Below are 57671 nucleotides of genomic sequence, written 5' to 3'. Positions count from 1 at the left end.
GCGGTCGCCGACCACGATGCCCTTGCGCCCCAGCTCTCGCGCCTTCATCGCGACGACGGGGACCGATCCCACCAGGCAGGTGTAGCGGCCGCGGTCGACGGCCACGACGAAGCCTTCGACGGCCTTCTCGTGGGCAGGACGAACCCGGGTCCGGGGCCGGGAGCCCTTGCCCGGCCGGATCCTGACGTCGTCCTCGTCGTAGTTCCGCTTTCTCAGCCTGTCCGTCCTTCTCCTGCGCCCGCGCGCCCGGCGCGGGAACGGTCGACGCCCGTCACGGCGTCCGGGTCGTCGTGGTCCTGCCCTCGGCGCCCGCCAGCATGTCCGCCCACATGCCGGCGAAGTCGGGGAGGGTCTTGGCCGTGGTCGCGATGTTCTCCACCTCGACGCCGGGAACCGCCAGGCCGATCACCGCTCCCGCCGTGGCCATCCGGTGGTCCTCGTAGCTGTGGAAGACCCCGCCCGACAACGGACGCGGCCGGATCTCCAGGCCGTCGTCCGTCTCACGGGCGTCGCCGCCGAGCTTGTTGATCTCGGTGGCCAGCGCGGCGATCCGGTCGGTCTCGTGCCCGCGGATGTGCGCCACGCCGCTGATCCGCGACGGGCCGTCCGCCAGGGCCGCCAGCGCGGCGATCGTGGGGGTCAGCTCGCTGACCTCGTGCAGGTCGGCCTCGATGCCCCGCACCTGGCCGGTTCCGGTCACCCGCAGCCCGTACGGCGTGCGCGTCACGGTCGCGCCCATGTCGGTGAGCAGGTGGCGGAGCTGGTCGCCGCCCTGCGTGGTCTCATCGGGCCAGTCCGGCACGGTGACCGCGCCACCGGTGATCAGCGCCGCGGCGAGGAAGGGCGCGGCGTTCGACAGGTCGGGTTCGACGATTACGTCCCTCGCGGCGATGGGGCCGGGCTCGACCCGCCACACGTCCGGCTCGGAGTCGTCGACCTCGACACCGGCCTGGCGGAGCAGGTGCACCGTCATCGCGATGTGCGGCATGGAGGGGACCGGCGGCCCGCTGTGCCGTACGGTGACGCCCTTCTCGAACCGCGGCGCGGCCAGCAGCAGCCCGGACACCATCTGCGAGGAGATCGAGGCGTCCAGCACGACCTCGCCGCCCGTGATCGGCCCGCGTACGGTGAACGGGAGCGCGTCGGCGGTCACGGTGGCGCCGAGGGCGCGCAGCGCGCCCAGGATCGGCCCCATCGGCCGCTTGCGCGCGTGCGGATCGCCGTCGAAGAAGACCTCGCCGTCCGCGAGGGCCGCGACCGGCGGCACGAACCGCATCACGGTCCCGGCGAGACCGACGTCGATGGACGCGCCGCCCCTGATGGGCCCCGGCGTGATCGCCCAGTCGACGCTCGACACGCTCTCGTTCGAGGCGGTCATCTCCGCGCCGAGGGAGCGCAGCGCCGCCACCATGAGGTCCGCGTCCCTGCTGCGCAGCGCGAGCCGTACGGAACCGGGGGCCTGCGCCAGCGCGGCGAGGAGCAGCACCCGGTTCGTCACGGACTTCGACCCGGGCAGGCGGACGGTCGCGTCGATCGGCCCGGTCGCTACGGGAGCGGGCCACAGGGGCTGGGTCGGCATGCACGAAAGCCTACCGGCAGGTCCGGCCGCTGTCGGGGTCCGCGCGGCGGCCCGGGTGATGGCAAGGTGGGGGGTATGTGCGGAAGGTACGCGTCGGCGCGCAAGCGGCACGAGCTCATGGAGGAGTTCGAGATCGAGCTCGACACAGAGGAGGAGCTCGGCCCCGACTACAACGTCGCGCCCACCAAGAAGGTCTACGCGGTCATGAGCCGCGTGCCCAGGACCGAGGGCGCGGAACGGCCGGTGCGCCAGCTCCGCGTGATCCGGTGGGGCTTCGTGCCGAGCTGGGCGAAGGACCCGTCGATCGGCTCCCGGATGATCAACGCCAGGGTGGAGACCGTGGCCGAGAAGCCCGCCTTCCGTAAGGCGTTCGCCTCGCGCCGCTGCCTGCTCCCCGCCGACGGCTTCTACGAGTGGATGGCGGCACCCGAAGGGGCCAAGCCCGCGAAGCAGCCGTACTACATCCATCCCGAGGACGGCGGCGTCATGGCCATGGCCGGGCTGTACGAGTTCTGGAAGGACCCGTCCCGGGCCGACGACGATCCGCTCAAGTGGCTGTGCACCTGCACGGTGATCACCACCAGCGCGGAGGACGGGGTGGGCCACATCCACGACCGCATGCCGATGATGGTCGAGCGGGACCGGTGGGCCGAGTGGCTCGACCCCCGTGTCAGCGACGCGGGCCGCCTGCTGGTCCCGGCCCTCGCCGGTCGGCTGGAGGCATATCCCGTCTCGACCGCGGTCAACAACGTCCGGCACAACGGTCCTGATCTCATCGAGCCGCTTCCGGGTGACGGCGAGCCCGCCGTGCTCTTCTGAACGCGGAGTGTAAAGGGCGCGCCAAGCGGGCATCCGGTGAGGAAAGGGAGGCCGGGGGCTCCTTTCCCTGCGAATCGCCCCATGCTCCCGGAGGTGCGGATCCGTGGACCCCGCGACCGCGCGCATGCGCCTGGAATCCCTGCTCGACGAGCTCGACCGCTCCATCGGTGTGCTCAAGGAGGCGGACCCACCCGACGCCGACCGCGTCCAGGCGGTGATCGACGTCGAGTCCCGGCACCGCGTCGCCGTACTGGCCGCGCTGCGGCGGCTGGACGACGGCGCCTACGGCACATGCGTGGACTGCGGCGGGCTCGTCCCGGACGGCCGGTTGGAGGCCCGTCCGGAGGCGGCACGCTGCGTCCAGTGCCAGTCGAAGCGCGAACGCCGCCGCTGAGCCGTGGCGTGGGAGCAGGAAGCCCGGACGGCGGGGAACCGCAGGCTCAGCCCTTCTTGCGCGCGCTCGCCACGAGGTGGATGCCGACGGTGTCCTCCTCGTCCGGCCGGGTCGCCAGCTCCGTTCGGACCAGGCGGGCCAGCGAGTGGCCGCCCGTGCCCAGCACGTGGTCGACCGTGGACGGCGACAGCACCGTGCGGGGGCGCACCCACTCCACTTCGAGCCCGGCGGCCGTCATCAGCTCGCGCAGCTGGACGCTGGTGAAGCAGCGGGTGATGCTGCCGTCCGGCCAGGGAACGAGCATGACCTCGCCCGTCTGGCACAGATGCGCCCAGTAGTTCTGCTCGGCGAGTATCGCCATGCCGAGGACCAGCGAGTCGACGCACACCAGCGTCCTCCCGCCGGGCTTCAGCACGCGGGCGACGTCCTCGATCACGGACTCGGCCATGATCTCGACCGAGAGCGCGCGTTCCTCCGCGATCACCGCGTCCACGCACGCGTCGGGCAGGAAGTCGAGATCGTCGGCACGGACCTTCTGCACGCGGTCGGACGCGTCGCGCAGCCACGGTTCGGAGAGTCGCCGGAAGTCCATGACCTGGATGACCCGGTGTCCCGCCCGTGCCGCCTGAGCCGTCCAGCGGCCGCGGCCGCCGGACAGGTCGAGCAGCAGGGAGGGACGCTCGGGCAGCCATTGGCGGAGCTGTTCGGCGACGACCGCGTGGTAGAAGGTCCAGTACGGCCCGAGGGCTCCCGAGCCATTGAGTTCGTTGGCCGGAATGGGCAGCACGAGCGGCTCCTGGACTATGGCTATCTCAGAAGTCGACATGAGATAGCGGAAACTCGGTTTCCGGGCTACCAGCCGGTACGTAGGTCCTTCCCCAAACATGGGTGTTCGTACCGCGAAAACGTACCGGGAACAGACTCTACGCCCGCCCTGTTGCAGTTGGGCATGAACGCGTTGCTCATGCCCGACGCCCAGGAGAAAGACGCCGCTACCCTGCCGGTATTCTCGGCTACGTACGGCGTCCTAGAGGGGGTGGGTCCGGTCTCCAAGACAGTGGAGGAGACTCTGGAGCAGCGCAGCGAGCGGTTCGAGCGCGACGTCATGCCGTATCTCGACCAGCTGTACTCCGCCGCGCTCCGGATGACCCGTAACCCCGCAGACGCCGAAGATCTCCTGCAGGAGACCTTCGCGAAGGCCTTCGCGTCGTTCCACCAGTTCCAGGAAGGGACGAACCTCAAGGCCTGGCTCTACCGCATCCTCACCAACACCTTCATCAACAGCTATCGCAAGAAGCAGCGGGAGCCCAAGCAGGCCGGCACCGAGGAGATCGAGGACTGGCAGCTCGCCCGCGCGGAGTCGCACACCTCCACCGGGCTGAAGTCGGCCGAGGTCGAGGCCCTTGAGCACCTGCCCGACAGCGATGTCAAGGACGCGCTGGCCGCGCTCCCCGAAGATTTCCGCATCGCGGTGTACCTTGCCGACGTCGAGGGCTTCCCGTACAAGGAGATCGCCGACATCATGGGGACCCCTATCGGGACCGTGATGTCGCGACTGCATCGCGGCCGGAGACAACTGCGAACGCAGCTCGAGGACTACGCGCGCGCTCGCGGCCTGGTGCGGGACGAGGAGGGGCGATGAGCTGCGGCGACCACCACGACACCGACTGTGGCGAGGTTCTGGACCGGGTCTACAGCTACCTCGACGGTGAGCTCGACGACGTCAGGCGCGCCGACATCCGTCAGCATCTGGACGAGTGCGGCCCCTGTCTGGAGGAGTACGGCCTGGAGAAGGTCGTCAAGCAACTCGTCGCCAAGCACTGCGGTTGCGATCCCGTCCCGGACGACCTGCGCACCAAGATCCTCGCGCGCATCGCGCAGGTGCGGTCCGAGCTCGGCGATTAGGATCACCCCGTACACCTGACGAAGGGGCGGGCATGCGCGTAATGGTCACCGGCGGGGCGGGTTTCATCGGCTCGAACCTCGTGGACCGCCTGTTGGCCGACGGGCACGAGGTCGCCGTCGTGGACGACATGTCGTCCGGAGGCAACCGCAATCCGGACGCCGACCTGCACGCGATCGACGTGCGGGACCCCGCGCTCGCCACGGCGGCCGAGGCGTGGCGTCCCGAGGTGATCTGCCATCTGGCGGCGCAGATCAGCGTCCGCAAGAGCGTCGCCGACCCGACGCACGACGCGCGGGTGAACGTCGAGGGCACCGTCAACGTCCTGGAGGCCGCCCACCGCGCGGGATCGCGCAAGGTCGTCTTCGCCTCCTCCGTCGCGGTGTACGGCAGGCCGGCCGTCATCCCCGTGCCCGGCGACGCCCCCACCGACCCGCGCTCGCCGTACGCCGCCTCGAAGCTGAGCGGCGAGGTGTACCTGTCGGCCTACAGCGCGCTCCACGGGCTGGAATACACCACGCTGGTGCTGTCCAACGTCTTCGGCCCACGCCAGTCACCGGAGGGCGAGGCCGGGGTCGTCGCCATCTTCACCGACGCCCTGCTGGCGGGGCGGCCCACGGTCCTGTACGGCGACGGCTCCCAGACGCGGGACTACATCTTCGTCGAGGACGTCGTGGACGGCTTCGTCCGCGCCTGCGGCCCCGACGGCCACGGGCGCAGGTTCAACCTCGGCACGGGCGTGCAGACGACCGACCGCGAGTTGCACACGCTGATCGCCGCGGCGGCCGGCGCTCCCGACGAGCCCGGCCTGGCCCCGGCCCGCCTCGGTGACCTGCCCGCCATGGCCGTCGATCCCGAGCCGGCCCGCGAGGGCCTCGGCTGGCGTCCGCGGACCGACCTCGCCACCGGACTCAAGGCCACCGTCGCCTGGGCCGCCGCACGCCCCTGACCCGCCGCCGCGCACTGCCCGACATCGCACACTGATCCACGCCGCCGCACACCGCTCCCGACACCGCTTCCGACACCGCTTCCGACACCGCTTCGATCGCCGCACCGGGCGCCGCACCGGGCGCCCATCAGGGTGTCGCCTCCGGTGTCGTCTGAGAGCGCTCCGCCGTACGGGCCGGGCCGTGGCCTGTGGGACCTCTGGGTTTGACGGGGATGGACGCCGGGCACGTAACCGAGTTCCGGGCCGGTGGTGGGGTGACGGTCTGTGAACGGTCGCTGTTCTCGCGTTGTGGGGATGACGTGGGAAGCAGCCGGTCGCGGACGCGCCGAATCGCCGGACGAAGTAGGGCAAATGAGCGCAGCGTGATCGGTTGATTACGGTTTGGCTGCGGTTCGCCGAGCTCTCTGACCGGGCACCTTGGCTTCTGTAGCCTGTGGGCGAATTCGATGTGGAGGCAGCGATGTTCAACAGGATGGCCACCAAGATGCTGGCGGCGTTGTTACTGCTCGCCCCAGTGGTGGTGTTCGTGGCCGAGACCGGCGTGACCTCCGGGATCTCCTGGACCTGAGGCGCGAGGTGGCCGCATGCGGGAACTGCCGTGGCGGGCAAAGGTCTACTTCGTCGTACTGATCGGAGCCGCCGCCGCACTGGTGGTCGACAGCGCCGTCTCTCCGGGATGGTTCGACCAGGCCGAGCTTCCGACGCTCGTCGTGCTCGCGTTGCTGTTCCTGGTGTGCGAGTCCGTACCGACGGTGCTCAACGTGCCGCAGGCGGCGATCTCGGTGAGCTTCTCCGCCGCGCTGGCCGCCGTGGTGCTGGTCGGCCCCGAGGGGGCCGCGCTGGTCGGGCTCATGGCCGTGGTGAGCGTGCGGCCGGGCCTGCCGATCGTGAAGCGGCTGTTCAACGGCGCCCAGTTCGTGATCTGCGGATACGCCGCGGGAGTGGCGTTCCAGCACGCCGGGGGCATCGTGGGCCTGCCCCGCGAGGACGACTTCCCCGGCGTGATCATCCCGTACGGCGCGGCCACCGGGGCCTTCGTCCTGATCAACTTCGGCCTGACCGCGGTCATCCTCCTGCTGGCCGAGGGCGTGGGCAGGGACCAGGTGGCGCTCCGGGGCACGGTCCAGATCCTGGTGTCCTATCTCGGCTACGCGACCTTCGGGCTGCTGATCGCCGGGTTGTGGGCGACGGTCCAGTCGATCTCGGCGGTGCTGGTGCTGATCCCGCTGTTCGTGGCGCGCTGGGCCTTCGGGCACTATCACGCCCAGCAGCGCTCCTATGACGCGACGATCGCCGCGCTGTGCCAGGCGGTGGAGACGAAGGACTACTACACGCGGGGGCACTGCACCCGCGTGTCCAGGGCGTCCTCCATGATCGCGGAGGAGATCGGCATGGGCACCGAGCGGCTGCGGGCGATCAGATACGCCGGGATGCTGCACGACGTCGGCAAGCTGGGCGTGCCCACGAAGGTCCTGCAGAAGGACGGCAAGCTGACCGAGGAGGAGTACGCGGCGATCCAGCTGCACCCGATGCGCGGCCTGGAGATCGTGCGCGGCATCGACTTCCTCGACGAGGCGTTCGCCGGGATCATGCACCACCACGAGCGGCATGACGGCAAGGGCTACCCCATGGGCCTCGCACGTGACGAGATCCCGGAGTTCGCCAGGATCATCGCGGTGGCGGACGCGTTCGACTCGATGACGTCCGACCGGGCCTACCGCAAGGCGAAGTCGATCGAGGAGGCCGTGACCGAGCTACGCAAGAGCGCGGGCGCGCAGTTCGACCCCGTCATGGTGAGCACGTTCATCAAGGCCCTCGACCGCCACGGCTGGGAGCCGCCGCGCGCGGTGCCCGCGCCGCCCGGCGCCGTGGTGACCACCGCGAAGGATCACGACGACCCGACCATGCCCATCCAGGTCATCTCAGAACGCTGAGGGCGAGGACTCATGACCGCCGCCAGGGCGATGCGCGGGCTCGACTCGGGCCAGTTACTCCTCATTTGTGCCGCCGGGATGCTCACCGTGGCGGGGATCTCCCACACGGCGGCGAACGGGCTGGTCGACTCGCAGGTCGCGATCGGATTCGGCGCGCTGATCGCGGTGGGGGAGCTGGCCAGGCTCACCATGCCGGGCAACCGCGAGGTGGCGCCCATCTCCACGGCGGCGGCGATCGGGTACGCGCTCCTGCTCGACGTGGGCGGCCAGCCCGCCAGGCAGACGGCGCTGCAGGTCGTCGCCGTCATGTCGGTGGGCATGATCGCGGGAGCACTGCCGCATCTCGCCGTGGGCCGCCCGCCCCGGCTCGACGCGATCGCCAGGAGGCTGCTGGCCGGCTCGCTGCTGGCCTTCGCCTACCGGCCGCTGACCGCACCCCTCTACTCGATCGCCATCGACGGCAACTGGTGGCCGGCGTTGGGCGTGATGGCGGCCCTCATCGTGCTGATGCTGACGGCCGACGTGGTGATCGCGGCGATGCTCAGGGCCGAGCAGGTCAGGACCGCCTTCGGCGTCGCCGTACGCGATGAACTGCGGATGGGCGCGCCGCTGGGCGCGGCGGTGGCCGCGTCAGGAACGCTGCTCGCGCTCGCCGCGCACAGCATGAACATGACCGCTCTGCTGGTGTTCGCCGCGCCGTTGCTCGTGACGCAGGTGGCGTTCCGCAAGTACGCCGGCATCCGGGCGACCTACCTGCAGACGGTGCGGGCGCTGAGCCGGGTGACCGAGGTCGGGGGATACGTGGAGCCCGGCCACTCCCGCCGGGTCAGCACGTTGTCGGTCGCCGTCGGCAGGGAGCTCGGCATGTCGGAGCCCCAGTTGCTGGAGCTGGAGTACGCCGCCCTCATGCACGACATCGGGCAGCTCTCCCTGAGCGACCCGATCCCGGGCGGCGCCACCGTGCTCACCGATCCGTCGCAGGCGAAGCGGATCGCCGAGCTCGGGGCCGAGGTGATCAGGAAGACCGGTGTCCTGCACGGGGTCGCCGAGATCGTCCGCCGCCAGTGCGACACCGTCGACCATGCGCCGCCGACGGCCAGCCGGGTCATCAAGGCCGCCAACGCGTACGACGATCTGGTGGGGGGATCCGCCGACCGGGACCGGGCGGCGGCGGCGCTGGAGCGGCTCAGGCTCGGCATCGGCACCGAGTACGATCCCGCCGTGATCGAGGCGATGGCGCGGGTGGTCGACCGGCTCACCGTGGTGAACCGCTTGTAGCAGAGGTCGGCGTCGGCCCACGGTGAACCACTTGTAGGAGAGGTCGCACCGGCTCGCCGTGAACGCGGTGCGATGGGGGGCCGCTTTTGTGCCGACCCTACAGATTCGCGGGTCGCCTTCAGTTGGAATCAAGCGCAGGGGATCACTGGGAGACCCCCGTAGGGTTGGCTGCGTGTTCGAGTCAGTCCTTGTCGCCGACCGCGGCGAGATCGCCCGGCGGATCATCCGCACGGCGAGGCGTATGGGGCTGCGGGCGGCCGCGGTCTACTCGGACGCTGACGCGGACCTGCCGTTCGCCCGCGCGGTCGTCGAGGCAGGTCTCGTCTGGATCGGCCCGGCTCCCGAGGCGATCGTCCGGATGGGCGACAAGATCAACGCTAGGAGCCTGATGGAGAACGCGGGCGTCCCGGTCGCCACGGGCACCCGCGCGCCGGTGACCGGCCTGGCGGACGCCGTACGTGTCGCTGCGGAGATCGGCCGGCTGCCACGGCGTTCCCGTCGAGGGGCCCAAGAACAACCTGCCCTTCTGCGCCGAGCTGTTGGACCACCCGGAGTTCGCGAGCGGGGAACTACGACACCGGGCTGGTGTCCCGCATGAGGTCATGACGCCGGTCTGATGGTGCTGGAAGCCGGTCCCGGCATGGATCCGCCGGAGTCGGTGAGTGGATCGCCGAATGAAGAGGAGTGTTGTGGTGGCGGAAGTACGCGCTGAGATGGTGGCGAACGTCTGGAAGATCGTCGTCGCCGAGGGTGACACCGTCGACGAGGGCGACACGCTCGTCATCCTGGAGTCGATGAAGATGGAGATCCCGGTCCTCGCCGAGGACGCGGGCGTCGTGGCGCAGCTCAAGGTCGCCGAGGGCGACGTCATCCAGGGGGGCGACCTGATCGCCGTCATCGACTAGGTGAGCGTCTGGCGGATGCCGACCGTGCGCCGGGGCGTGGCCCGTCGGACTCGACTGGGCCCCTCCGGGTCAGAGCGCGCCGAGGAAGCGTTCCCGGTCGACGACGACCCGCTCGATCCTCCCGGCGGCGACCAGCTTTCCGGTCTTGTCGACGGCGGTGATGGCGAAGACGAGTCGCCTGCCGTCCACGTCGGTCAGCTCGGCGGAGATCTCCACATGCATGCCGACGGCGCTGGGCGCGCGGTGCTCCAACTCGACCCGCGTACCCACCGAGGTCTGGCCCGGCTCCAGGTAGCGCTGGACCGCCTTGACCGTCGCGCCTTCGGCGAACGAGAGCAGTCTGGGCGTGCCCAGAACGGGCACGTCTCCACTGCCCACCCTGATCGCGGTGTCCTCTCGCTCCACCATGATGAGGACGTTGGCGCGCAGGCCAGGAGCTAGCGTCATGCATTCCAGCCTAGTAGTCCTACGCTAGGAGGCCGTGAACGTGTTCTGCGACCACTGTGGTGGGCCGTCCGGTGAGGATGATCAGCGGCGTGCGTCGCCGCCCGCACCCTGGAGCCGCCGCGCTACTGTGCGCAGTGCCGCAGGCGCATGGTGGTCCAGGTGAACCCGCAGGGGTGGTTCGCCCGTTGTTCCGAGAATGGGATCACTCGCGCGTAGGCTCATGCTCAGCATGCAGGCTTTCGTGATCTGGTCGTGACTTTCCCGAGATGCGAATCTGCTTTGTTGGACAACTCCGGGGAACATGAGGGGGTATTGGGCACATGGTGGCCCAGGGGATGACGCTGGCGGGGCGCTACCGCTTGGACGCCCGGCTCGGCGCCGGTGGCATGGGCGAGGTCTGGCGCGGTGAGGACATGGTTCTCGCGCGGACCGTCGCCGTCAAGGTGCTGCTCCCCGGCAGGCTCGACGACCCCGGATTCGCCGTCCGCTTCCAGGGCGAGGCCCGCGCCATGGCGACCGTCAACCACCCCGGTGTGGTCGACGTCTACGACTACGGCGTGGCCGACGTCCCCGGAGACGGGCCGACGGCGTACCTCGTGATGAAGTTCGTGGACGGTGAGCCGCTCGACCGGCTGCTGACGCGGCTGGGCCGGATCGGTCCCGAGCCGGCGATGGAGCTCATCGCGCAGGCCGCCGCCGCGCTCCAGGCCGTGCACGAGCGCGGCATCGTCCACCGGGACGTCAAGCCGGGCAACCTCCTGGTCCGTCAGGACGGCACGCTCGTGCTCACCGACTTCGGCGTCGCGCGGGCCGACGCGGCGAGTCGCCTGACCGACGCGGGCATGGTCCTCGGCACCGCCGCGTACTGCGCGCCCGAGCAGGCCGAGGGCGCGCCCGTCACGCCCGCCGTGGACGTCTACGCCCTCGGCGTGGTGGCGTACGAATGCCTCGCCGGCAGGCGGCCCTTCGACGGCGAGTCCCCGGTGGCCATCGCGCTTCAGCACATCCGGGACGAGCCTCCGCCGCTGCCTCCGGACGTGCCGCCGCCTGTGCGCATGGTGGTGGAGCGGGCACTGCTCAAGGATCCCGCCCGGCGCTGGCCGGACGCCGCCGCGATGAGCGAGGCGGCCCGCAGGTCCGTGCACCACTCGATGCGACCCACCCATCCGCAGCTCCAGCAGCCGGCCGATACCGGTACGGCTCTCTCCGGGCCCGACCTCGGCGGGCCGGCCGCGGCCGGATACCCTCCAGCCACCGGCGGATATCCCCAGGCCACCGGCGGATACCCCCAGGCCGCCGCCGGGTACGGCCCCCCCACCGGGGGATACGCCCCGGAGGCGGGGGGATACGCCTCGTCCGACTACCCGACCCAGGCGGACCGCGCGTACGGCGCCGAGGCGTGGGAGGAGAGTCCGGCGGTTCCGGCGACGGGCACCGCGGCGACCTCACCCGGGCCGAGGAGTTCACGTCGCAGGAAGAGCCGCAAAGCGCCGATCGCCGCGGGGGCGGCCGGTCTCGCCGTCTTCGCCGGGCTCGCGGCGCTCGGCATCAACGCCCTCGCCGCGTCCGGCACGGACCAGCCCGGCACATCCACGCCCTCGTCGCTGGACGTGCACACCGCGACGCCGACGTCCAGTCCGTCGCCGAGCAGGCCGAGGCGTAGGACCCCGACGCCGACTCCCGTCCTGACGCCGCCCCCGGTCGTCACCAGGCCGACGAGGACCTCCTCGCCGTCACCGTCACCGTCGGCGTCGCCGAGCCCGTCTCCCAGCCCGAGCGAGAGCGAGGAGCCCATGGAGAAGGTGCCCTCGGTGATGGGCCTGACCGAGGAGAAGGCGATCGCCAAGCTGAAGGCCCTCGGGTTCAACGCCAAGAGGAGTCTCGTCGGAGGCTCGGGGGCGTGCACGAAGGTCACCGCCCAGGATCCGAAGGGCGGGGAGTCGGCCCGCGAGGGCGCCACGATCAAGATCTTCGTGACCAAGATCGCCTGCGCGTCGCCCAGTCCCAGCGCGACGCCCAGCGTGTCGCCCTCGGCGACCCCCGACGCCAGTGCCTCGCCCTGATCAGATCCCGGTGGTGTTGCGGGGGTAGGCGACCGCCGGGTCGGTGGCGATGTTCACCAGGTACGGCACGCCCGAGTCGAAGGCCCGCCGGAGTGCGGGGCCGATCTCGGACGGCGACGTCACCAGCTCTCCGCCGCCGCCGAGCGCCGTCACGACCTGGTCGTACCGGCACTGGGGCTGGAGGTCGGCGGCCACGTCGTAGCCGTACAGCAGTTGCATGGGGTGCTTCTCCAGGCCCCACATGCCGTTGTTGCCGCAGATCATGACGACCGGCAGCCGATGCCTGACCAGCGTGTCCACGTCCATCAGGGAGAACCCGGCGGCGCCGTCGCCGAGGAGCAGCACGACCTGAGAGGACGGCCGGGCGAGCCGGGCGGCGATCGAGTAGCCGAGCCCGGTGCCGAGGCAGCCGTACGGGCCGGGGTCGAGCCAGTTGCCCGGGTTGCGCGGCTCGACGTACTTGCCGGCGTAGGACACGAAGTCGCCGCCGTCACCGATGACCACGGCGTCGTCCGCGAGGACCCGGCCCAGCTCGCCGTAGACGCGCATCGGGTGGATGGGGTCGGCGTCGGAGGCGAGCAGCTCGGCGTCACCGGCGATCGCGGCGGAGGCCGTCTCGGCCAGGGTGGACACCCACGGCGCGTACGCCTTCGGATCGACCCCGGCGGTCGCGCAGGCGGCGGCGAGGCCCCAGAAGGTGAGGGACAGGTCCCCCGCGGCGGAGCCGGCCAGGCCGACGTGCGTGGCGAGCTGGGAGGCGGCGTCGGCGATGTGCACGACCTTGGCCAGGGGAGCCCCGTCCTTGCCGCCGAACCATCCGTAGCCGAGCCGGAAGTCCAGCGGCGTGCCGGCCACGATGACCAGGTCGGCCTGGCCGAAGGCGAGCCCCCTGGCCCGGGTGACGAGCAGGTCGTGCCCGGAGGGGAGGATGCCCCGGCCCTGGCCGTTGGGGATGACCGGCAGGCGGTACTCCTCGGCGAAGTCCCGCGCGGCCTCTTCGGCGCGGTCCATCCACACGTCGGAGCCGAGGACCAGGACCGGCCGCTCGGCCGCGGCGATCAGCTTCGCGATGTCGGCGAGCGCGTCGGTGTCCGGTTCGAGCGGCGACGGCGCGAGCGTCTCGGTGGTCCGCTCGGGCGACGGCGCGAACAGGTGGTCCATGTAGAAGTCGATGAAGACCGGGCCGCGGTGGGGCGCGAGAGCCGTACGGTAGGCCATCTCGACGTCCTGGCCGATCGTGTCGGCACCGGAGCCGGTGAAGGCGAGCTTGGTGATGGATTCGAACAGCGGCGGGTGGTCCATCTCCTGCAGGGCGCCCGAGCCCCAGCGGGACTGCGGTGCCCTGCCTCCCATCACGACGACGGGGGAGCCGTTGTAGTGCGCCGTCGCGACGCCGGAGACGCCGTTGGTGATGCCGGGACCGGCGGTCAGCACCGCCAGGCCGGGCTTCCGGGTGAGCCGCGCGGTCGCCTCGGCGGCGAAGACGGCACTCTGCTCGTGCCGCACGTCGAGGATGCGCATGTTCTCGTGCACCGCGCCGTCGTACAGGGGGAAGACGTGTCCCCCGGACAGCGTGAACATGGTCTCGACGCCGTATGCCTGGGAAACGGCGACCGCGATGTCGCCCGCGTGCTTCGCTGCTGACTCCATGCCGGGAAACCTACCAGCCAGTCACATAGGGGGATAGATGAGTCGCCACTGCCCGCCAGGCGACGGATCTACACCTGAATGACATCATCCTGGGCGTGAAGACGATGATGGGCGCGGTCGCCGCCCTGGCCGTCCTGGCGGCGATCCCGGTCCCCGCGTACGCGGCGACGACGGAGGCCACGAAGATCCCCAAGAACTTCCTGATCCACGAGCAGGAAGCACGCGCGAACCTCAACGCCGAGTTCCCCTGGTTCGTGAGCGAGGCCACCGCGGAGCCGCTGGACCTCAACCCCTGCGGTACGGAGAAGGGCGTCGGCCGGACCGGCCGCTCCGCCGCCCGCACCCTGACCCACGCGGAACCGGACGGCTCCGTCGTCGAGCAGCTCGTCGTCTACGGCAGCGAGGCACGGGCCAAGCAGGCGTTCGCCGCCGTACGGAAGGCGGTGAAGGACTGCCGGGTCCACCCGGCGGGCGGCGGCCTGTCGGAGGTCTACACGGCCACCCCGCTGAAGCTCGGCGCCGAGGCGCTCAAGGTGAGCTATCAGAACTACAAGGGTTCGAGTGCCAAGGCGGGCGGCGGCCGGGCCGTCGTCGTACGGCGCGGCCGGGCCGTCGCGGTCTACCGCGCGTACGCGTCGTTCTTCACGAAGGCGGACGTCTACCCCCGCAACCTCGTGGACGCGAAGAAGATGACGGTGAAGCTCTGCGCCTACGACTCGTCCTGCTGACCTGTCCCGCCGAGCACGGGGTGACGCTCCGGTGTCACCCCGTGCCGCCGGGGCCGGCCAGGACCCGGAGCAGGACGTCGACCACATGGTCGGCGCGTTTCTCCACGAAGCCCGTGCTCCAGGCGCGGTAGCCCATGCCGGCGAGCATGGTCGCGTCGTGTTCCATAGGGAAGAAGCAGAGCGCCACGACGCTGATGAGCAGTTGGTCGGGGTCGACTCCGGGGCCCGGCCGCGACGGCAGGGCCGCGATGAACCGGCGCAGACCGCGTTCGTACGCCGCGGAATGGCGCGGGGTGGTCGCGCGGCCGGCCCGCCCCATCTCCAGGGCGTCGCGCGACATCAGCCGTACGAATGCGGGGCGGTCGAGCAGGAACCGCAGGTATCCGCCGACCAGGATGTCCAGGCCGCGGCGCAGCCCGTCCTCTCCCTCGTCGAGGGCGGCGATCGCCGCTTCGACGAGCCGCTCCAGTGTGTGGTCGCGGTGGTCGAACAGCCTCTCGACGACGGCGGCGTAGAGGGTCGCCTTGTCCTTGAAGAAGTACGCGGGAAGCGTCCCGGAGACGCCCGCGGCCTTGCCGATCGCGACGAGGCTGGCCCCGTCGTAGCCCTCCCTGGCGAAGATCCGCTCGGCCGCGTCGAGGATCGCCTGCCGGGAGCGGCCGGGGTCGCGCCGGCGGCCCGCGGAGTCGTGCTCCGTGGCGGGCTCGTCCGTACGGCCCTCGGCCGATCTGCGGTTCGGGCTGGGCACGCGGTGATTCCCCCTGTGGTCGCTGTCGCCTGGGCTGATGGCGAGACCCCGTCACCGTAGTACAGGCCGAGGGTTCGGACCATATTTCCAATCTACTAGATAGGTAATGTATGGTTTTCCTGTCTGTCCGAACAGTAACTGATCGGCGATCGCGTTGGGCATGCGCGGGGACGTCCTGGATGACCCCTCCGTAACTGCGGATATGCCTGCCGTTCACTCGTGGACGCGTACTGATCATTGCTGTGCGGGATCGCAGGAAATCGCTCGTTGTCGTGTGGGGAGGGTGCATGGGCTCGCGGCCGCCTCGGGTCACGTCCTCCGGGAGCGCGCTGGGCGCCAGGCTGACCCGGAGGGAGGACCCCCGGCTCCTCGTCGGCGCGGGGCGCTATCTCGCCGACGTCACGGTGCCCGGGGTGACGCACGCGTGCTTCGTGCGGTCCCCGCACGCGCACGCCGCGATCGTCGCCGTGGACTCCGCCGCCGCGCGGGCCCTGCCGGGCGTGCGCGCGGTCCTGACGGCGGACGATCTGCCGCATCGGCCGCTGCTCGACGCCGTCGCGGTGCCGGATCTGCGCAAGACGCCGCAGCCCGCGTTGGCGGCCGGCCGCGTGCGCTTCGCGGGCGAGGCGGTGGCCGTCGTCCTGGCCGAGAGCCGGGCCGTCGCCGAGGACGCCGCCGATCTGGTCCGGGTCGGCTACGAGCCGCTGCCGGTCGTCACCGACCCCGAGGCCGCGCGCACCGAGCGGACGACGCGGCTGTGCGACGACCTCCCCACCAACGTGGTGTACGAGGGAGGCCGTGAGCACGGCGACGTCGACGCCGCCTTCGCGAGAGCGGCGCACGTGCTGAGCGGCCGGTTCACCACCGGGCGCTTCGTCGCGGCGCCGATGGAGGGGCGCGGCTGCCTGGCGAGCTACGACCGGGCCGACGACCGCCTCACCGTGCACAGCTCGACCCAGTCGCCCCATCTGTTGCGCCGCAAGCTTGCCGCCTGCCTGGACATGCCGGAAGGGCGGATCCGGGTCCTCGTCCCCGACGTCGGCGGCGGTTTCGGGCAGAAGATCCCGGCCTCCCCCGAGGAGGTGGCGGTGGCGCTGGCCGCGCGCGCCACCGGCCTGCCGGTGAAGTGGGTGGAGGACCGCAGGGAGAACATCACCGCGGCGCCGCACTCCAAGGACCAGATCATCGACATGGAGCTCGCGGTCGCCGCCGACGGCACCTTCGAGGCGATCCGGGCGCGCATTCTCGGTGACTCGGGGGCGTACTCCTACAACAGCGCGAGCACGCTGATCGAGTCCTACCTCTCCGCAGGGCTGCTTCCCGGGCCGTACCGGATCCGCGACGTGGCGTGGCAGGTGACCGCGGTCCTGACCAACAAGACCCCGATCTCGGCCTACCGGGGTGTGGGATGGACGGCCAGTCATTCGGCGCGGGAGGTCCTCATCGACCGCGCCGCGCGGCTGCTCGGCCGCGATCCGGTGGACCTGCGGCGGCAGAACCTCGTACGGGAGTTCCCGCACACCTCGCCCACCGGAATGGTCTACGACAGCGGCAGCTTCGTGGAGTCCCTCGACACGGCCGCGGAACTGATCGACTATCCGGGGCTGCGGGAGCGGCAGCGGGCCGCCCGCGAGACCGGCCGCTACCTCGGCATCGGTGTCAGCCCGTACGTCGAGCCGAGCGGCTGGGGCACCGAGGGGGCGGCCCAGTCGTCGTGGTCGTTCTCGTCCCACGACAGCGTCCGGATCACGATGGAACCCTCGGCCGAGGTCACCGTGGCGGTCGGCACCCCTTCGCAGGGGCAGGGGCACGCCACGTCGCTGGCCCAGGTCGTGGCCGAGGTGCTCGGCGTCGATCCCGCCGAGGTCACCGTGCTGGCGAACGACACCGCGGCCGTTCCGATGAGCACGGCGGGGACGCGGGCCAGCAGGACGGCCGCCGTGACGGGCGGCGCGTTGACCCTGGCCGCCCGGGACCTGCGCGACAAGCTCGCCGCCATCGCCGCGGGGCTGCTCGAACGCGATCCCGGCGACCTGGTCTTCGCGGACGGGCACGTCCACGTCCGCGGCGACTCCGGCACGGCACTCCCGCTTCGCGCGCTCGCCCAGCGGGCGTACTTCGATCCGTCGGTGCGAGAGGTCGTGCCCGAGCCGGACCTGGTGGTGACGCGCTTCTACGATCCCCCGGCCACGTACTCGAACGGGTGCGTGATGGTCGCCGTCGAGGTGGATCCGTGGACCGGCGGGGTGACCGTGCTCGACGCCGCGGCGGTCGAGGACTGCGGAACCATGATCAATCCGCTCATCGTCGAGGGGCAGGTGCTGGGCGCGTTCGCGCAAGGGGTCGGGGGCGCGCTCTACGAGCACATCCCCTTCGACGCCGACGGACTTCCGCTGGCCACGACCTTCGCCGACTATCTGCTGCCGACGGCCGCCGAGATCCCGCCCGTACGGCTCGGGCACCACTGTTCGCCGTCGCCGCTGACGGTGAACGGAGTCAAGGGCATGGGCGAGTCGGGGGTCGTCTCCACCCCCGCGGCCGTGGCCAACGCGGTCGCCGACGCGCTCGTCCCCTTCGGGGCGGAAGTGGACCGCACTCCGTTGACGCCCGAGTACGTGGCCGGGCTGATCGGGGACCCGGATCGCCCGCAGCCGCCCTCCTGAGACCCCGTACTTCTCCATAAGACCTGGAAAGGAAGCAGTCTTGTTCACCATCGAACCGATGGTCGTCGCCTACGGGCCGCACCGCGAGAAGAGCCGGTTCACCTACATGCACAACGCCGGTGTCGCCATCGACATCCCGTACGTGTCGTGGTTGATCCGGGGCAAGGACCTCAACGTGCTGGTCGACGTCGGGTGCAGCGCCGCCGACTACGGCGAGCACATCAGGCCGAAGGACCGCGAGCTCGTCCACGTGGGCCAGGTGTTCGCCGACGTGGTCGACGTCAAGCCGATCACCGGACATCTCGCCGACCGGGGCCTGTCACCGCGCGACATCGACGTGGTGGTGTTGTCGCACCTGGACTGGGACCACTGCATGACGGTGGAGCCGTTCAGCGAGAGCGCGTTCTACGTGCAGCGCAAGGAGTGGGAGACCACCCCGTCGCACGAGATGTTCGCCACCTCCTTCGCCCCCAAGGAGCACTACGACAAGATCGCGGGAATGGACCTGCGGCTCCTGGACGGGTCGCACCAGATCGCCGACGGTCTCGACCTGGTGCTCTCGCCGGGGCACACGTTCGGTGGGCAGTCCGCGATCGTCACGACCAGCGAGGGCGCGTTCGTCATCGCCGGCATGTGCGTGCTGAAGGAGAACTTCTACCCCTCCGAGGAGGAGAGCGAGCACTTCAAGGTCATCCCGCCGGGCGGGCACACCGACCTCTTCGAGGCGTACGACACGATGCTCCGGCTCAAGGAGATCGGCGGCGACAACGTGCTGCCGCTGCACATGACCGAAGCCTGGGACATCACCCGCATCGGTTCCCCGATCGGAGCCTGAACCGATCATGAAACCCGCCCCGTTCGACTACGTCCGCCCTCGCCGGCTGGACGAGGCGCTGGACCACCTGGCCGACCACGGCGCGGACGCGCGGGTTCTGGCCGGTGGGCAGAGCCTCGTCCCGCTGCTCAACCTGCGGACCGTACGGCCGAAGGTGCTGGTCGACGTCAACGGGGTCGCGGAACTCGACTACGTGCGCGTCACCGCCGACGCCGTGGAGGTGGGCGCGCTGACGCGGCAGCGCCGCCTGGAACTGGACCCCCGGGTGACCGCGCGTCTCCCGCTGCTCGCCGACGCGCTGCCGTTGATCGGGCGGATCGCGACGCGCAACCGCGGGACGGTCGGCGGGAGCCTGGCCCACGCCGACCCCGCCGCCGAGCTGCCCTCGGTCGCGGTGGCCTGCGGCGCCGAGCTGAGCATCGCGTCCGCGAACGGGAGCCGGGTCGTCGACGCCGAACGGTTCTTCGTCGCGGCGTACCGCACCGTCCTCGACCCCGGCGAACTGGTCACCGGCGTCCGGTTCCCCGTGCCGTCCTCCCGCACCGGCCAGGCCTGGGTGGAGTACGGCCGCCGGTACGCCGACCGGCCCGTGGCGGGTGTGGCGTGCGCCCTGACGTTGTCGGCGGCCCCCGTGGTCGAGGGTCCCGTGGTCGAGGGTCCCGTCGCCGAGGGCGCGGTGATCGAGGACGCGGTGATCGAGGACGCCGTGCTGGTCTGCGCGGGGGTGGGCGATCGCCCCTTGCGGCCGCCGGCCGTGGAGCGGCTGATCGGTGCCCGGCCGTCGGCGGCGGCCTTCTCCGAGGTGGCACGCGCGGCCGCCGAGTGGAGCACGGCCGACGGATACCGGCGGCGGCTGGTGCATGGGCTGGCGCTGCGCGCCCTGGACCGGGCACTGCGGCGGGCCGCGGGAGAGGCGGCGGCAAGGTCAGTGGAAAGGCCAGTCGAAGGGTCAGTGGAAAGGCAGGATGACCGTGATGTCGCCTGATCGGCGAGAGGTGAGTCTCCGGGTCAACGGCGCCGACCGCCGCGTGACGGTGGAACCGAGACAGTCCCTCGCCGACACGCTGCGGGAGGACCTCGCCCTGACCGGTACGCACGTGGCCTGCGAACAGGGGGCGTGCGGCGCGTGCACCGTCCTCGTCGACGGAGCCTCGGTGCGTTCCTGCCTGATGTTCGCCGTACAGGCGGAGGGGTGCGAGGTGACGACCGTGGAGGGGCTCGCCTCCGACCCGGAGGAACTGCATCCGCTCCAGCGCGCCTTCACCGAGAATCACGCCCTGCAGTGCGGATTCTGCACGCCGGGGTTCCTGCTGGCCGCGTACGAGCTGCTCGCCGCGCGGCGCGGCCCGGACGAGCGTGAGATCCGTACGGCGCTGGCCGGCAACCTGTGCCGATGTACGGGCTACCAGGGCATCGTCGCCGCCGTCCGGCAGGCCGACGAGCAGTGGGAACGCGACACCCCCGGCCCGTCCTCAGGCGAGCGGTGACTCGTCGCCGTCTCCGCCTGCCCCTTCTCCCCGTTTCCCTCACGCTTTCCCGCGACGCCGAGGCGTCGCGAATCCCCTCAGGAGAGACCCATGACCAGACGACTTCGGCGACGGCTGACCACGCCGATCGCCCTCACGATCACCGCGGCGCTCGCGGCCGGATGCTCCGCCGGCGCCGACGCCGGTGCGGAGGACTCCGCCGCCACCATCAAGATCGGCACGCTGTACTCGGTGACCGGCCCCGCCGCGAACGTCGGCGACAAGATGCGCAAGGGCACCGAGCTCGCCGTCGAACAGATCAACCAGCGCGGTGGCATCGACGGCAGGAAGATCGAGTGGAAGTTCTACGACCCGGCCGGTGACACCTCCACCGCGGTGACGCAGACCCGCAAGCTGCTGACCGACGACAAGGTCGACGCCATCGTGGGCGGCGGAAGCTCCAGCGGCATCGCGCTCGCCATGGGACAGCTGACCGCGTCGGCGAAGAAGCTCTTCGTGGCCACCGAGGGCGCGCGCGCCATCGTGCAGCCGGAGACCGAGCATCCGCTGACCTTCAAGGCGACGTTCAACGACACGGTCGTCATGCAAAAGATCATCGAATTCTGGAAGGCCAAGGGCGTCACGAACGTCGCGCTGCTCCCCGACACCAGCGGCTTCGGGCAGTCCGCGCTCGAGGTCGCCGAGAAGGAGCTGCCGGCCGCCGGCCTCAAGCTGGCGGTGGCCTCCTTCGATCCCGGGACCGGCGACTTCACCCCGCTGCTGACCAAGCTGGGCGCCGGGAAGCCGCAGGCGTACCTCGCCTGGACGACCGACAGCTCGGGGGTGACGTTCCTGAAGAACGCGCGGACGGTCGTGACCGACGGGGCGGCGCTGATCCAGCACAGCTTCGGATTCGTCGACGACCGGTACATGAAGCAGGCGGGCGACGCGGGCGTCGGCACCGTCCTGTCCTCGCCCAAGCTTCCTGTCGCCGACCTGCTGCCCGACTCGGACCCGCAGAAGAAGACGATCGGCGAATTCGCCGCGGCGTACGAGGCCAAGTACCACGAGCAGCCCAACGTCTACGCGGGCCAGGCGTACGACGCCCTGATGCTCGCGGCCGAGGCGATCGGGAAGGCGAAGAGCACCGACGGTCCCCTGGCGGCCAAGGCGTTGGAGACCCTCGGCGAGCACGTCGGGGTCACGGGCGTCTTCCGCTACAGCGCCCAGGACCACAGCGGCCTCGGCACGGACGGCGTGGAAATGATCAAGTGGGATGGCGAGCGCTTCGTACTCGCCGGCTGAGACGCCAGGGCGCCCGGCCCGGCCGGGCGCCGTACCAGAACGAGGACTGCGATGAATCTCCTGCTCCAAGTGGTGTTCGCCGGCCTCAGCGTGGGCGCGGTGTACGCGCTGGTCGCGGTCGGATTCGGCGTCGTGGCCAACGGCACCGGCGCGGTGAACTTCGCCCAGGGCGAGTACGTCATGGTGGGCGGTGTCGTCGCCGGCGTCGTCCACGAGGTGTGGCACCCGCCGCTGCCGGTCAGCGTCCTGTGCGCGGTGGCGGCGGGCGTCGTGGCGGGACTGGTGACCGAGTTCGCCGTGAGCCGTTTCTCCGGCGCCCGCTCCGCCGAGATCATCACGATCGCCACGATCGGGCTGGCGGTCGCGCTCAAGGCGGCCGTCCTGCTGCTCACCGACCGCAAGACGTACGGGCTGCCGCACTTCCTCGGCGAGCGGCCCCTGCGTGTGGGCGGTGCCGTCGCCGACACGCAGACGTTGTGGAACCTCGCCGTGGTCTTCGTCGTCGCGGTCGGCCTGTCGCTCTTCTTCCGGCGGACCCGGCAGGGCACGATCCTGCGGGCGGCGGCCGATGATCCCGAGGTGGTCACGTCGCTCGGCGTCCCGTTCCACAGCGTGGCCCGCTGGGTCTTCGTGATCGCCGCCGTCCTCGGCGCCCTCGGCGGAGCCGGGCTGGCGCCGCTGTCCGTCATGTCGTACGAGTCCGGCACCCTGCTCGGGCTCAAGGGCTTCGCCGCCGCGATGCTCGGCGGTCTGGGCAACCTCTACGGCGCGGTGATCGGCGGGCTCGTCATCGGGCTCGTCGAGGCGGCGGTCGCCGGGTACGGATCGGCCGCCTACGGCGACGCGGTCGCGTTCGTGATCCTGCTGATCATTCTGTTCACCCGGCCGACCGGCCTGTTCTCCCAGCGGAAGGTGGTGCGCGTCTGATGGCCGTCTCGCGCATCCGTCGGTGGCGCCCGACGACTCCGGTGATCACCGCGGTGCTGCTCGCGGCGATGCCGCTGATCTTCATCTCCGATTTCGCGCGCGCGATCCAGCTGCGCTTCTGCGTGATGCTGCTGCTGCTCACCGGGCTCAACTTCATCAACGGCTACGCCCGGATGAGCTCACTCGCCCAGGCGGGCTTCTACGGCCTCGGCGCCTACACCGCGGGCATCCTCGCCGCCCGCCTGGACGTGCCGCCCGCGCTCGCCTTCGTCGCCGCGCCGGTGCTGGCCACCGTCGCGGCGCTGGTGATCGGGGCGGCGTCGCTGCGCCTGCGCGCGACGTACTTCACGATGGCGACTCTGGGCGCGGGCTACATCCTGTACATCCTGTTCGGGCGTATGACGGGAGTCACCGGCGGCCCCAACGGGCTGCTCGGCATTCCCGCGCTGTCGGTGGCGGGGATCGAGATCAGCGGCCCGCTCCCCATGTACGTGCTGGCCGCCGCCCTCGCCCTGCTCGGTGTCGTCGTCGCGTACAACTTCGAACGTTCGCGGGCGGGCCGGGCGTTGCGCGCGCTGGGAGCGTCAGAACCGGCCGCCGTCGCCAGCGGCGTACGGGCGTTCCGGCTGAGGTTGTTCGCGTTCGCGCTCAGCGGGTGCTACGCGGGGGTGGCGGGCGCGCTGGAGACCTTCGACGCCACCTTCGTCAGCCCGTCGTCGTTCGGGTTCCTGACGGCGGTGCTGTGCGTGGTCGGCCTGACCGTGGGCGGTGCGGGACGAGCCGCGGGTCCGCTGATCGGCGCCGCGCTGCTGACCGCGCTCGACGAACTCGGCACCGAGTACGCCGGCTACGAGATGCTCATCGTGGGCCTGGTCTTCCTCGTGGTCGTCCAGGCGTTCCCCGGCGGTGTGGCGGGCGCGGTCGGCGCGCGATGGCCGCGGCGCGGGGCACGGCCCGCCGTCGCCCGGGCGACGGAAGGGAGTGCGTCGTGACCGACGAGGGACTCGTCATAACGGGGATCTCCAAGAGCTTCGGCGGGGTCCGCGTCCTGCGGGACGTGTCGCTCCGGGCGCGCCCCGGCGCGGTGACCGCGCTCATCGGCCCGAACGGCGCGGGCAAGACCACGCTCGCCAACATCGTGTCCGGCTTCGAGCGTCCGGACGCGGGACGGATAGACGTGTCCGGGCACGACCTGACCCGCAGAGGGCCCGACCGGCGGGCCACGGCGGGCCTGGCACGCACCTTCCAGAACCTGGAGATCTTCACCGGCCTGACGGTGATCGACAACGTCGTGATGGGCGCGTACGGACGCGGGGGCGCGGGACTGCTCAGCGCCGTCGTCGGCCTGCCTCGGGCACGACGCGCGGACAGGCGGGCGCGCGCGGCGGCGGAGGAACTGCTCGACCGGTTCGGCCTGACCGCCCTGGCAGACGCGCCGGTCGAGTCACTGCCGTTCGGGCAGGCCAAGCTGGTCGAGCTCGCCCGGGTGCTGGCCCTCGAACCGCGTGTGGTCGTGCTGGACGAACCGGTCGCCGGGCTGCCCGCGGAAAGCGTGCGCGCCGTGGGCGAGCAGGTGACCCGGATGGCCGGCGCCGGTGCCGCGGTCCTGCTCATCGAGCACAACATGAGACTCGTCATGGAGATCTCGGACCACATCGCGGTGCTCGACCACGGAGAGTTGCTCATGGAAGGAGAACCGGCCGAGGTCCGGGCGGACCCACGCGTCATCGAGGCCTACCTCGGACCCGACGCCGACCGGATCGCACCCCGGAGGGAATCATGACCGACTCCGCTCTCTCCGTACGGGACCTGCGGGTCGCCTACGGGCGGCTGGAGGTCGTCCACGGCGTCTCCTTCGAGGCTCGCGGAGGCCAGGTCACCTGCCTGCTCGGCACCAACGGAGCGGGGAAGACCACGACGATCCGCGGGCTGCTCGGCCTGCAGACGCCACGTTCGGGCACGGTCACGGTCGGCGGCACCGACGTGAGCCGGCACGCCCCTCACCGGCTGGCCCGGCTCGGCGTCGCGCACGTCCCGGAAGGGCGGCGGGTCTTCGCCAACCTGTCCGTCCGTGACAATCTGCGCATGGGGACGCTGACGCGTACCCGGAGATGGCGGGAGGAGCCGGGACTCGACCACGTCCTGCACACCTTCCCCGAGCTGACGCCGAAGCTGAAGGACGCGGCGGGCGTGCTCTCCGGTGGCCAGCAGCAGATGCTGGCGATCGGGCGGGCGTTGATGTCACGGCCGACCCTGCTCATCCTCGACGAGCCGTCCATGGGCTTGTCGCCCAAGCTCGTCAGCCGGATCTACCAGGCGCTGGCCGGGCTGCGCGACGACGGCCACACGATCCTGCTCGTCGAGCAGAACGCCAGGCTCGCCCTTGAGCTGGCCGACCACGCCTACGTTCTGGAAACCGGCCACATCGCCGAGTCCGGACCCGCCGGAGAGCTGATCGCCTCGGCGCGCGTACAAGAGATCTATCTCGGCTCCCAGGAGGAATCATGAGTTCGTCACCGGCCTTCATCGGCACCGCCGACCTCGCCTCGCGACTGACGTCCCCGGACGTCCGCGTCGTGGACGTCCGATGGGAGCTCGACGACGAGACCGCGGGCGAGCGGGCGTACGCCGCCGGGCACATTCCCGGCGCGGTGTACCTGAGCTGGCTACGCGACCTGTCCAGCGACACGGACCCGATCCAGGGGCAGCTCGCCGAGCCGGAGAGGTTCGCGCGGGTCCTCGGCGCCGCCGGAGTGGGTCCCGACACGACCGTGGTCGCGTACGACGACGGCGGCATCTACATGGCGGCCCGGCTGGTGTGGGCGCTGCGCCAGTACGGGCACGCGAAGGCGCACGTCCTCGACGGCGGGTTGCCCGCCTGGCGGCGGGAGGGACGTCCGATCACCGGCGAGGTGATCGAGCCAGGCCCGCGGGAGTATCCGGTGCCGCTCGCCCGCGACCTGCGGGCCACCAAGGACGACGTCATCGCCGCGCTCGACCAGGGCGGAACCGCCATCGTCGACTGCCGTATGGACGCGACCTACGGCGCCGCGGGCGCCCACATACCGGGTGCCACCCGGCTGCCCGCGCCCGTGCTCTTCGACGGCGACGGCCTGCTGCGCGCGCCGGCCGACCTCCGCGAACTCGCCGAGCGGGCGGGCATCGAGCGCGATCGTCCCGCGATCCTCTACTGCGGTGGGGGCATATCCGCCAGCGCGGCCTTCGTCGCGCTCCGGGAGATCGGCTTCGATCGGCTCAGGGTGTACGACGGCTCGTGGACGGAATGGGGCGCGGACCCCGCGACACCCAAGGAGAGCCACTGAGGGTCTGCGACAGCGTCTTGATCGACATCCTGAGGTCGGAGAGGAGGCCGAGGTCCGCGCTCTTGGGGCGCTCCGCGGTCTCGGTCACAGGCTGAGCCTCAGCGTCGATCGGAACCGGGCCGGGTCGAACCCGCCGCCGAGCGTGGGACCGATCCCTGCCCGCGCGACATGGGCGAAAGCCGTACGGTCGAGCGCGGCGGCGCCCTCGGGCAGCGCCCCGGCGAGCGGGCGGGCGGCGAGCATCTCCAGGTCGCCGACGTTGTGGCGCTCCGCGAGATCGGGTTCGGCCGGCCAGGAGCCGATGACCACGCCGGCCGGCTCGACGCCGCGGCCCGCCATCACCTCGAGCGTCAGCGCGGTGTGGTTGAGCGTGCCGAGCCCCGCCCGCGCGACCACCAGCACCGGGGCGTGCAGCAGGTGCGCCAGGTCCGCGAGCGTTGAGCCCTCCTCGTCGAAGCGGACGAGGAGCCCGCCCGCCCCTTCCACGATCACCAGCCGGTGGGACTCGGCGATCTCGCGGATCCGCTCGGCCGACTCCACCAGGGAGAGCGACGGAAGACCCGACTCGCGCGCCGCGGCGGCGGGGGAGAGCGGGTCCGGGAACCGGGCGAACTCGAACGTCGTCGTGATGCCCGACAGCCGGATCACCTCGTCGAGGTCCCCCGGCTCGCCCGGCGTCACGCCGGTCTGCGCCGGCTTCACCACCGCGACCGTGGCCCCTCGCTCCCGCGCGAGTACGGCTATCGCCGCCGTGACCACGGTCTTCCCCACACCGATGTCGGTGCCGGTGACGACAAGGATGCTCATCAGGCAACCCTAGGGGGTTGGCCTGCGCAGACGCGTGACGAACTTGTAGCGGTCGCCGCGATAGAGCGACTGGGCGTACTCCACCGGATGTCCGTCCGCGTCGAAGGCGTGCCGGGTGAGCAGCAGCATGGGCAGGCCCACGTCCACGCCGAGCACCTGCGCGTCGTACGGCGTGGCGAGGACGGTCTCGATGACCTCCTCGGCGTCGGTCAGCCGCACGTTGTACGCGTTGTGCAGCGTCTCGTACAGCGACGAATGCGCCTCGAGCTCCCGCCGGAGGCGGGGGAACCTGCGGGCGGACAGGTGCGTGGTGTCGATCGACATCGGCTCGCCGTTGGCCAGGCGCAGGCGGTGGATGCGCAGCACCCGGCCCCCCGGATTGATCGCCAGCCGCCGGCCGAGCTGCTCGTCCGCCGTGATGTAGCTGATGTCCAGGATCTTGGTGTCCGGTTCGAGCCCCACGGTGCGGAGATCGCCGGTGTAGGAGGTGAGCTGGAGCACCTGGGCGACCTTGGGCTGGGCGACGAACGTGCCCTTGCCCTGGATCCGCAGCAGGCGGCCCTCGACCACGAGTTCCGACAGGGCCTGCCGCACGGTCGTCCGGGACGTCACGAACCGCACGGCGAGCGTGCGCTCGGGCGGCAGCGCGCTGCCCGGAGGCAGGCTCTTGGTGAGTTCGAGGAGGCTGCGCTTGACGTCGTAGTACTTCGGGACTCTCGGCGTGTCCTCGGTCAGTTCGGTCACGATGCCTCCCCCACGCCGTCATCGATGGTTCGCCGGCTCACTAGCCCACCTTCCGTTCGGCCACGGCGGTGAGCGCCCGCCTGATCACCGCGAGGTCATCGGACCCCAGATTGGCCCGAGCGGTCAACCTCAGACACGACCTCCCATGGGGCACCGATGGTGGGCGGAAGCATCCCACGCGCACGCCGAGTTCCGCACACAGGGTCGCCGCTGAGACCGCGGCCCCGGGTGAGCCGAGCACGATCGGGACCACGGCGGCCGCCGGGTCGCCGGGCTCCAGGCCGAGCTCGCGCGCCGTCGTGGCGAGCGTCCGCGCGATGGCCGACGCACGTTTCGGCAGGTCAGGCCGCTCGTCCAGGATCTCGAGGGCGCGCAGAGCGGCGCCGACGCAGGCGGGGGCGAGTCCGGTGTCGAAGATGAACGAACGCCTGGTGTCGATCAGCGTCTCGATCACCTCGGGGGCGCCGAGCACCGCACCACCCTGAGATCCGAACGACTTGGAAAGCGTGACGGTTCTCACAATATGTGATTTCCCCGCAAGTCCGGCAGCGTGCACCGCGCCTCCGCCGGATTCGCCGACGACCCCGAGGGAATGCGCCTCGTCCACCACCAGGAGGGCGCCGTGCCGTACGGCGGCGGCGTGGAGTGCGGGAAGCGGCGCGAGGTCGCCGTCGACGGAGAAGACGGCGTCGGTGACGACGAGGGCGTGTTCCTCGTCCCGCTCGCGCAGGGCCGCCTCAACGGCCGCCACGTCGCCGTGAGGCGTGACCACCACCCGCGCGCGGGACAGGCGGCACGCGCCCACGATCGATGTGCGGTTCCGCGCGTCCGAGACCACCAGGCCGCCGCGGGCGAGCGCCGTCACAGCGGCCAGGTGGGCCAGATAGCCGGAGGAGAAGACGAGGGCGCCGGGAGCGCCGGTGAAGGCCGCCAGCCGGGCCTCCAGCTCCGCGTGGAGCGGTGTCGTGCCCGTGACGAGCCGCGAGCCGGTCGAACCGGTGCCCCAGTCCTCCGTCGCCCGCACGGCCGCCCTGATGAGCCGGTCGTCCCCGGACAGCCCGAGATAGTCGTTGGAGGCCAGGTCGATCAGCCCGTCGTGGTCGGGCGTGCGCGGGCGCAGGGCACGCCGCAGGCCGGCCGCCTCCCTGCCGGCGGTGGCCGTACGCAATGTGTCGAGTGGCCTACTCATGGGTGCATCTTTGCAGGTCGGACAGGTGGATTCGCCTTCGGGCCGGTTCCGGACGCATGATGCAGTCGTGCCGACTCTCAGCGACCTGGTGTCCCGCCAAACCACACTCGACGCAGCGGGCATCGAGTGGATGCGCTCGCTCGTGTCCGACTGGCAGCTGCTCGCCGACCTGTCGTTCGCCGACCTCATCCTGTGGATCCCGCGCAGGGAGGGCTCCGGCTGGGTGGCGGTCGCCCAGATGCGGCCGACCACCGGCCCCACCGTCTACCACGACGACGTGGTCGGCATGGTCGTCGCGCCGGGCGAACGCCCGCTGATCGACACCGCCTGGAACGAGCACCGGATCTGCCGCGAGGGCGACCCGGACTGGTCCAGCGGCGTCCCGGTCCGCGAGGAGACCATTCCCGTACGGCGTGGCCTGGACGGCGAGTTCATCGGGGTCATCCAGCGCTCCACGAACCTGTCGTCCGCCCGTACCCCGTCCCGGCTGGAGCTGACCTACCTGCAGAGCGCCTCGGACATGGCGCAGATGGTGGCCGAGGGCAGGTTCCCGTTCCCCGAGGAGGAGCCGACGCTCGTCCGCTCGCCGAGGGTGGGCGACGGCCTGCTCCGGCTGGACCGGGCCGGGCGGGTCACCTACGCCTCGCCCAACGCGCTCTCCGCGTACCGGAGGCTCGGCCTGCAGGCCGATCTGGTCGGCGCGGAGCTCGGGCGGACCACGGCGGACCTCTGTTACCGGGACGAGCCGATCAACGAGGACCTGATGCACGTCGCGAGCGGCCGGGCCCCGAGGGAGACCGAGGTGGAGCGCGGCGGCATCGTCGTGCTGCTCCGGGCGATCCCGCTGGTGGTCGGCGGCGGCCGGATCGGCGCGCTGGTGCTCATCCGCGACGTGACGGAGCTGCGCCGCAGGGAGCGCGAGCTGCTGACCAAGGACGCCACGATCCGCGAGATCCACCACCGGGTGAAGAACAACCTGCAGACCGTGGCGGCGCTGCTCCGGCTCCAGGCACGCAGGCTCGGCAACCCCGAAGGCCGGGAGGCGCTGGAGGAGGCGGTCCGGCGGGTCGGGTCGATCGCGATCGTGCACGAGATCCTGGCCCAGATGCCGGAGGAGATGGTCGAGTTCGACGACATCGCCGACCGGGTCGTCGCCATGACCGCCGAGGTCTCCGTGGCGCACGTGACGCCGAAGCGGATCGGCAGCTTCGGCGTGCTGCCCGCGGCCGTGGCCACGCCGATCGCGATGGTCCTCACCGAGCTGCTGCAGAACGCGGTGGAGCACGGCTTCTCACACGCGAGCGGGAGCATCCAGGTCGTGGTGTCCCGGGACGCGGATCATCTGGAGGTCGTGGTGGCGGACGACGGAAAGGGTCTGCCCACCGATTTCGATCTGGAGTCGACCACAAGCCTCGGATTGCAGATCGTCCGCACGCTGGTGGTAGGCGAGCTTTCCGGACGCTTGTCTATCGCTCCCCGGGAAGGCGGCGGGACCGAAGTCACGATCAGTATTCCGGTTCAAACGGGGTAAGGGCCGCGTCCTTAGGGACGCGACCCTCGCCTTTCATGTGACCGCAACAACCGCGAAATGATGATGCTGTTGCATTCGGTCTGTGCGTGGTCTCTTGGGGGAATTTTCACACGTTCGCGCGGGCGCGGGCACGGGCCGTCCGGCGCTTGAGCGCGCGCCGCTCGTCCTCGCTCAGGCCGCCCCAGACACCGGCGTCCTGGCCGGACTCGAGCGCCCACTTGAGGCAGGACTCCATGACGGAACACTGCCGGCAGACCTGCTTCGCCTCTTCGATCTGCATGAGCGCGGGGCCGGTGTTGCCGATCGGGAAGAAAAGCTCGGGATCCACGTCACGGCAGGCAGCGCGGTGGCGCCAGTCCATGCGTTCCACTCCTTCGTAAGTGGAGCCTTCCGCGGCTCCTGACCGTCAACTTTGTGAAGTCTTTCACTAACTGCTGCGAACTTTCGCCCGGAACACGGGTCCTACCGGGCTTGGTCCATTGATCGCCGGGGCACTCCGGGGGGCGGTGGCCTCCGCAAAGGTCCTACGTTCCGACGTCGCATTCAGCTTTTCAGGCAGGCCAAGACCGCACAAGAGGTTTGGGAGAAGGTTTTGCCGGTTATGGCTGTCGGATGCGTCACACTATGACCGCATGTAACGGCCTAGACGAGAACTTGTAATGCGTCCGGGATAGACCGGAAAAGCACACGTTCGCGTTCTCCCAGGTAGTCACCGTCGAGCTGGAAGGCCACCGGACGGGAGGCGGAAAGGGTGAACTCCTCCTCGTCGTGGGCCTGGACCAGGTGCCGGCCCGTCGGCAGTCCCGAGCGCTCGCCGATGATCTGCCGGACCAGGCCGAGTACGGCGGACAGCCCCATCTTCCGGAGCGCGAGCAGGTCCAGCCCGGTCTCGAAGCCGGCCCATGGTGTCGGGTTGATCGGGCGAGGCCCGGCATAGGTCCACGGTGCGGTGTTGGAGACGATCGCCATGAAGATCCGGCCCTGCGGTGCCTGACGCGGACGCTCCAGCCGCATGGACGGATTGCGGCGATCAGTCAGGAAGTAGTGACTGAGCGCCGTCTTGACGTACAGCGCGGGCGTCGCCTTGCAACCGGCGCTGCGCAACCCCTCGACGGCCCGGACGACCTCGGCGTCATACCCGAGCCCAGCACAAAATGTGAAATAACGTGACCCGTGCGGGCCTGTCGGCGGCTCAGCCCCTGAATCGCCGTGCGAAACGTCCCGGTCCCAGACGGCCTCGCCGAGCCCGATCGTGCGCCGGCGGCCGTCCCGCAGCGCCTCCAGCGCCGCTCCGGTCGCCTCGACCGGGTTGTTGGGCAGGCCGAGCGCCCGGGCGAAGACGTTCGCGCTCCCTCCGGGAATGACGATCAGTGCGGGGCGGTCGGTCGCGGGCGTCGCGGGCTGCGCGCGCAACAGGCCGTTGACCGTCTCGTTGATGGTGCCGTCGCCTCCCAGAACGGCGACCGCGTCGAACCCTTTCTCATGGGCCGCACCGGCGATCGCCGCCGCGTGGCCGCGGTAGCCGGTCTCCTCGACGGTCAGATCCATGGCGGCGCCGAGCGCTCTCATCAGGACGTCCCGCGTGCGATGGTTGGTCGACGTCGCCTTGGGGTTGACGACAAGGAGAGCCCGCATGCCCTGAAGGGTAGAGCACGAACCATGCCCTACCGCCCATGTTGTTAAGGTGGGCCGCTGTGAGCAGCCGACCCCAGACCCTGACCGTCGCCTCCGCAATGGTGGCCGTCGAGGGCATCGCCGCCGTGGCCCTGGGCGGCTACGTCGCCGTCGAGACCGTGATCGGAAAGCCGAGCGACCTGATCAGCTCGATCTTCGTCGCGGCCTTCGGGATCCTGGTCGGCGCCGGTCTGCTCTGGGTCGCGTGGGGGATTCTCCAGATGCTGCGCTGGAGCAGGGGTCCGGGCGTGATCACCCAGATCTTCGCGTTGCCCGTGGCGATCACGTTGATCCAGTCTCAGCAGTACGCCTACGGCATACCGCTGGTGGTGGCCGCGGTGATCGCCCTGGTGACACTCCTGGCCCCGCAGTCCACGAAGGCGCTGATGGGCGAGGACGGGCCGGACGCTTCCTGATGCCCTTGCCGGCGTGGCTCGGCCACACGGCCTCGCCCTCCGCCTTGCGATGCACCACCCTGGACACCGCTCCTTCCAGGCGGACCTCGCCTGGAAGGGCGACTCAGTCGTCCGCGGTGAGGCCCTCGCGAAGCTGGGCGAGGGTCCGGGCGAGGAGACGGGACACGTGCATCTGCGAGATGCCCAGCTCCGTCGCGATCTGCGACTGGGTCATATTGCCGAAGAAGCGCAGCAGCAGGATGCGCTTCTCGCGCGGAGGTAGACGCTCCAGCAGCGGTTTCAGGGACTCGCGGTACTCGACGCCCTCGAGAGACTCGTCCACGATGCCGAGCGAGTCGGACACGGCGGGCGCGTCGTCGTCACCGGAGTCGGGCGCGTCGAGGGAGACGGTGGAGTAGGCGTTGGCCGACTCCAGGCCCTCGAGGACCTCTTCCTCGGTCATCTGCAGGTGGGCCGCCAGTTCGGCGACCGTGGGCGCGCGGCTCTCCCGCTGTGACAGCTCGCTGATCGCCTTGGTGAGCGAGAGCTTGAGCTCCTGGAGCCGGCGCGGCACCCGGACCGCCCAGCCCTTGTCACGGAAGTGACGCTTGATCTCCCCGACGATGGTGGGGGTCGCGTAGGTGGAGAACTCGACGCCGCGGGCCAGATCGAAGCGGTCGATCGACTTGATCAGGCCGATCGTGGCGACCTGGGTGAGATCGTCGAGCCACTCGCCCCTGTTACGGAAGCGGCGGGCGAGGTACTCCACCAGCGGGAGGTGGAGCTCGACGAGCTCGTCGCGGATGCGCTGACGCCTCGGGTCGTCGGCCGGCAACTCCACGAGCTCCCCGAAGAGCGCGCGGGCACGCACGCGGTCGGGCACCGCCGAGTCGCCGGAGGCCATGGCACGAGTCCTTTCCGTCACGCCGGCCTCGCCGCGCCTCGCCGCTTGCGCAGCACGATCGCCATGTGATCGGGGGAGTCGGAGATGGCGTCGACGTCGTCCGCCAGCGCGGTGAGCACCATCCAGGCGAAGTCGTCGCGCTTGGGAGCGGTCACGCCGACGGTGCTGACCTCGACCCGGACCGTCATCTCCTGCCCGGTGAGCTCGAACTCGGCGACCAGATCGGTGCCGGGCACCGCCTGCCGAAGGAGCATGGCACAGGCTTCGTCCACCGCGATGCGGAGGTCCTCGATCTGGTCGAGGGTGAAGTCCAGCCGGGCCGCGAGCCCGGCGGTTGCCGTACGCAGCACTGACAGATAGGCGCTCACGGCGGGCAGCCGGACGCTCACAGCGTCGCGGATCCCAGCCAGATCCACCGCAGGCGTCTCGGTTTCCTCGGTCACGTTCCTCCTCGCCCCAAATCGAGCCGGCGCACTGCCGCTCACTGCAACCTACCGCCACTCGCCCGCGATTGCTCGGCTGGGACGCGCCGATTGTCGCGATCTCAGAGCGCGTTCCGTGTCGATTCCACGGATCAGACCGGCCGGAAAAAGACCGAACCCCGCGCGGTCACGTACCGGCGGGGTCGAGGCGATCTCAGGCTCAGGCGGCCTTGGTCTCCCAGAAGATCTTCGCGATCTCGTCGATCTTGCCCAGGAGGTCGTCGGCCTTCGCCACATCGACGGTGCCCTTCGCACCGGCCGCGCCCGCGAGCTTGGTGGCGTCCCAGAACAGCTGGTGAAGCTGAGGGTACTGCTCCAGGTGCGGCGGCTTGAAGTAGTCGGTCCACAGCACCCACAGGTGGTGCTTGACCAACTCCGCACGCTCTTCCTTGATGGTGAGAGCGCGCGCGCGGAACACCGGGTCGTCATTGTCGGCGTACTTGGCCATGATGGCCTTCACCGACTCGGCCTCGATGCGGGCCTGGGCGGGGTCGTAAACACCGCACGGCAGGTCGCAATGGGCGGACGCCTCGTGCTTGGGCCGCAGCAGTCGTGCGAGCATCGGGATCCTTCCTTAATGCTGTGACAGCACTGTCCAAGACCGACCTTACTCGTCTCAGAAAGCCATGTGTGGAGGGGGATGTGCTCACCACGGTGCGCGTCGTGGGTGACTCGATGTTGCCCGTCCTGCGTCCCGGAGACTGTCTGCTCGTACGGCGTGGCGCCCCTGTCAGGGAGGGTGACCTGGTGGTGGCGCGGCGGCCGCACGGCCTGATCGTCAAGCGGGCGTTCCGGCGTACCGGGGAGGGCTGGTGGCTGGAGAGCGACAACCAGCGCGCCCCGGGACGCCGGGACAGCTGGGACTTCGGATCGGTGCCGGAGTCCGAGATCGTCGGAAGGGTGGTGCTGCGTTACTGGCCGCGGATCGCCTTCCGCCTCGCCGTGCCACGTCTGCGCGCCCGGTAGGCGGCGACGTTGACGCGGTTGGCGCAGCGTTCCGAGCAGTAACGACGCGATCGGTTCGACGAGGTGTCGAGGTAGGCGTTGCCGCAGAGCGGCGCCTGGCAGATGCCCAGCCGATCCATGCCGAGGCTGGTGATGACCGTCGCCAGGCCCATGACGGAGCCGACGGCCAGAGTGTCGGCCACCCGGCCGCCCTCGGTCAGGTGCATGTGCCAGGGTTGGCCGTCGTGGCCGGAGATCTGAGGATGGACGGGATGGCGGACGAGGAGCCCGTTGAGCCGCTCGACCGCGTCGGCTCCGTCGCCCCTCGCGGCGGACTCGAACACGCCGGTCAGCTCCTCGCGCAGCTCGCAGATCGCGTCCAGATCTCGCCGGGTGGCACGGGCGGCGGCTTCGGTGCGGCCGGTCTCGGTGAGCAGCTCGCGTAGGGAATCGAGGGTTTTCAGCTGGTCGCGCCCGTTGACAAGGAGTACGGCGAGCTTGGCATATGAGGTGAAGTCCAAATTGCGACCCACGGTTGTAAGTGATCAGACCGGACATCGAGTATTACATGCCGCAGGTTAGCTTGCATACGCAATAATTCTGACACTGTGTTAACGAGAGGGGCTCGCAGGCACCATCTCAACATGTGGCACAATCAAACAACGGGTGACCCCCGTACCCCCTAAGAGACGACCGTCAACGGCGACGGCCGCCGGGCGGCTACCGAAGCCCGGGCCGGTCCGCTCTTGCGGCGTCTACCGAAGGAACTCCTCGTGACACTGGGGTCGCTGTGACTGTTACTTCCGCTTCTCTGGACGCTCTCGACGTCGATCCGGCTTTCGCCCTCCACCGCGGAGGCAAGCTGGAGGTCCGCTCCACCATTCCGGTCCGCGACGCGGACGACCTCTCGCTCGCGTACACACCGGGCGTCGCCAGAGTGTGCACCGCCATCGCCGACACGCCCGAACTCGTCAACGACTACACCTGGGTCTCCAACGTCGTGGCGGTGGTCTCCGACGGCACCGCCGTCCTCGGGCTCGGCGACATCGGACCGGCCGCGGCGATGCCGGTCATGGAGGGCAAGGCGCTGCTGTTCAAGGAGTTCGCGGGCGTCGACGCCGTCCCGATCTGCCTCGACTGCACCGATGTGGACGCGCTGGTCGAGACCGTGGTCCGGCTCGCCCCGTCCTTCGGCGGCATCAACCTCGAGGACATCAGCGCCCCGCGCTGCTTCGAGGTCGAGGACCGGCTCCGCTCGCTGCTGGACATCCCGGTCTTCCACGACGACCAGCACGGCACGGCCATCGTCGCGCTCGCGGCGCTGCAGAACGCCGCCCGGCTGACCGGGCGCACGCTGGGCGACCTGCGGGCCGTCATCGCGGGCGCCGGCGCCTCCGGCGTGGCGGTGACCCGGATCCTGCTCGGCGCCGGCATCGGCGACGTCGCCGTCGCCGACTCCAAGGGCGTCATCTACACCGGACGCGACGGTCTCAACCCCGTCAAGGAGGCCCTGGCCAGGGACACCAACAAGGCGGGCTTCACCGGCTCGACCGAGGAGGCCCTCAGCGGCGCGGACGTGTTCATCGGCCTCTCGGGCTCGACGGTGACCGAGGAGGCCATCATGTCGATGGCCCCGGACGCCATCGTCTTCGCGTTGTCGAACCCCACTCCGGAGGTCCACCCCGAGGTGGCCAGGAGGCACGCGCGGGTGGTCGCGACCGGCAGGTCCGACTTCCCCAACCAGATCAACAACGTGCTCGCCTTCCCGGGCGTGTTCCGCGGCGCGCTCGACGTGCGGGCCACGACCATCACCGAGAACATGAAGGTGGCCGCGGCCTCCGCGCTGGCGGCCGTCGTCGGGGACGACCTGTCCGAGGATTACGTCATCCCCTCTCCGTTCGACGCGCGCGTCGCGCCCGCCGTGATCACGGCCGTGGCCGAGCAGGCCCGCCTGGACGGTGTCGCCCGGCGCTGAATCGGGGCCGTACCCCCGCGACAGCGGTTCGCGGCGGCACAGGCCCATACAGCGGCACATGAGAACGGGGCCCGGCTCGTCGCCGGGCCCCGTTCCCTTTCCGAGCCCCGTGCGCGGCGCCCGTGTCACCGGAGCGCTCACGCGGTCGTGGCACCGCCGCTCGGCCGGCGGCGGGCACCATGCCGCCGACCGGGCGGCGGTCGCTCCGTACCGCGACCAGACGCGCGTTACTTCTTAGTACTTCGACTTTCTAGTACTTGGGCACGATGCTGCCGGACCAGAGGTTGGCGGCGGCCTTGTAGACGCCGTACAGCTCGCCGTCGAAGTACGGGGAGACGCTGGTGTCGATGCGGTTGTTCTTGTCGGTGTCGGCCAGACCGATGGTGACACCGTTCAGGTAGCCGAGACGACGGCCGTTGTTGTAGTTGAGCAGCCAGGACGAACCGATCGAGCCCTCGCCGGTGAAGGAGGACTTGACGCCGACGAGCTCCTCGCCCTTGATCGCGGCGGCGGAGGCGGCGAAGGTCTTGCCGTAGCTCCACTTGAGGGTTTTGCCGGTGTAGGCGTAGTTGCCGTCGGGGTGCGACCCGCTCGGGTAGCCGAAGACGTGGACCGGCTTGCCGATCTTCTGGTTGTAGGCCAGGCCCTGTCCGCCGACGTTGTCGCCGAGGCGGCCGACGTCGGTGAAGGTCCGCACGAAGTACCGCGTGACCTTGTAGTCCAGGTCGTAGGTCGCGCAGAACTCGCTGACGTAGTACTCGTACTCGGCCGGGGTCTCGCCCTCGGCGGGCTTGATCTCCTTGGCCCAGTAGTACTTCTTGCCGTCCGAACTGGAGTAGGGGAGCGTCCTGTCCTTCACCGCGGGGTCGTCCGCGGCCAGCTTGGTGTCCGTACGCTCGACCTTGCCGGCGATCTGTTCCTCCGCGCCCCCGGTGAGGCGGAGGTACTCGCCGCGGGTGACGCCGAGCCAGTCGGACGAACCCGGGGTGCCGTGCGCCACCACGTGGCCGGTGTCGACGACTTCCTCGATCGTGCCCTTGCCCTTGTTGGCGAGGGCCTCGGCCCTGGTCTCGTAGACCCGGACCTCGGGCTTGCGGAGCGCGCGGGTGCGCGGGTACTTCCGGTACTCCGACTCGCTGACCTCGGCACCGCTGTTGTCCGGCAGCACGCCGTTGTAGACCGTGACGAAGGCGTAGTCACGGTCGCCGTCCTCGTAGACGTCGTAGTCGTAGTGCGTGTACGCCTGCTTGCCGACGTAGATGCCCCACGGGGTCTTGGCCTGGTAGTAGCCGGGGATGAAGACCCACTTGTCGAGCGTCGCGCTGTTGGACTCGGTGTCGTAGACGCAGTGACCCGCGGTCGCGACCAGGTTGCGGTAGTTCGACTGCACGGAGGTCGCGGTGCACCAGTGTGGCTCGCGGTCGGCGCCGATGAAGAAGACCTTGCCCGTGGTCTTGGGCAGGTTGACGTTCTTGGACCTGGCGGTCGACTTCTTCTCGTCGCCGATCGCGGGCACGATGCCGGGCTTCGTGTCCGCGGCGGGTCCGCCGGTCGACACGTGCTTGGCGACGACCTTGGTCTCGACGTCGTACGGCGTGGCGCCGATCAGGTTGGCCTTGTCCTCGCCGTACCAGAAGGCCGCGATCTCCCAGGCGAGCGTCTGGGAGGCCAGGGGTTTGGCGGCGACGTCGCCGGAGGCGTGGGCCGGGGTGACCAGAGCGGAGCTCAGGAGGCCGGCGGCGGCGAGGCCGCCGAGGGGGAGAAGCACACGCTGCTTCATTGGGGTTCACTCCTCGCGCTGTCGCGGGACGCGACCGCGTCCCGTTCGTCAGTAAAGGGATGACCGGGACCCTACAGCGAAGATCTTGTCGCTCGAAGGGGCGTTCGACACCCTCTCCGATTCACAGCGTCCTGTGATCGTTTCGTTATCAAACGGGTATTTTTCGCCTCACTGCGTGCTGGTACCTAATGGTGATGTTTCCGCAGATCGGCTGATGGGAGCGGCATTCGACGCCGAATGCGGTCACGGAACGCCGAAAAGGTTGCGTTTCTCGTGTGTGACAAGAGTCACATCGCGGGTCCGCGGTGCGCGGGATGGGACCGTGCCCAGAACGGGTGATCGGAGGGGTACCGCCCGGGTCCGAACCCGCCGGGATCGCACCCCGCCCCCCCCGGACGTACGCGGAGCCGGGGGGTCCGGGCATGAGAAGAGGCCCGGCCGGAGCCGGGCCTCAGGGAAGGACGGATCAGCGGGTCTCGGTGATGCCGATCGAGCCGTCCTTCTTCACGAGCGAGCCCGACCACAGGGGGAGCGCGGCCTTGTAGACGCCGTAGGTCTCACCGTCGAAGTAGGCAGACGTGATCATGTCGCTGCGGTTGTTGCCGTCGGTGTCGCCGCCGAGGCTGGTGACGCCGTTGATGTAACCGAGGCGACGGTTGCTGTTGTACTTGAGGATCCAGGGGCCACCGGACGAGCCGCCGGTCATCGAGCACTTGAGGCCGATCTGCTCCTCGACCTTCACGCTGCTCTCGACGATCGGGTAGACCGGCTTGCCGTAGCACCACTTCATCTTCTCGCCGGTGAAGACGTAGTCGCCGTCGCTGTGCGGCGCGGCCGGGTAGCCGAACGCGTAGACCGGCTGGCCGACCTTCTGGTTGTACGCGAAGCCCTGGCCGCCGACGTTCTTGCCGAGGGAGCCGAGGTCGACGTGCACGTCCTTCTTGTCGTCGTATCCGATTCCGTTGTAGACGGTGACGAACGCGTAGTCGCGGTCGCCGTCCTCGTAGACGTCGAAGTCGTAGTGGGTGAAGGCCTGCTTGCCGACGTAGACGCCAAACGGGGTCTTGCCGTCGTAGTAGCCCGGGACGAAGACCCACCTGTCCACGGTCTGGCTGTTGCCGTCGATGTCGTAGACGCAGTGGCCGGCCGTGGCGACCAGGTTGCGGTACTGCGACTGGATCGAGGAGGCGGAACAGGCGTAGATGTCGCCGTCGATGACGAAGAACGCCCGGCCCACGGTCTTGGGCAGGTTGACGTTCTTCGACTTGCCGCCGGTCTTCTTCTCGTCGCCGATCGCCGGGACGACACCGGGCTTGCCGTCGGCCGCGGGGCCGCCGGTGGAGACGTGCTTCGGCACGCGCTTGTGCTCGGCGCCGTACGCCTTGGCGGCCTTGAGGTTGGCGCCGCTGTCGGCGGTCCAGAAGTCGATGATGTCCGCGGCCTTGGCCGGCGAGGCGAGCTTCGCCTTGGACACGGTCGGGGCGGCCGTGGCGGGGGTGACCAGGGCGGCGGCCAGGAGGCCGGTGGCGGCCAGGCCGCCGAGGGGGAGAAGCAGACGCTTCCGCATGAGGGGTTCGCTCCTTGCGCTGATGAGGGCCGCTACTGCGCCCCTATCGTCAGTAAAGGGATGGTAAAAAAGTACAGCACCCATTCAGGAAGCTATAAGTCCTGAAATGGCCGGAGCGGTTTGTTACAGAATGTTGATCTCGTTCGCGCCCTCGCGGACGGTTCCACCGGGCACCGCGCCGGACGTGACCCGCCTGGCTTCGGTGTAGACGGTGTACAACTCGCTGTCGAAGTACGGGGAGACGGCGGCGCCGCCGGACGTGGTGATCGTGATGCCGTTGAGATAGCCCAGGCGACCGGCCTTGCGGTAGCCGATCAACCAGGCGGACCCGTCGGCCGTACGCGACGACTTCAGGCCGATCAACTCGTCCGCCCGGATGGACGGATCCTGGACCCGGAACGTCGCGCCGCGCACCTTGGGACCGAAGTGACCGAAGACGACGGCCACGCGGCCGATCTCCTGGTTGAAGGCGAGCCCCTGCCCGCCCACGCCGTCCGCGAGCGGGCCGCCGTCGGCCAGCCTGATCCGGCCGGGAGTCCGGGACGGCTGCGGCACGAGACCGTTGTAGACGGTGACGAACGCGTAGTCGCGGTCGAGGTCCCGATAGGTGGCGAAGTCGTGGTGGGTGAACGCCTGCTTGCCCGCGTAGACGCCGAAGGGATTCGGGCCGCGCTGGTGGCCCGGGATGAAGATCCAGTTTCTCATCGGAGCGCCGTCGTTCTCGGTGTCGAAGACGCAGTGCCCGGCGGTGGCGACCAGGTTCCGGTATCTGGCCTGGACCGAGGTCCCCGCGCACCAGTAGGACTTGCCGTCGGAACCGGTGAAGAACACCCTGCCCGCGGTCCTGGGCAGGTTGACGTTCTTGGAGGTCGCCGCGGCCTTCTTGTCCTCCGCGGGGCGGACTCCGCCCGACTTCTCCGCGGCGGGGCGCACGCCTCCCGGCTTTCCGTCCGCCGCCGCGCCGCCCTGCGGCGCCTGCCGGGCGATCACCTTCGCCCGCAGCCCGTACGGCGTCGCGTCGGCGAGGGCCTGGCCGTCACCGGCCAGCCAGTACGCCATCACGGAGGGGACCTGGGCCTCGGAGGCCAGAGCGCGGGTGGCGGTGATGTCGTACGCCCGGGCGGAGGCCGGCACGAGCGTGCCGGACCCGGTGAACGCGCTGGAACAGAGCAGCCCGGCGGTGACCGCCGCACACCCGGCGGGCAGGACGACGCGCTTCACGGACGCTCCTTGCGCTCTGTGTGGACGCCTCGTCGCGTCCTTGCCTCGGTAAAGAGGAAGATTACAGCGCATTTACCTTGACATGGCACAGGGCCCGGCTGGATGCCGGGCCCTGTGTGGTGCTTCGCGTGCTCTCGGGGCAGGGGTCGCGGTCCACTGCGCCGAACATCCGCCAGGTCGTTAGACGATCTTGCCGGACCAGAGGTTGGCGGCGTGCTTGTAGACGTCGTAGAGCTCGCCGTCGAAGTACGGGGAGACGCTGGTGTCGAAGCGGTTGTTGGCGTCGGTGTCGGAGACGCCGATGGTGACACCGTTCAGGTAGCCGAGGCGGCGGCTGTTGTTGTACTTCAGCAGCCAGGAGGAGCCGATGGAGCCCTCGCCGGTGAAGGAGGACTTCATGCCCTGGAGCTCTTCGCCCTTGATGGCGGGCACCTGGACCGCGAAGGTCTTGCCGTAGGCCCACTTGAGGGTCTTGCCGGAGTAGGCGTAGTTGCCGTCGAGGTGGGCGCCGCTCGGGTAGCCGAAGACGAAGACCGGGTTGCCGAGCTTCTGGTTGTAGGCCAGGCCCTGCCCGCCGACGTTGTCACCGAGACGGCCGACGTCCTTCAGCGCGATCGAGAAGTACCGCGCGCAGACCTTGTAGTCGAGGTCGTAGTTCGCCCAGAAGGTCCGCTTGAAGTACTTGTACTGCTTGGTCTGCTGGCCGCCACCGCCGCCGCCACCGCCACGGCCGTCGCCGTTGGTGCCGCTGCCGCCCTCGTTGGGCTTCTGCATGGCGCTGACCTTGTCGCCCTTGACCTCCTTGCGGAAGTAGTAGGTCTTCTGGTCAGAGCTGACGTAGGAGTCCACGTCGCGAGCGTAGGCGTCCTTGGTGATCTCGGCCGGGACGGAGGCGCCCGAGCCGGTGGCCCACGGGCCCTCGCCGGTGAGGGCCTTGTTCGGGTTGAGCCGCATGAACTCGGCGACCTGGATGTCGTCGATCTTCTTGGACTCGGCTGTGCCCACGGCGACGATGTCGCCGGTGACGACGGTCTCGATCTCGATGTTCGAGTACGCCGTCGTCTTGTCGGTCTCGATCCTGACCTTGTCCTTCTTGGCGTCGGCCTCGGTCTCCCAGACCTTCTCGTACTTGGCCCGGCCGGCGTCGGTGGGCAGGACGCCGTTGTAGACGGTGACGAACGCGTAGTTGCGGTCGCCGTCCTCGTAGACGTCGTAGTCGTAGTGGGTGAAGGCCTGCTTGCCGACGTAGATGCCCCACGGGGTCTTGCCCTGGTAGTAACCGGGGATGAAGACCCACTTGTCGAGGGTGGCCTTGTTCGACTCGGTGTCGTAGACGCAGTGGCCCGCGGTGGCCACGAGGTTGCGGTAGTTCGACTGCACGGAGGTGGCGGAGCACCAGTGCGGCTTGTGGTCGGCGCCGATGAAGAACACCTTGCCCGTGGTCTTGGGCAGGTTGACGTTCTTGGACTTGGCGGTCGTCTTCTTCTCGTCGCCGATGGCGGGCACGACGCCGGGCTTGCTGTCGGCCGCGGGGCCGCCCTTGGAGACGTGCTTGGCGACGACCTTGGTCTCGACGTTGTACGGCGTGGCGCCGATCAGGTTGGCCTTGGCCTCGCCGTACCAGAAGGCGGCGATCTGCTTGGCGGCCATGTTGGTGTTGGCCAGGACGACGGTCGGGACCGAGTCGTTGGGAACCTGGGCGTTGGCGGGGGCGGCCAGACCGGCGGCCAGCAGACCGGCGGTGGCCACGAGGCCGCCGAAAGCCAAAGTGCGCTTCATGATGATCTTCCTTGGTCTGTCGTGGGACGCCTCATGCGTCCCATCCGTCAGGAAAGGGATGTAACGCACCATATGAGGGTGCACTTGGAGTTCACTTGCAAGATCCTGTGCGACCGGCTGGAGCGGCGAGGGACGGGAGAGGGCACGGGTTCAGTGGATGTCGGAGCCCGCACTTTCACGCGTGCGAAGGCGCAGGGCCCGGCTGGAGAGCCGGGCCCTGCGAGTCGAACGGCTGGAGCGGGGGCGGGAAAAGGCACAGGGCCCGGCTGGACGCCGGACCCTGTGCGTGGAGCTGTTGCCCTTGGAGTAGATCCCTTTACTCCGTGGTCATGTCCCGCGGTGCGGGATCGGCGTCGTGCGCCGAACAGATCAGACGATCTTGCCGGACCAGAGGTTGGCGGCGTGCTTGTAGACGTCGTAGAGCTCGCCGTCGAAGTACGGGGAGATGCTGGTGTCGAAGCGGTTGTTGGCGTCGGTGTCGGAGACGCCGATGGTGACACCGTTCAGGTAGCCGAGGCGGCGGCCGTTGTTGTAGTTCACCAGCCAGGAGGAGCCGATGGAGCCCTCGCCGGTGAACGACGACTTGGTGCCGAGCAGTTCCTCGCCCTTGATGGCGGGAGCCTGGACGCCGAAGGTCTTGCCGTAGCTCCACTTGAGGGTCTTGCCGGTGTAGGCGTGGTTGCCGTCGGGGTGGGCGCCGCTCGGGTAGCCGAAGACGAAGACGGGCTTGCCGACCTTCTGGTTGTAGGCCAGACCCTGACCACCGACGTTGTCGCCGAGACGGCCGACGCTCTTGAGGCCGACGGACAAGACCTTCGCGGTGACCTTGTAGTCCAGGTCGTAGTTCACCCAGAACTTGCGCTCGGTGTAGGTGGTGCCGCGCTTCAGGAAGAGGGTCGTCTCAGTCGCGTTCCACGCCCAGGCGCCGTCCCCCGGGCCCGTGCCCTTCTTGCCGGCGGCGGCGGCCGCGTAGGCGCTGTCGAAGCCCGCCTTGAGGATGCTGGTGACGTCCACGCCGGTTCCGGTCGGCCAGTTGGTCGTGTCGCCGAGCTGGTTGTCCGCCACGCCGGACTCGCTCTTGATCTTGTCCCGGTCGACGTACTCCCTCACCGAGCCCGGGGTGTCGAGCGCGACCTTGGTCGCGGTCTTGAAGGGGGTGACCATGACACGTGCCCAGGCGGTGGTCTTGTCCGCCTTGAGCGCGGCCGCGTCCTTCTCGGCCTCGGCCGCGGTCTCGAAGTCCTTCGAGTAGTCCTTGTTGAAGCTCGCGCTCTCGGGCAGGACGCCGTCGAAGACCGTCACGAACGCGAAGTTGCGGTCGCCGTCCTCGTAGACGTCGAAGTCGTAGTGCGTGAACGCCTGCTTGCCGACGTAGATGCCCCACGGGGTCTTGCCCTCGTAGTAACCGGGGATGAAGACCCACTTGTCCAGGGTGGCCTTGTTCGACTCGGTGTCGTACACGCAGTGACCGGCGGTCGCGACCAGGTTCCGGTACGCGGCCTGGACCGAGGTGGCCGAGCACCAGTGCGGCTTGCGGTCGGCGCCGATGAAGAACACCTTGCCCGTGGTCTTGGGCAGGTTGACGTTCTTGGACTTGGCGGTCGTCTTCTTCTCGTCGCCGATCGCGGGCACGACGCCGGGCTTGCTGTCGGCCGCCGGGCCGCCCTTGGAGACGTGCTTGGCGACGACCTTGGTCTCGACGTTGTACGGCGTGGCGCCGATCAGGTTGGCCTTGGCCTCGCCGAACCAGAAGGCGGCGATCTGCTTGGCGGCCATGTTGGTGTTGGCCAGGACGACGGTCGGGACCGAGTCGTTGGGAACCTGGGCGTTGGCGGGGACGGCGAGGCCCGCGGCCAGGAGGCCGCTCGCGGCCACGAGGCCGCCGAAAGCCAGAGTGCGCTTCATTCGGGAAATTCCTTGGTCTGTCGTGGGACGCCTCATGCGTCCCATCCGTCAGGAAAGGGATGAAGCGCACCGTAGGTGCGAGCACTTGTAATCCACTTGGGGGCCTGCTCTCGACACCCGCCGAAGCCAATTGACGGATGGAAACACTGAAAGGTGAAGTCCAGGTCAACTCCTTGCGGGCCAGGTGATCTTTGTCGAATCGGAGATCGGCGGCGTGTTCGTGGACGTCGCGGGGATCGCCGTCCGAGCACGGGGGAGAGGCGGTCTCGTGGCGGTGGCCGGCCCCGGAGTCGCTGATCAGGCCGTTTCCGGGCTGGCCGGGGCGGCCCCGCCGAGAGCCATGAGGGGCGTCGTATTAAGTCCCATTCATCCGGAAAGGAGGGGAGCGGGAAAGGGGAAAGCCGTTGAGTGGTTCCTTGTGGTTCGCTCGGGGTGGTTCCCTCGGGCCCGCCGTCGAGGCCGGTCGAAATCAGGCCGGCGGAAACGGCGCATCGCGCTGCCGTGGAATTCGCTCCCGCGTCCAGGTCCAGGCGCGCGCACTTCTTCCCGGAAAAGCCGCAGGGCCCGGCTGGAGAGCCGGGCCCTGCGGGTGAAGCGTGGTGAGTCAGGGTTTGGACCCCTGCCTCGGGAGATCGTCGTGTTTCCGCGGGCGGAGACTAGGCGATCGAGCCGGACCAGAGGTTCTTGGCCGCGCTGTAGACGCCGTACAGCTCACCGTCGAAGTACGGGGAGAGGCTGGTGTCGATGCGCTTGTTACCGTCACGGTCGGCCACCGCGATGGTGACGCCGTTCAGGTAGCCGAGGCGGCGGCTGTTGTTGTAGTTGACCAGCCACGCCGAGCCGAGCGAGCCCTCGCCGGTGAAGGAGGACTTGACGCCGACGAGCTCCTCGCCCTTGATGGAGGGCGCGGTGGCGGCGAAGGTCTTGCCGTAGCTCCACTTGAGGGTCTTGCCGGAGTAGGCGTAGTTGCCGTCCGGGTGCGAGCCGCTCGGGTAGCCGAACACGAAGACCGGCTTGCCGATCTTCTGGTTGTAGGCCAGACCCTGACCACCGACGTTGGCACCCAGGGCACCCGCGTCCACGAACTTCCAGACGAAGTAGTGCCAGTCACCCTTGTTGTCCTTGACGGCGTGGATGTCACCGATGAAGGTGTCCCAACCCTTGTACTGGTCGTAGACCTCCTTGGTGACCTCCTGCCAGCTGCCGACGTTCTCCCAGCCCTCGCCGCCGGTGACGGTGGGCTTGGGCTTGTCGTCGCCGTACGGCACACCGTCGTGCGGCGCCTTGAGGCCGTTGTAGACCGTGACGAACGCGTAGTCGCGGTCGGCGTCCTCGTAGACGTCGTAGTCGTAGTGGGTGAAGGCCTGCTTGCCGACGTAGATGCCGAACGGGGTCTTGCCCTGGTAGTAACCCGGGACGAACACCCAGTAGTCCATCGTGGCCTTGTTGGACTCGGTGTCGTACACGCAGTGTCCGGCCGTGGCGACCAGGTTCTTGTACGCGGACTGGACCGAGGTCGCGGTGCACCAGTGCGGCTTGTCGTCGCTGGCGACGAAGAACACCTTGCCCGTGGTCTTGGGCAGGTTGACGTTCTTCGACTTGGCGGTGGTCTTCTTCTCGTCGCCGATCGCCGGGACGACGCCGGGCTTGGTGTCCGCGGCGGGACCGCCGGTGGAGACGTGCTTGGCCGGGACCGTGGTCTCGACGTTGTACGGCGTCGCGCCGATCAGGTTCGCCGAGTGCTCGGCGTACCAGTAGCCGACGATGTTCTTCGCCGCGATGCCGGTGGAGGCGAGCGGCTTGGTGGCCACGTCACCCGACGCCTGGGCCGGAGCGGCCAGGCCGGAGGCCAGGAGGCCAGTGGCGGCGATGACGCCACTGAAAGCGAGAACGCGCTTCATGGGGGGAACTCCTTGGGCTGTCGTGGAACGCTTCTTGCGCCCCATGCGTCAGTAAAGGGATGTCAGGAAACATACGTCGTGATCTTGCAAGGCGGAAGGCGCTTCGCGCGGTCTTCCCGGCCCTGTCCCGACGTTGCCGTTCCGTTATCTATCGCCGGGAGTCGGATCCTTTGCTGATGCAGTGACATATATGCAGATCAAGAGCGAAGTGATCGCTTTGGTGATGGCGAGACGTCGAGAGTCGCGATCTTCGACTATGTGAGCTAAATCACATCATGGAAGTGGCACCGGATCCGGATCGGCTACGTCTAAGGCGCCTTGCACGGCGAAGGCCCCGGGGCGACGCCCCGGGGCCTTCGGTTGTTCTGGATCACGCAGGCGGGTGGACGGCGCGCCCGTCGTTCCGCCGCGTCGCCTCCAGAACAGGCGCGGGGCCTGGCTGGAGAGCCGGGCCCCGCGGGTGAAACGTGGTGAGTCAGGGTTTGGACCCCTGCCTCGGGAGATCGTCGTGTTTCCGCGAGCGGAGACTAGGCGATCGAGCCGGACCAGAGGTTCTTGGCCGCGGAGTAGACGCCGTACAGCTCGCCGTCGAAGTACGGGGAGACGCTGGTGTCGATCCGGTTGTTGCCGTCGGTGTCGGAGACGCCGATGGTGACACCGTTCAGGTAGCCGAGACGGCGGCCGTTGCTGTAGTTCACCAGCCAGGAGGAGCCGAGAGCACCCTCGCCGGTGAAGGAGGACTTGACGCCGACGAGCTCGTCGCCCTTGACGGAGGGCGCGGTGGCGGCGAAGGTCTTGCCGTAGCTCCACTTGAGGGTCTTGCCGGAGTAGGCGTAGTTGCCGTCCGGGTGCGACCCGCTCGGGTAGCCGAACACGAAGACCGGCTTGCCGATCTTCTGGTTGTAGGCCAGACCCTGACCACCGACGTTGGCACCCAGGGCACCCGCGTCCTCGAACTTCCAGGTGTAGTAGTGCTTCTTGTGGTCCTTGTCCTCGGCGACGTAGACGTTGTAGTAGCCCGCCTTGGCGTACTGCGTCGCCTCCAGCTCGCTGACTTCCTTGTAGTCGCCGACGGAGTACCAGTCGGGGATGATGTTGCCCTTGGCGTCCGTCTTGTCGCCGATGCCGTCGTGCGGCGTCTTGATGCCGTTGTAGACGGTGACGAAGGCGTAGTTGCGGTCGGCGTCCTCGTACACGTCGAAGTCGTAGTGGGTGAAGGCCTGCTTACCCACGTACAGACCCCACGGGGTCTTGCTCTGGTAGTAGCCCGGGATGAAGACCCAGTTCTTCATGGTGGTGGCGTTGGACTCGGTGTCGTAGACACAGTGTCCGGCCGTGGCCACCAGGTTCTTGTACGCGGACTGGACCGAGGTGCCGGTGCACCAGTGCGGCTTGCCGTCAGCGCCCTCGAAGAACACCTTGCCCATGGTCTTGGGCAGGTTGACGTTCTTGGACTTGGCGGTCGTCTTCTTCTCGTCGCCGATCGCGGGCACGACGCCGGGCTTGCTGTCGGCCGCCGGGCCGCCCTTGGAGACGTGCTTGGCGACGACCTTGGTCTCGACGTTGTACGGCGTGGCGCCGATCAGGTTGGCCATGTGGTTGCCGAACCAGTAGGAGCCCACCGCCTCAGCGGTGATGCCGGTGGTGGCCAGCGGGTCGCTGGCGACGTCACCGGAGGCCTGGGCCGGGGCGGCCAGGCCGGAGGCCAGGAGGCCGGCGGTGGCGACGAGGCCACCGAAGGCGAGAGTGCGCTTCATGGGGGGAACTCCTCGGGCTGTCGTGGAACGCTTCTTGCGCCCCATGCGTCAGTAAAGGGATGACCGGAAACATACAGTCGCGATCTTGTGTGATGGAACCGGCTTCGCGGGTACTTTTTGACGCCCTCTCGCCGAGATTGTTTCGTTACCATCGGGCATTGGTCAGGCAATTTGCCGACTCGGTGACATATGTGCAGATCAAGAGTTAAGTGACTGCCGTCTCGGCGAGCGCCACCCCGGATGAGGGCGCATTGGCGATATGACCTAAATCACACCATGGGGATGGCACCAGATGTGGGCGCGCTACGTCTAAGCTCCAACGCGAAAGGCCCCGAGGCGACGCCTCGGGGCCTTTCGGTTCCTAGGAGGATACACAGTGGCGATGGTGGCGCGCTCGCCGTGCCACCGAGTCCCTCCGGAACGGCACAGGGCCCGGCTGGAGAGCCGGGCCCTGTGTGAGTTGAGCGGTCGAGTCAGGGTGTGGACCCCTTCCTCGTGACCACCTCGTTCCCGCAGGCTGGGAACTAGGCGATCGAGCCCGACCAAACGTTCTTGGCCGCGCTGTAGACGCCGTAGGTCTCACCGTCGAAGTACGGGGAGAGGCTGGTGTCGATGCGCTTGTTGCCGTCACGGTCGGCCACCGCGATGGTGACACCGTTCAGGTAGCCCAGGCGGCGGCTGTTGTTGTAGCCGATCAGCCACGCCGAGCCGAGCGAGCCCTCGCCGGTGAAGGAGGACTTGACACCCTGCAGCTCCTCACCCTTGATGGAGGGCGCGGTGGCGGCGAAGGGCTTGCCGTAGCTCCACTTGAGGGTCTTGCCGGAGAAGGCGTAGTTGCCGTCCGGGTGCGACCCGCTCGGGTAGCCGAACACGAAGACCGGCTTGCTGCCGAGCTTCTGGTTGTAGGCCAGACCCTGACCACCGACGTTGTCGCCCAGACGACCGGCGTCGGTGAACTTCCAGACGTAGTAGACAGGGTTGCCCTTGTCGTCCTTGTCCTCGTAGTAGCCGAAGCGGTTGTTGTCCTTGGCGCCAGCCGCGACGTAGGCGTCGTAGGTGGCCTTGTCGACCACCTTGAAGCCGGCGTAGGCCTGACGCTGCTCCTTGGTCATGCCCTTGAAGTCCGCGAAGCCGCCGGCCGGGAACTGCAGACCGTTGTAGACCGTGACGAAGGCGTAGTCGCGGTCGGCGTCCTCGTAGACGTCGTAGTCGTAGTGGGTGAAGGCCTGCTTACCCACGTAGATGCCCCACGGGGTCTTGGCCTGGTAGTAACCCGGGACGAACACCCAGCGGTCGAGCGTGGCCTTGTTGGACTCGGTGTCGTACACGCAGTGACCGGCCGTGGCGACCAGGTTGCGGTAGTTCGCCTGCACCGAGGTCGCGGTGCACCAGTGCGGCTTGCCGTCGCCACCGACGAAGAACACCTTGCCGGTGGTCTTCGGGAGGTTCACGTTCTTCGACTTGGCGGTCGACTTCTTCTCGTCGCCAATGGCCGGGACGACGCCGGGCTTGCTGTCAGCCGACGGTCCGCCAGTCGAGACGTGCTTGGCCGGGACCGTGGTCTCGACCGAGTACGGGGTGGCCTGGATCAGGTTGGCGGCCTTCTCGGCGACCCAGAAGGACGCGACGTTCTTCGCCGCGATCTGGGTGGCGCTCAGCGGGGCGCTGGCGACGTCGCCGGCGGCCTGGGCCGGGGTGGCCAGGCCGGAGGCCAGGAGGCCGGCGGTGGCGACGAGGCCACCGAAGGCGAGAGTGCGCTTCATGAGGGAACTCCTTGGGCTGTCGTGGGGCGCTCTTGCGTCCCATGCGTCAGTAAAGGGATGACCGGAAACATACAGGCGCGATCTTGCGAGGGGGAAGCCGTCGGATGGCCGGGGGCCGTCGAGAGTGCCGCGGAGATGTTTCCGTGACCTTGTGTTCGAGTCGCTGCGCCGTGGTGGCGTGGCCCGCATCTCCGCAGATCAACCATGCGATCGAGCGAGAGGTCACCGCGGCGAAGTTGTTACATCCGAAAGACCCTGAAAAACGGCTGTGTGATGTAAAACACATTTCAGACATGGCACCGATATGGACCCTGCCGCGTCTAACGTGCCTTCGAACGCGCGAAGGCCCCGGCGCGGTGCGCCGGGGCCTTGAGTCGATCGGGAGCATACACGGCCGCCGGATGTGATCGCAGGGCGGTATTACGGCTGCTGGTTGCCCATTTGGGCCTGTCCCAAATGGGGGGAAGGCCGCGGGATCCTCCGGCGAGGACGTCGGTGATCGGCCCTTCATGGGCTCGATTCGGCCATGGAACGCCGGAAATATAGCTCTATATCCACTTCTCAACCCCAGAAGGGGAGCAGGACGGGCGCCGAACGGAGGGGGAGCGGAGGTGCGGGGCGGGGGCCGGTACGGACGTAGTTCCCGTTCGTGAGATCCACGGGCCCTGTTCGCCGCCTCGCTCGTCCCCCGGAGTCGAACAGGGGCGCCCTGGTGAAACGAAAAGGGCCCGGCTGGAAAGCCGGGCCCTTCGATGAAGCATGGTGAGTCAGGGTTTGGACCCCTTCCTCAGCGAGCCAAGGTTTGGACCCCTGTCTCGGGAGATCGTGTCGTTTCCGCGAGCGGAGACTAGACGATCGAGCCGGACCAGAGGTTCTTGGCCGCGGAGTAGACGCCGAACAGCTCACCGTCGAAGTACGGCGAGAAGCTGGTGTCGTAGCGGTTGTTGCCGTCGGTGTCGGAGACGCCGATGGTCACACCGTTCAGGTAGCCGATGCGACGGTTGCTGCTGTAGCCCGCCAGCCAGGAGGAGCCGAGGGCGCCCTCACCGGTGAAGGAGGACTTGGTGCCGACGAGCTCCTCGCCCTTGATGGCCGGGGCCTGGACCGCGAAGGTCTTGCCGTAGGTCCACTTGAGCGTGTGGCCGGAGTAGGCCTGGTTGCCGTCGGGGTGCTGGCCGCTCGGGTAGCCGAACACGTAGACCGGCTTGCTGCCGACCTTCTGGTTGTAGGTCAGACCCTGCCCACCGACGTTGGCGCCAAGGGCACCGGTGTCGACGAACGCGCGGACGTAGTACTTACCGTCCTCGACGGGGAGCCGGAGCCACTTGTTGGCCTGGTCGTACTCCGCCTTGCTGACTTCCTTCTTGCCGATCTCCGGGTTGCCGTTCAGCGCCTTGATGCCGTTGTAGACGGTGACGAAGGCGTAGTTACGGTCGGCGTCCTCGTAGACGTCGAAGTCGTAGTGGGTGAAGGCCTGCTTACCCACGTAGATGCCCCACGGGGTCTTGGCCTGGTAGTAACCCGGGATGAAGACCCAGTAGTCCAGCGTGGCGGCGTTGGACTCGGTGTCGTAGACGCAGCTACCCGCGGTCGCGACCAGGTTCTTGTACGCGGACTGGATCGAGGTCGCGGTGCACCAGTGGGCCTTCTTGTCCGCACCGATGAAGAACACCTTGCCCGTGGTCTTGGGCAGGTTGACGTTCTTCGACTTGCCGGTCGACTTGGCCTCGTCGCCGATCGCCGGGACGACACCGGGCTTGCTGTCCGGAGCCGGACCGCCCTTGGAGACGTGCTTGGCGACGACCTTGGTCTCGACGTTGTACGGCGTGGCGCCCTTCAGCGCGGCCATGTTCTCCGCGTACCAGAAGGCCAGGATGTTCTTGGCGGCGATCTTGGTCGTGGCGAGCGGCTTGGTGGCGACGTCGCCGGCGGCCTGGGCCGGGGCGGAGAGGCCGGCGGCCAGGAGGCCGGCGGTGGCGACGAGGCCACCGAAGGCGAGAGTGCGCTTCATTGGGGTTCTCCTTGGGCTGTCGTGAGGCGCGTTCGCGTCCCAGACGTCAGTAAAGGGATGGCCAAAACATACAGGGCGATCTTGTCCCTAAAGGCACCTTGATCGACGGTCTCGCGACGCGCGCGGCCGCGAGACCGTCCTGTTACATAAATGACTCAGGGAAAAGGAATCTGTCAGATTGAATCGTGGCTCGTTTTTGCTGCTCCCCGCCCTGTCGACGGATTTCCTTGATGTGGCCGCGCGGGCGCCGGCCGGTTCGAGACCTTTCGCTATTGTGATGCGGATCACATGAAATTCACGGCACCGTATCGGCGCGACCCACGTCTAAGCGGCCTCTTCCGGCCGCCGGGCATCGTCATTTCGGTGACGGGCCGATTACGCCGCGCTGCCGTAATGCGTCGCGGTGCGGCGTTCAGCGAGCGGGCCCGCTTACCGCGGGACGAGTGAAATTCCCGCGGAGTCGTTCCGCGCCGCGTCATGGAACGGTCCGTCATGGAACGGCAAGCCCTGAAACCGCCCAAGCCCCGAAACGCCAAAAAGGCCCGGCTGGCAGCCGGGCCTTTTGTGCTAATCGACGAACTACGCGGGAGGCGCGGACGACGAGGTCGCGTGGGGGATCGCGGGCGACTCGAACGGAACCGCGATCGAGCCGGACCAGAGGTTCTTGGCCGCGGAGTAGACGCCGTACAGCTCACCGTCGAAGTACGGCGAGAAGCTGGTGTCGTAACGGTTGTTGCTGTCGGTGTCGGAGACGCCGATGGTGACACCGTTCAGGTAGCCCAGACGGCGGCTGTTGTTGTAGCCAACCAGCCAGGAGGAGCCGAGGGCGCCCTCACCGGTGAACGACGACTTGACGCCGACGAGCTCCTCGCCCTTGATGGCCGGGGCCTGGACCGCGAAGGTCTTGCCGTAGCTCCACTTGAGGGTCTTGCCGGAGTAGGCGTAGTTGCCGTCCGGGTGCGAGCCGCTCGGGTAGCCGAACACGAAGACCGGCTTGCTGCCGACCTTCTGGTTGTAGGCCAGACCCTGCCCACCGACGTTGGCGCCCAGGGCACCCGCGTCCTCGAACTCCCACACGTAGTAGACCTTGCCGACGTGGCAGACGAATTCGGAGCCGCGGAACTCTGCCGGGAACTTCATGTAGGTCTCGTAGGAGACGGGCTTCCACCTGCCGGGGTTCGCCTCGGTGTAGGGGATCACGCCGTCGTGGTTGAACTTCAGGCCGTTGTAGACCGTGACGAACGCGTAGTTGCGGTCGCCGTCCTCGTAGACGTCGAAGTCGTAGTGCGTGAACGCCTGCTTGCCGACGTAGATGCCCCACGGGGTCTTGCTCTGGTAGTAGCCGGGGATGAAGACCCAGTTGTCCAGGGTGGTGGCGTTGGACTCGGTGTCGTAGACGCAGTGACCCGCGGTGGCGACCAGGTTCTTGTACGCGGACTGGACCGAGGTGGCCGAGCACCAGTGCGGCTTGCCGTCGGCGCCGTCGAAGAACACCTTGCCCGTGGTCTTGGGCAGGTTGACGTTCTTCGACTTGGCGGCGGCCTTCTTCTCGTCGCCGATCGCGGGCACGATGCCGGGCTTGCTGTCGGGAGCCGGGCCGCCCTTGGAGATGTGCTTGGCGACGACCTTGGTCTCGACGTTGTACGGCGTGGCGCCGATCAGGTTCGCAGCCTCGTTGTTGTACCAGTAGGCGAGCGTGGCGTAGGCCGCGATGCCGTTGGTCGCGAGGGCGTCGCTGGCGACGTCACCGGAGGCCTGAGCCGGGGCGGCGAGGCCCGAGGCCAGCAGGCCGGCAGTGGCGACGAGGCCGCCGAAAGCCAGAGTGCGCTTCATGGGGGAACTCCTTGGTCTGTCGTGGGACGCCTCTTGCGTCCCATGCGTCAGTAAAGGGATGCGTGAAAGATAGCGCAGACGATCGTCCTAAGAAAGAGATAAAGGGCCGTTCTCGGCCTTCGGGCGGCCTTCCTTGATGGCTTACACGGCGAAAGTACGGATGTCGTCTCACTGCCAACTCGCGCGACATCAGGTTTCCGCAGCTAGCCGCCTTGAATGGCCTTTCCTTCTGGCTGTGTGAGCCATATGGACAGACGCTTGTCAGCCGGATCTGTGAGGTAGCTCACACCACAACCCGCGCCATTGTTCCGGCGATATCAACAGGCCGATGGGGCGGTTATCCGGCAGCGTCGTTCCACCACCGATATCGGTTTACAGGCGCGGCGGGAAATTTTTGAAGAAAAGTGAACGGCGCCGAGATGGGCCGGTCGAAACCTCGCCTGTGATTGACACGGTTCCCCCAGGTCGGTCAGACCGTCGGCCGGCATTCGAAAGCCACGCCAAAAGGTCATGGAAAAGCGAAAGGGCCCGGCTGGAAAGCCGGGCCCTTCGATGAAGCATGGTGAGTCAGGGTTTGGACCCCTTCCTCAGCGAGCCAAGGTTTGGACCCCCGCCTCGGGAGATCGTCGTGTTTCCGCGAGCGGAGACTAGGCGATCGAGCCGGACCAGAGGTTCTTGGCCGCGGAGTAGACGCCGTACAGCTCACCGTCGAAGTACGGCGAGAAGCTGGTGTCGTAACGGTTGTTGGCGTCGGTGTCGGAGACGCCGATGGTCACACCGTTCAGGTAACCGAGGCGACGGCCGTTGTTGTAGTTCACCAGCCAGGAGGAGCCGAGCGAGCCCTCACCGGTGAACGACGACTTGGTGCCGATGAGCTCCTCGCCCTTGATGGCCGGGGCCTGGACCGCGAAGGTCTTGCCGTAGCTCCACTTGAGGGTCTTGCCGGAGTAGGCCTGGTTGCCGTCCGGGTGCTGGCCGCTCGGGTAGCCGAACACGAAGACCGGCTTGCCGACCTTCTGGTTGTAGGCCAGACCCTGCCCACCGACGTTGGCGCCCAGGGCACCCGCGTCAGCGAACTTCCAGACGTAGAACTTGCCGTCCTTGGCGTAGTGCGGGAGGGCGTCCTCGTCGTGGTACGCCAGGAAGGTGGCCTTGTCGACCTCCTGGAAGCCGGCGTACTGCTTCAGCTCGTCCCACTTGCCGTTCTTGATCAGGTCCCAGACGCCGGAGAAGCCGTCGTGCGGCATCTTCAGGCCGTTGTAGACCGTGACGAACGCGTAGTTGCGGTCGGCGTCCTCGTACACGTCGTAGTCGTAGTGCGTGAACGCCTGCTTGCCGACGTAGATGCCCCACGGCATCTTGCCCTGGTAGTAACCGGGGATGAAGACCCAGTTCTCGAGGGTGGCCTTGTTCGACTCGGTGTCGTAGACGCAGCTACCCGCGGTGGCGACCAGGTTCTTGTACGCCGACTGGATCGAGGTGGCGGTGCACCAGTGCGGGTTGATGGCCTTGGGGTACCAGTGACCCCGGGGGCTCTTCACCCACTCGATGCCGTCGGAGAAGAACACCTTGCCCGTGGTCTTGGGCAGGTTGACGTTCTTCGACTTGGCGGCGGCCTTCTTCTCGTCGCCGATCGCCGGCACGACACCCGGCTTGCTGTCGGCCGCCGGCCCGCCCTTGGAGACGTGCTTGGCGACGACCTTGGTCTCGACGTTGTACGGCGTCGCGTTGATCAGGTTGGCGGCGTTCTCCGCCAGCCACAGCGCGGCGATGTTCTTGGCGTTGATGCCGGTGGAGGCCAGCGGCTTGGTGGCCACGTCACCGGAGGCCTGGGCCGGGGCGGAGAGGCCGGCGGCCAGGAGGCCGGCGGTGGCGACGAGGCCACCGAAGGCGAGAGTGCGCTTCAAGGGAAACTCCTTGGGCTGTCGTGGAACGCATCTTGCGTCCCATGCGTCAGTAAAGGGATGAGACGCACCATACAGTCGGCCGGGTCACCCTAAGAACGGAATAAGTGGCTTATTTTTCGGCGCCCGGTGGCACGAGATGATCTCGCTGTGTCGGCGATTTCCGCGGCTCGGTCCGAGGGGTGGCATCGCCGCAGCTAGATGATCGTGCGCCCTTCTTGTCGCGCTCTGTCCGCTGTTTCCACATTTCTCAGTCATGTTCGCAGATGTGATGTAAATCACACAGAGTGTGCTCAGGTGGCGGCTCCGACCCTGCCGTTCCCGGTGTGTCTCGTGACTCGCCGTCAACCCGCTGACCTGCGGATTCCATTGATCATCCTGACCTGGCGGTGTCATGGAGCTGACGTTCAGGTTTGTCAGGCTTCCCTCAGTCTCATATGCGACAAAGTCCCCCCAAATCGGGCGCTGACGTTTATGAGGCGGGCGAGGTTTACCGCGAGATCTTTAAAAATGATGAGAAAAGGGCCCGGCTCATCGAGCCGGGCCCTTCTCTCGTTCAGGTGTTACGCGATGCTGCCGGACCAGAGGTTGGCGGCGTGCTTGTAGATGTCGTAGAGCTCGCCGTCGAAGTACGCCGACAGGCTGGTGTCGATCCGGTTGTTGCCGTCCGTGTCCGACACCGCCATCGTGAGGCCGTTGAGGTAGCCCAGCCGGCGGGTGTTGCTGTACTGGTACAGCCAGGCGGAGCCGGACGCGCCCTCACCGGTGAAGGAGGACTTGACGCCGATCAGTTCCTCGGCCTTGAGGTCGGACGCCGTCGCCCCGAAGGTCGCCCCGTAGCTCCACTTGAGGGTCTTGCCGGTGTAGGCGTGGTTGCCGTCCGGGTGCGACCCGCTCGGGTAACCGAAGACGTAGACCTTCTTCCCCTTCTTCTGGTTGTACGCGAGGCCCTGGCCGCCGACGTTGTCGCCGAGACGCCCGGCGTCGACGAACTTCCAGATGAAGTACTCGTCGTCCGCCGTCCCGGCACCGTGCGGCAGGAACTTCGTGAACTGGTTGATCGCGGGGGTGTAGGTGCCGTAGTCGCGGTACTTCAGGTACTCCGCCTTGGAGACCTTCTTCCAGTCGCCGTAGATCGCGTCGCCGTTCTGGGTGCCCTTGAGGCCGTTGTAGACGGTGACGAAGGCGTAGTCGCGGTCGAAGTCCTCGTACACGTCGTAGTCGTAGTGCGTGAACGCCTGCTTGCCGACGTAGATGCCCCACGGCGTCTTGCCCTGGTAGTAGCCGGGCACGAAGATCCAGTACTTCAGCGTGGCCTTGTTGGACTCGGTGTCGTAGACGCAGTGGCCGGCCGTGGCGACCAGGTTGCGGTACTTCGCCTGGACCGAGGTGGCGGAGCACCAGTGCGGCTTGCCGTCGGCGCCGAGGAAGAACACCTTGCCCGTGGTCTTGGGCAGGTTCACGTTCTTCGACGTGCCGGAGCCGCCACCGCCGGTCGGCGCGACGGTGCCCGGCTTGCCGTCGGCGGCGGGGCCGCCCTTGGAGACGTGCTTGGCGACCACCTGGGTCTCCACGTCGTACGGCGTGGCGCCGATCAGGTTGGCCTTGTGCTGCGCGTACCAGAACGCGGCCACGTTCCAGGCGGCGATGCCGCTGCCGGCGAGGGGGTCGGAGGCGGTGTCGGGGGC

52 protein-coding genes (1 of these 52 running past the window's edge) are annotated in these 57671 nt (G+C 68.7%); 25 read left to right on the top strand and 27 right to left on the bottom strand.

Features of this window, described 5'->3' with window-relative positions:
- A protein-coding gene (gene rsgA / locus IMZ11_RS28610; protein ID WP_228645566.1) for a ribosome small subunit-dependent GTPase A crosses the window boundary here: on the bottom strand, nt 1–180 show its start. Its footprint begins 768 nt before the window's first position; 180 of the gene's 948 nt are visible here — the first part of the coding sequence; its start codon is at nt 178–180; the stop codon falls past the left edge of the window.
- 91 nt (nt 181–271) lie between these two features.
- Entirely contained in the window at nt 272–1579 is a 1308-nt protein-coding gene (gene aroA / locus IMZ11_RS28605) for a 3-phosphoshikimate 1-carboxyvinyltransferase (protein ID WP_228645555.1), read from the bottom strand.
- Nucleotides 1580–1654: 75 nt separating this feature from the next.
- On the opposite strand from aroA, the gene IMZ11_RS28600 reads away from it, so the two are divergent.
- Both IMZ11_RS28600 and IMZ11_RS28595 read left to right on the top strand, forming a co-directional pair.
- The gene (locus tag IMZ11_RS28600; protein ID WP_228645554.1) at nt 1655–2398 is read left to right on the top strand and encodes an SOS response-associated peptidase; all 744 of its coding nucleotides are present in this window, start codon (nt 1655–1657) and stop codon (nt 2396–2398) included.
- Nucleotides 2399–2501: 103 nt separating this feature from the next.
- A complete protein-coding gene (locus IMZ11_RS28595) occupies nt 2502–2792 on the top strand; it encodes a TraR/DksA C4-type zinc finger protein (protein ID WP_228645553.1) in 291 nt (96 codons plus the stop codon).
- Nucleotides 2793–2838: 46 nt separating this feature from the next.
- Here IMZ11_RS28595 and IMZ11_RS28590 read toward each other — a convergent pair whose 3' ends face one another.
- Complete coding sequence (locus IMZ11_RS28590; protein ID WP_061255194.1) at nt 2839–3579, bottom strand: class I SAM-dependent methyltransferase; 741 nt, start codon at nt 3577–3579, stop codon at nt 2839–2841.
- A 249-nt stretch (nt 3580–3828) separates the two neighbouring features.
- Between IMZ11_RS28590 and IMZ11_RS28585 the strand changes: the two genes are divergently transcribed.
- The 7 genes from IMZ11_RS28585 to IMZ11_RS28555 all read left to right on the top strand — a co-directional run bounded on the left by IMZ11_RS28585 (nt 3829) and on the right by IMZ11_RS28555 (nt 9761).
- Nucleotides 3829–4434, top strand: coding sequence for a sigma-70 family RNA polymerase sigma factor (locus IMZ11_RS28585; RefSeq protein WP_061255268.1), 606 nt, complete (start codon nt 3829–3831; stop codon nt 4432–4434).
- A complete protein-coding gene (gene rsrA / locus IMZ11_RS28580) occupies nt 4431–4697 on the top strand; it encodes a mycothiol system anti-sigma-R factor (protein WP_061255193.1) in 267 nt (88 codons plus the stop codon). Before IMZ11_RS28585 ends, rsrA begins: the two co-directional genes overlap by 4 nt.
- Before the next feature lie 32 nt (nt 4698–4729).
- The gene (locus IMZ11_RS28575; RefSeq protein WP_228645552.1) at nt 4730–5644 is read left to right on the top strand and encodes an NAD-dependent epimerase/dehydratase family protein; all 915 of its coding nucleotides are present in this window, start codon (nt 4730–4732) and stop codon (nt 5642–5644) included.
- Nucleotides 5645–6228: 584 nt separating this feature from the next.
- Nucleotides 6229–7578, top strand: a complete 1350-nt coding sequence (locus IMZ11_RS28570) for an HD-GYP domain-containing protein (protein WP_228645551.1) — start codon at nt 6229–6231, stop codon at nt 7576–7578.
- Nucleotides 7579–7590: 12 nt separating this feature from the next.
- Nucleotides 7591–8856, top strand: a complete 1266-nt coding sequence (locus tag IMZ11_RS28565) for an HD-GYP domain-containing protein (protein WP_061255190.1) — start codon at nt 7591–7593, stop codon at nt 8854–8856.
- Between the two features lie 172 nt (nt 8857–9028).
- On the top strand, nt 9029–9454 hold the full coding sequence (locus IMZ11_RS28560) for a biotin carboxylase N-terminal domain-containing protein (RefSeq protein ID WP_228645550.1): 426 nt from the start codon (nt 9029–9031) through the stop codon (nt 9452–9454).
- A 94-nt stretch (nt 9455–9548) separates the two neighbouring features.
- Entirely contained in the window at nt 9549–9761 is a 213-nt protein-coding gene (locus tag IMZ11_RS28555) for a biotin/lipoyl-binding carrier protein (protein WP_228645549.1), read from the top strand.
- Between the two features lie 69 nt (nt 9762–9830).
- Here the strand turns inward: IMZ11_RS28555 and IMZ11_RS28550 are convergent, their stop codons facing one another.
- Nucleotides 9831–10208, bottom strand: coding sequence for a thioesterase family protein (locus IMZ11_RS28550; RefSeq protein ID WP_061255188.1), 378 nt, complete (start codon nt 10206–10208; stop codon nt 9831–9833).
- 320 nt (nt 10209–10528) lie between these two features.
- On the opposite strand from IMZ11_RS28550, the gene IMZ11_RS28545 reads away from it, so the two are divergent.
- Entirely contained in the window at nt 10529–12271 is a 1743-nt protein-coding gene (locus IMZ11_RS28545) for a serine/threonine protein kinase (RefSeq protein ID WP_228645548.1), read from the top strand.
- Here the strand turns inward: IMZ11_RS28545 and IMZ11_RS28540 are convergent, their stop codons facing one another.
- Nucleotides 12272–13921, bottom strand: a complete 1650-nt coding sequence (locus tag IMZ11_RS28540; RefSeq protein WP_228645547.1) for an acetolactate synthase — start codon at nt 13919–13921, stop codon at nt 12272–12274.
- Nucleotides 13922–14016: 95 nt separating this feature from the next.
- Between IMZ11_RS28540 and IMZ11_RS28535 the strand changes: the two genes are divergently transcribed.
- Nucleotides 14017–14649: a hypothetical protein gene (locus tag IMZ11_RS28535; protein ID WP_228645546.1), complete on the top strand. Its 633-nt coding sequence runs from the start codon at nt 14017–14019 to the stop codon at nt 14647–14649.
- Nucleotides 14650–14683: 34 nt separating this feature from the next.
- Here the strand turns inward: IMZ11_RS28535 and IMZ11_RS46365 are convergent, their stop codons facing one another.
- Nucleotides 14684–15397, bottom strand: a complete 714-nt coding sequence (locus IMZ11_RS46365; RefSeq protein ID WP_228645545.1) for a TetR/AcrR family transcriptional regulator — start codon at nt 15395–15397, stop codon at nt 14684–14686.
- A gap of 287 nt (nt 15398–15684) precedes the next feature.
- Between IMZ11_RS46365 and IMZ11_RS28525 the strand changes: the two genes are divergently transcribed.
- From IMZ11_RS28525 to IMZ11_RS28480, 10 genes are all read left to right on the top strand, one after another.
- Nucleotides 15685–18060 (top strand): xanthine dehydrogenase family protein molybdopterin-binding subunit, encoded by a 2376-nt coding sequence (locus IMZ11_RS28525; protein ID WP_228645544.1) that lies wholly within the window; start codon nt 15685–15687, stop codon nt 18058–18060.
- A 40-nt stretch (nt 18061–18100) separates the two neighbouring features.
- Nucleotides 18101–18895, top strand: coding sequence for an N-acyl homoserine lactonase family protein (locus IMZ11_RS28520; protein WP_061255182.1), 795 nt, complete (start codon nt 18101–18103; stop codon nt 18893–18895).
- Between the two features lie 7 nt (nt 18896–18902).
- The gene (locus IMZ11_RS28515) at nt 18903–19880 is read left to right on the top strand and encodes a xanthine dehydrogenase family protein subunit M (protein ID WP_228645543.1); all 978 of its coding nucleotides are present in this window, start codon (nt 18903–18905) and stop codon (nt 19878–19880) included.
- Nucleotides 19870–20382: a (2Fe-2S)-binding protein gene (locus IMZ11_RS28510; protein WP_228645542.1), complete on the top strand. Its 513-nt coding sequence runs from the start codon at nt 19870–19872 to the stop codon at nt 20380–20382. The genes IMZ11_RS28515 and IMZ11_RS28510 overlap by 11 nt, the downstream gene beginning before the upstream one ends.
- Before the next feature lie 90 nt (nt 20383–20472).
- Nucleotides 20473–21666, top strand: coding sequence for an ABC transporter substrate-binding protein (locus tag IMZ11_RS28505; protein ID WP_228645541.1), 1194 nt, complete (start codon nt 20473–20475; stop codon nt 21664–21666).
- 51 nt (nt 21667–21717) lie between these two features.
- Nucleotides 21718–22593, top strand: coding sequence for a branched-chain amino acid ABC transporter permease (locus tag IMZ11_RS28500; protein WP_228645540.1), 876 nt, complete (start codon nt 21718–21720; stop codon nt 22591–22593).
- Nucleotides 22593–23585, top strand: a complete 993-nt coding sequence (locus IMZ11_RS28495; RefSeq protein ID WP_228645539.1) for a branched-chain amino acid ABC transporter permease — start codon at nt 22593–22595, stop codon at nt 23583–23585. The genes IMZ11_RS28500 and IMZ11_RS28495 overlap by 1 nt, the downstream gene beginning before the upstream one ends.
- The gene (locus IMZ11_RS28490) at nt 23582–24376 is read left to right on the top strand and encodes an ABC transporter ATP-binding protein (protein WP_063818742.1); all 795 of its coding nucleotides are present in this window, start codon (nt 23582–23584) and stop codon (nt 24374–24376) included. The genes IMZ11_RS28495 and IMZ11_RS28490 overlap by 4 nt, the downstream gene beginning before the upstream one ends.
- On the top strand, nt 24373–25101 hold the full coding sequence (locus tag IMZ11_RS28485; protein ID WP_228645538.1) for an ABC transporter ATP-binding protein: 729 nt from the start codon (nt 24373–24375) through the stop codon (nt 25099–25101). Before IMZ11_RS28490 ends, IMZ11_RS28485 begins: the two co-directional genes overlap by 4 nt.
- Entirely contained in the window at nt 25098–25916 is an 819-nt protein-coding gene (locus IMZ11_RS28480) for a sulfurtransferase (RefSeq protein WP_228645537.1), read from the top strand. Before IMZ11_RS28485 ends, IMZ11_RS28480 begins: the two co-directional genes overlap by 4 nt.
- Nucleotides 25917–26000: 84 nt before the next feature.
- Here IMZ11_RS28480 and bioD read toward each other — a convergent pair whose 3' ends face one another.
- The 3 genes from bioD to IMZ11_RS28465 are packed head-to-tail and all read right to left on the bottom strand — an operon-like array spanning nt 26001 to nt 28656.
- Nucleotides 26001–26723 (bottom strand): dethiobiotin synthase, encoded by a 723-nt coding sequence (gene bioD, locus IMZ11_RS28475; RefSeq protein WP_228645536.1) that lies wholly within the window; start codon nt 26721–26723, stop codon nt 26001–26003.
- Between the two features lie 9 nt (nt 26724–26732).
- The gene (locus IMZ11_RS28470) at nt 26733–27458 is read right to left on the bottom strand and encodes a GntR family transcriptional regulator (protein WP_061255266.1); all 726 of its coding nucleotides are present in this window, start codon (nt 27456–27458) and stop codon (nt 26733–26735) included.
- A gap of 49 nt (nt 27459–27507) precedes the next feature.
- Nucleotides 27508–28656 carry an 8-amino-7-oxononanoate synthase gene (locus IMZ11_RS28465; protein WP_228645535.1) on the bottom strand — a complete coding sequence of 383 codons (1149 nt, stop codon included), beginning with the start codon at nt 28654–28656 and terminating at the stop codon, nt 27508–27510.
- Between the two features lie 67 nt (nt 28657–28723).
- On the opposite strand from IMZ11_RS28465, the gene IMZ11_RS28460 reads away from it, so the two are divergent.
- On the top strand, nt 28724–30187 hold the full coding sequence (locus tag IMZ11_RS28460) for a sensor histidine kinase (RefSeq protein WP_061255172.1): 1464 nt from the start codon (nt 28724–28726) through the stop codon (nt 30185–30187).
- A gap of 106 nt (nt 30188–30293) precedes the next feature.
- On the opposite strand, the gene IMZ11_RS28455 is transcribed toward IMZ11_RS28460, so the two are convergent.
- Complete coding sequence (locus IMZ11_RS28455; protein ID WP_061255171.1) at nt 30294–30548, bottom strand: WhiB family transcriptional regulator; 255 nt, start codon at nt 30546–30548, stop codon at nt 30294–30296.
- Nucleotides 30549–30829: 281 nt separating this feature from the next.
- Nucleotides 30830–31822, bottom strand: a complete 993-nt coding sequence (locus IMZ11_RS28450; RefSeq protein ID WP_228645534.1) for a diacylglycerol kinase family protein — start codon at nt 31820–31822, stop codon at nt 30830–30832.
- Nucleotides 31823–31881: 59 nt separating this feature from the next.
- On the opposite strand from IMZ11_RS28450, the gene IMZ11_RS28445 reads away from it, so the two are divergent.
- Nucleotides 31882–32277, top strand: coding sequence for a hypothetical protein (locus IMZ11_RS28445; protein WP_061255169.1), 396 nt, complete (start codon nt 31882–31884; stop codon nt 32275–32277).
- A gap of 103 nt (nt 32278–32380) precedes the next feature.
- On the opposite strand, the gene IMZ11_RS28440 is transcribed toward IMZ11_RS28445, so the two are convergent.
- The 3 genes from IMZ11_RS28440 to sodN all read right to left on the bottom strand — a co-directional run bounded on the left by IMZ11_RS28440 (nt 32381) and on the right by sodN (nt 34204).
- Nucleotides 32381–33160 carry an RNA polymerase sigma factor SigF gene (locus IMZ11_RS28440; protein WP_174552356.1) on the bottom strand — a complete coding sequence of 260 codons (780 nt, stop codon included), beginning with the start codon at nt 33158–33160 and terminating at the stop codon, nt 32381–32383.
- Between the two features lie 17 nt (nt 33161–33177).
- Complete coding sequence (locus tag IMZ11_RS28435; protein ID WP_228645533.1) at nt 33178–33603, bottom strand: anti-sigma factor; 426 nt, start codon at nt 33601–33603, stop codon at nt 33178–33180.
- A 199-nt stretch (nt 33604–33802) separates the two neighbouring features.
- Entirely contained in the window at nt 33803–34204 is a 402-nt protein-coding gene (gene sodN, locus IMZ11_RS28430) for a superoxide dismutase, Ni (protein ID WP_061255167.1), read from the bottom strand.
- Between sodN and IMZ11_RS28425 the strand changes: the two genes are divergently transcribed.
- A complete protein-coding gene (locus IMZ11_RS28425; protein WP_308066856.1) occupies nt 34195–34608 on the top strand; it encodes a S24 family peptidase in 414 nt (137 codons plus the stop codon). The two genes, sodN and IMZ11_RS28425, sit on opposite strands and share 10 nt — an antisense overlap.
- On the opposite strand, the gene IMZ11_RS28420 is transcribed toward IMZ11_RS28425, so the two are convergent.
- The gene (locus IMZ11_RS28420; protein ID WP_228645532.1) at nt 34554–35120 is read right to left on the bottom strand and encodes a CGNR zinc finger domain-containing protein; all 567 of its coding nucleotides are present in this window, start codon (nt 35118–35120) and stop codon (nt 34554–34556) included. The genes IMZ11_RS28425 and IMZ11_RS28420 overlap by 55 nt on opposite strands.
- Nucleotides 35121–35377: 257 nt before the next feature.
- Between IMZ11_RS28420 and IMZ11_RS28415 the strand changes: the two genes are divergently transcribed.
- Nucleotides 35378–36562 carry an NADP-dependent malic enzyme gene (locus IMZ11_RS28415; RefSeq protein ID WP_228645531.1) on the top strand — a complete coding sequence of 395 codons (1185 nt, stop codon included), beginning with the start codon at nt 35378–35380 and terminating at the stop codon, nt 36560–36562.
- A gap of 250 nt (nt 36563–36812) precedes the next feature.
- Here IMZ11_RS28415 and IMZ11_RS28410 read toward each other — a convergent pair whose 3' ends face one another.
- From IMZ11_RS28410 to IMZ11_RS28355, 12 genes are all read right to left on the bottom strand, one after another.
- Nucleotides 36813–38342: a serine protease gene (locus tag IMZ11_RS28410; protein WP_228645529.1), complete on the bottom strand. Its 1530-nt coding sequence runs from the start codon at nt 38340–38342 to the stop codon at nt 36813–36815.
- A gap of 466 nt (nt 38343–38808) precedes the next feature.
- Complete coding sequence (locus IMZ11_RS28405; protein ID WP_228645527.1) at nt 38809–39909, bottom strand: serine protease; 1101 nt, start codon at nt 39907–39909, stop codon at nt 38809–38811.
- Between the two features lie 123 nt (nt 39910–40032).
- Nucleotides 40033–41130: a serine protease gene (locus IMZ11_RS28400; protein WP_228645524.1), complete on the bottom strand. Its 1098-nt coding sequence runs from the start codon at nt 41128–41130 to the stop codon at nt 40033–40035.
- Between the two features lie 180 nt (nt 41131–41310).
- Nucleotides 41311–42909, bottom strand: a complete 1599-nt coding sequence (locus IMZ11_RS28395) for a serine protease (protein ID WP_228645522.1) — start codon at nt 42907–42909, stop codon at nt 41311–41313.
- A gap of 369 nt (nt 42910–43278) precedes the next feature.
- On the bottom strand, nt 43279–44814 hold the full coding sequence (locus IMZ11_RS28390) for a serine protease (RefSeq protein ID WP_228645520.1): 1536 nt from the start codon (nt 44812–44814) through the stop codon (nt 43279–43281).
- A gap of 656 nt (nt 44815–45470) precedes the next feature.
- On the bottom strand, nt 45471–46715 hold the full coding sequence (locus IMZ11_RS28385; RefSeq protein WP_228645518.1) for a serine protease: 1245 nt from the start codon (nt 46713–46715) through the stop codon (nt 45471–45473).
- Between the two features lie 527 nt (nt 46716–47242).
- Nucleotides 47243–48472 (bottom strand): serine protease, encoded by a 1230-nt coding sequence (locus IMZ11_RS28380; protein ID WP_228645516.1) that lies wholly within the window; start codon nt 48470–48472, stop codon nt 47243–47245.
- 524 nt (nt 48473–48996) lie between these two features.
- Complete coding sequence (locus tag IMZ11_RS28375; RefSeq protein ID WP_228645514.1) at nt 48997–50235, bottom strand: serine protease; 1239 nt, start codon at nt 50233–50235, stop codon at nt 48997–48999.
- An 847-nt stretch (nt 50236–51082) separates the two neighbouring features.
- Nucleotides 51083–52246, bottom strand: coding sequence for a hypothetical protein (locus IMZ11_RS28370; RefSeq protein WP_228645512.1), 1164 nt, complete (start codon nt 52244–52246; stop codon nt 51083–51085).
- A 579-nt stretch (nt 52247–52825) separates the two neighbouring features.
- Nucleotides 52826–54079, bottom strand: a complete 1254-nt coding sequence (locus IMZ11_RS28365) for a serine protease (protein ID WP_228645510.1) — start codon at nt 54077–54079, stop codon at nt 52826–52828.
- A 647-nt stretch (nt 54080–54726) separates the two neighbouring features.
- Nucleotides 54727–55986 (bottom strand): serine protease, encoded by a 1260-nt coding sequence (locus IMZ11_RS28360; protein ID WP_228645508.1) that lies wholly within the window; start codon nt 55984–55986, stop codon nt 54727–54729.
- Nucleotides 55987–56546: 560 nt separating this feature from the next.
- On the bottom strand, nt 56547–57671 hold a 1125-nt coding region (locus IMZ11_RS28355; RefSeq protein WP_228645506.1), incomplete at its 5' end, for a serine protease.

The organism is Microtetraspora sp. AC03309 (assembly GCF_020826795.1).
GTDB lineage: Bacteria > Actinomycetota > Actinomycetes > Streptosporangiales > Streptosporangiaceae > Microtetraspora > Microtetraspora glauca.
This window is presented reverse-complemented; position numbering and strand designations above follow the sequence as displayed.

Coding starts and splice junctions, on each gene's coding strand:
- IMZ11_RS28455 (WP_061255171.1), bottom strand. CDS start 30,548: ATGGACTGGCGCCACCGCGCTGCCTGCCGTGACGTGGATCCCGAGCTT.
- IMZ11_RS28485 (WP_228645538.1), top strand. CDS start 24,373: ATGACCGACTCCGCTCTCTCCGTACGGGACCTGCGGGTCGCCTACGGG.
- IMZ11_RS28495 (WP_228645539.1), top strand. CDS start 22,593: ATGGCCGTCTCGCGCATCCGTCGGTGGCGCCCGACGACTCCGGTGATC.
- IMZ11_RS28480 (WP_228645537.1), top strand. CDS start 25,098: ATGAGTTCGTCACCGGCCTTCATCGGCACCGCCGACCTCGCCTCGCGA.
- sodN (WP_061255167.1), bottom strand. CDS start 34,204: ATGCTCGCACGACTGCTGCGGCCCAAGCACGAGGCGTCCGCCCATTGC.
- IMZ11_RS28545 (WP_228645548.1), top strand. CDS start 10,529: ATGGTGGCCCAGGGGATGACGCTGGCGGGGCGCTACCGCTTGGACGCC.
- IMZ11_RS28450 (WP_228645534.1), bottom strand. CDS start 31,822: ATGCGGGCTCTCCTTGTCGTCAACCCCAAGGCGACGTCGACCAACCAT.
- IMZ11_RS28515 (WP_228645543.1), top strand. CDS start 18,903: ATGAAACCCGCCCCGTTCGACTACGTCCGCCCTCGCCGGCTGGACGAG.
- IMZ11_RS28410 (WP_228645529.1), bottom strand. CDS start 38,342: ATGAAGCAGCGTGTGCTTCTCCCCCTCGGCGGCCTCGCCGCCGCCGGC.
- IMZ11_RS28575 (WP_228645552.1), top strand. CDS start 4,730: ATGCGCGTAATGGTCACCGGCGGGGCGGGTTTCATCGGCTCGAACCTC.
- IMZ11_RS28465 (WP_228645535.1), bottom strand. CDS start 28,656: ATGAGTAGGCCACTCGACACATTGCGTACGGCCACCGCCGGCAGGGAG.
- IMZ11_RS28600 (WP_228645554.1), top strand. CDS start 1,655: ATGTGCGGAAGGTACGCGTCGGCGCGCAAGCGGCACGAGCTCATGGAG.
- aroA (WP_228645555.1), bottom strand. CDS start 1,579: ATGCCGACCCAGCCCCTGTGGCCCGCTCCCGTAGCGACCGGGCCGATC.
- IMZ11_RS28390 (WP_228645520.1), bottom strand. CDS start 44,814: ATGAAGCGCACTCTGGCTTTCGGCGGCCTCGTGGCCGCGAGCGGCCTC.
- bioD (WP_228645536.1), bottom strand. CDS start 26,723: ATGAGCATCCTTGTCGTCACCGGCACCGACATCGGTGTGGGGAAGACC.
- IMZ11_RS28440 (WP_174552356.1), bottom strand. CDS start 33,160: ATGGCCTCCGGCGACTCGGCGGTGCCCGACCGCGTGCGTGCCCGCGCG.
- IMZ11_RS28500 (WP_228645540.1), top strand. CDS start 21,718: ATGAATCTCCTGCTCCAAGTGGTGTTCGCCGGCCTCAGCGTGGGCGCG.
- IMZ11_RS28505 (WP_228645541.1), top strand. CDS start 20,473: ATGACCAGACGACTTCGGCGACGGCTGACCACGCCGATCGCCCTCACG.
- IMZ11_RS28380 (WP_228645516.1), bottom strand. CDS start 48,472: ATGAAGCGCACTCTCGCCTTCGGTGGCCTCGTCGCCACCGCCGGCCTC.
- IMZ11_RS28385 (WP_228645518.1), bottom strand. CDS start 46,715: ATGAAGCGCGTTCTCGCTTTCAGTGGCGTCATCGCCGCCACTGGCCTC.
- IMZ11_RS28510 (WP_228645542.1), top strand. CDS start 19,870: ATGTCGCCTGATCGGCGAGAGGTGAGTCTCCGGGTCAACGGCGCCGAC.
- IMZ11_RS28370 (WP_228645512.1), bottom strand. CDS start 52,246: ATGAAGCGCACTCTCGCCTTCGGTGGCCTCGTCGCCACCGCCGGCCTC.
- IMZ11_RS28540 (WP_228645547.1), bottom strand. CDS start 13,921: ATGGAGTCAGCAGCGAAGCACGCGGGCGACATCGCGGTCGCCGTTTCC.
- IMZ11_RS28565 (WP_061255190.1), top strand. CDS start 7,591: ATGACCGCCGCCAGGGCGATGCGCGGGCTCGACTCGGGCCAGTTACTC.
- IMZ11_RS28405 (WP_228645527.1), bottom strand. CDS start 39,909: ATGCGGAAGCGTCTGCTTCTCCCCCTCGGCGGCCTGGCCGCCACCGGC.
- IMZ11_RS28570 (WP_228645551.1), top strand. CDS start 6,229: ATGCGGGAACTGCCGTGGCGGGCAAAGGTCTACTTCGTCGTACTGATC.
- IMZ11_RS28550 (WP_061255188.1), bottom strand. CDS start 10,208: ATGACGCTAGCTCCTGGCCTGCGCGCCAACGTCCTCATCATGGTGGAG.
- IMZ11_RS28395 (WP_228645522.1), bottom strand. CDS start 42,909: ATGAAGCGCACTTTGGCTTTCGGCGGCCTCGTGGCCACCGCCGGTCTG.
- IMZ11_RS28375 (WP_228645514.1), bottom strand. CDS start 50,235: ATGAAGCGCACTCTCGCCTTCGGTGGCCTCGTCGCCACCGCCGGCCTC.
- IMZ11_RS28525 (WP_228645544.1), top strand. CDS start 15,685: ATGGGCTCGCGGCCGCCTCGGGTCACGTCCTCCGGGAGCGCGCTGGGC.
- IMZ11_RS28365 (WP_228645510.1), bottom strand. CDS start 54,079: ATGAAGCGCACTCTGGCTTTCGGCGGCCTCGTCGCCACTGCCGGCCTG.
- rsrA (WP_061255193.1), top strand. CDS start 4,431: ATGAGCTGCGGCGACCACCACGACACCGACTGTGGCGAGGTTCTGGAC.